51 protein-coding genes (2 of these 51 cut by a window edge) are annotated in these 57671 nt (G+C 72.1%); 28 read left to right on the top strand and 23 right to left on the bottom strand.

Going from position 1 to position 57671, the window contains the following annotated elements; genetic code table 11:
• Together AC2RP6_RS18955 and AC2RP6_RS18950 are read left to right on the top strand one after the other, a co-directional pair.
• A protein-coding gene (locus tag AC2RP6_RS18955) for a RiPP maturation radical SAM C-methyltransferase (protein WP_486447265.1) crosses the window boundary here: on the top strand, positions 1-1833 show its 3' portion. Its footprint begins 81 nt before the window's first position; the window shows 1833 of its 1914 coding nt (coding positions 82-1914); its start codon lies off the left edge, out of view; it ends in the stop codon at positions 1831-1833.
• On the top strand, positions 1830-2501 hold the full coding sequence (locus AC2RP6_RS18950) for a DUF5825 family protein (protein WP_486447264.1): 672 nt from the start codon (positions 1830-1832) through the stop codon (positions 2499-2501). The genes AC2RP6_RS18955 and AC2RP6_RS18950 overlap by 4 nt, the downstream gene beginning before the upstream one ends.
• Positions 2502-2645: 144 nt before the next feature.
• On the opposite strand, the gene AC2RP6_RS18945 is transcribed toward AC2RP6_RS18950, so the two are convergent.
• The 11 genes from AC2RP6_RS18945 to AC2RP6_RS18895 form a co-directional block, all read right to left on the bottom strand.
• Positions 2646-3527: an immunity 49 family protein gene (locus AC2RP6_RS18945; RefSeq protein ID WP_486447263.1), complete on the bottom strand. Its 882-nt coding sequence runs from the start codon at positions 3525-3527 to the stop codon at positions 2646-2648.
• A gap of 7 nt (positions 3528-3534) precedes the next feature.
• Positions 3535-4392, bottom strand: coding sequence for an immunity 49 family protein (locus AC2RP6_RS18940; RefSeq protein ID WP_486447262.1), 858 nt, complete (start codon positions 4390-4392; stop codon positions 3535-3537).
• Positions 4389-7265: a hypothetical protein gene (locus AC2RP6_RS18935; RefSeq protein ID WP_486447261.1), complete on the bottom strand. Its 2877-nt coding sequence runs from the start codon at positions 7263-7265 to the stop codon at positions 4389-4391. Before AC2RP6_RS18935 ends, AC2RP6_RS18940 begins: the two co-directional genes overlap by 4 nt.
• Positions 7262-7690, bottom strand: a complete 429-nt coding sequence (locus AC2RP6_RS18930) for a DUF6507 family protein (RefSeq protein ID WP_486447260.1) — start codon at positions 7688-7690, stop codon at positions 7262-7264. The genes AC2RP6_RS18935 and AC2RP6_RS18930 overlap by 4 nt, the downstream gene beginning before the upstream one ends.
• Positions 7691-7777: 87 nt before the next feature.
• Positions 7778-8092: a pore-forming ESAT-6 family protein gene (locus tag AC2RP6_RS18925; RefSeq protein WP_486447259.1), complete on the bottom strand. Its 315-nt coding sequence runs from the start codon at positions 8090-8092 to the stop codon at positions 7778-7780.
• Positions 8093-8160: 68 nt separating this feature from the next.
• Entirely contained in the window at positions 8161-8493 is a 333-nt protein-coding gene (locus tag AC2RP6_RS18920) for a hypothetical protein (protein WP_486447258.1), read from the bottom strand.
• Between the two features lie 130 nt (positions 8494-8623).
• On the bottom strand, positions 8624-10042 hold the full coding sequence (locus tag AC2RP6_RS18915; RefSeq protein ID WP_486447257.1) for a DUF6177 family protein: 1419 nt from the start codon (positions 10040-10042) through the stop codon (positions 8624-8626).
• 16 nt (positions 10043-10058) lie between these two features.
• Complete coding sequence (gene eccCa / locus AC2RP6_RS18910; RefSeq protein WP_486447256.1) at positions 10059-14033, bottom strand: type VII secretion protein EccCa; 3975 nt, start codon at positions 14031-14033, stop codon at positions 10059-10061.
• Between the two features lie 2 nt (positions 14034-14035).
• Positions 14036-14935: a MinD/ParA family ATP-binding protein gene (locus tag AC2RP6_RS18905; RefSeq protein ID WP_486450377.1), complete on the bottom strand. Its 900-nt coding sequence runs from the start codon at positions 14933-14935 to the stop codon at positions 14036-14038.
• Between the two features lie 651 nt (positions 14936-15586).
• A complete protein-coding gene (gene eccD / locus AC2RP6_RS18900; RefSeq protein WP_486447255.1) occupies positions 15587-16942 on the bottom strand; it encodes a type VII secretion integral membrane protein EccD in 1356 nt (451 codons plus the stop codon).
• A gap of 108 nt (positions 16943-17050) precedes the next feature.
• On the bottom strand, positions 17051-17440 hold the full coding sequence (locus tag AC2RP6_RS18895) for a hypothetical protein (RefSeq protein ID WP_486447254.1): 390 nt from the start codon (positions 17438-17440) through the stop codon (positions 17051-17053).
• Between the two features lie 366 nt (positions 17441-17806).
• Between AC2RP6_RS18895 and AC2RP6_RS18890 the strand changes: the two genes are divergently transcribed.
• From AC2RP6_RS18890 to AC2RP6_RS18875, 4 genes are all read left to right on the top strand, one after another.
• Positions 17807-19066 (top strand): serine hydrolase domain-containing protein, encoded by a 1260-nt coding sequence (locus AC2RP6_RS18890; RefSeq protein WP_486447253.1) that lies wholly within the window; start codon positions 17807-17809, stop codon positions 19064-19066.
• Positions 19067-19147: 81 nt separating this feature from the next.
• A complete protein-coding gene (locus tag AC2RP6_RS18885) occupies positions 19148-19672 on the top strand; it encodes a GNAT family N-acetyltransferase (protein ID WP_486447252.1) in 525 nt (174 codons plus the stop codon).
• Positions 19673-19727: 55 nt separating this feature from the next.
• A complete protein-coding gene (locus tag AC2RP6_RS18880) occupies positions 19728-20243 on the top strand; it encodes a SigE family RNA polymerase sigma factor (protein WP_486447251.1) in 516 nt (171 codons plus the stop codon).
• An 84-nt stretch (positions 20244-20327) separates the two neighbouring features.
• Positions 20328-21626 (top strand): hypothetical protein, encoded by a 1299-nt coding sequence (locus AC2RP6_RS18875; RefSeq protein WP_486447250.1) that lies wholly within the window; start codon positions 20328-20330, stop codon positions 21624-21626.
• Between the two features lie 40 nt (positions 21627-21666).
• Here AC2RP6_RS18875 and AC2RP6_RS18870 read toward each other — a convergent pair whose 3' ends face one another.
• Positions 21667-23400, bottom strand: a complete 1734-nt coding sequence (locus AC2RP6_RS18870) for a bifunctional 3'-5' exonuclease/DNA polymerase (protein ID WP_486447249.1) — start codon at positions 23398-23400, stop codon at positions 21667-21669.
• A 154-nt stretch (positions 23401-23554) separates the two neighbouring features.
• Here AC2RP6_RS18870 and AC2RP6_RS18865 point away from each other — a divergent pair, with 154 nt between their 5' ends.
• Positions 23555-24751, top strand: a complete 1197-nt coding sequence (locus tag AC2RP6_RS18865; protein ID WP_486447248.1) for a DUF2786 domain-containing protein — start codon at positions 23555-23557, stop codon at positions 24749-24751.
• On the opposite strand, the gene tatA is transcribed toward AC2RP6_RS18865, so the two are convergent.
• Positions 24748-24912, bottom strand: coding sequence for a Sec-independent protein translocase subunit TatA (gene tatA, locus AC2RP6_RS18860; protein ID WP_486447247.1), 165 nt, complete (start codon positions 24910-24912; stop codon positions 24748-24750). The two genes, AC2RP6_RS18865 and tatA, sit on opposite strands and share 4 nt — an antisense overlap.
• A gap of 125 nt (positions 24913-25037) precedes the next feature.
• On the opposite strand from tatA, the gene AC2RP6_RS18855 reads away from it, so the two are divergent.
• Complete coding sequence (locus AC2RP6_RS18855; protein ID WP_486447246.1) at positions 25038-27152, top strand: FUSC family protein; 2115 nt, start codon at positions 25038-25040, stop codon at positions 27150-27152.
• A 119-nt stretch (positions 27153-27271) separates the two neighbouring features.
• Complete coding sequence (locus AC2RP6_RS18850; RefSeq protein WP_069920830.1) at positions 27272-27517, top strand: DUF397 domain-containing protein; 246 nt, start codon at positions 27272-27274, stop codon at positions 27515-27517.
• Between the two features lie 99 nt (positions 27518-27616).
• Here the strand turns inward: AC2RP6_RS18850 and AC2RP6_RS18845 are convergent, their stop codons facing one another.
• Complete coding sequence (locus AC2RP6_RS18845; RefSeq protein ID WP_486447245.1) at positions 27617-28105, bottom strand: ATP-binding protein; 489 nt, start codon at positions 28103-28105, stop codon at positions 27617-27619.
• A gap of 361 nt (positions 28106-28466) precedes the next feature.
• Here AC2RP6_RS18845 and AC2RP6_RS18840 point away from each other — a divergent pair, with 361 nt between their 5' ends.
• The 9 genes from AC2RP6_RS18840 (at position 28467) to AC2RP6_RS18800 (ending at position 37735) form a co-directional block, all read left to right on the top strand.
• The gene (locus tag AC2RP6_RS18840; protein ID WP_045936357.1) at positions 28467-29345 is read left to right on the top strand and encodes a helix-turn-helix domain-containing protein; all 879 of its coding nucleotides are present in this window, start codon (positions 28467-28469) and stop codon (positions 29343-29345) included.
• A gap of 89 nt (positions 29346-29434) precedes the next feature.
• Entirely contained in the window at positions 29435-30892 is a 1458-nt protein-coding gene (locus AC2RP6_RS18835; protein WP_486447244.1) for an aldehyde dehydrogenase family protein, read from the top strand.
• Between the two features lie 44 nt (positions 30893-30936).
• Positions 30937-33036 carry a penicillin-binding protein 2 gene (gene mrdA, locus AC2RP6_RS18830; RefSeq protein ID WP_486447243.1) on the top strand — a complete coding sequence of 700 codons (2100 nt, stop codon included), beginning with the start codon at positions 30937-30939 and terminating at the stop codon, positions 33034-33036.
• Between the two features lie 93 nt (positions 33037-33129).
• Positions 33130-33633 carry a DinB family protein gene (locus AC2RP6_RS18825; RefSeq protein WP_486450376.1) on the top strand — a complete coding sequence of 168 codons (504 nt, stop codon included), beginning with the start codon at positions 33130-33132 and terminating at the stop codon, positions 33631-33633.
• 25 nt (positions 33634-33658) lie between these two features.
• Positions 33659-34273: a PadR family transcriptional regulator gene (locus AC2RP6_RS18820; RefSeq protein ID WP_486447242.1), complete on the top strand. Its 615-nt coding sequence runs from the start codon at positions 33659-33661 to the stop codon at positions 34271-34273.
• An 81-nt stretch (positions 34274-34354) separates the two neighbouring features.
• Positions 34355-35281 carry an ATP-binding cassette domain-containing protein gene (locus AC2RP6_RS18815; protein ID WP_486447241.1) on the top strand — a complete coding sequence of 309 codons (927 nt, stop codon included), beginning with the start codon at positions 34355-34357 and terminating at the stop codon, positions 35279-35281.
• The gene (locus tag AC2RP6_RS18810; protein ID WP_486447240.1) at positions 35278-36060 is read left to right on the top strand and encodes an ABC transporter permease; all 783 of its coding nucleotides are present in this window, start codon (positions 35278-35280) and stop codon (positions 36058-36060) included. The genes AC2RP6_RS18815 and AC2RP6_RS18810 overlap by 4 nt, the downstream gene beginning before the upstream one ends.
• A gap of 86 nt (positions 36061-36146) precedes the next feature.
• On the top strand, positions 36147-36905 hold the full coding sequence (locus AC2RP6_RS18805) for a MerR family transcriptional regulator (protein ID WP_486447239.1): 759 nt from the start codon (positions 36147-36149) through the stop codon (positions 36903-36905).
• Between the two features lie 119 nt (positions 36906-37024).
• A complete protein-coding gene (locus AC2RP6_RS18800; RefSeq protein ID WP_486447238.1) occupies positions 37025-37735 on the top strand; it encodes a VTT domain-containing protein in 711 nt (236 codons plus the stop codon).
• Positions 37736-37806: 71 nt separating this feature from the next.
• Here AC2RP6_RS18800 and AC2RP6_RS18795 read toward each other — a convergent pair whose 3' ends face one another.
• Positions 37807-39447 carry a threonine/serine exporter family protein gene (locus AC2RP6_RS18795; protein ID WP_486447237.1) on the bottom strand — a complete coding sequence of 547 codons (1641 nt, stop codon included), beginning with the start codon at positions 39445-39447 and terminating at the stop codon, positions 37807-37809.
• A gap of 184 nt (positions 39448-39631) precedes the next feature.
• Positions 39632-40126 carry an inorganic diphosphatase gene (locus AC2RP6_RS18790; RefSeq protein ID WP_008742522.1) on the bottom strand — a complete coding sequence of 165 codons (495 nt, stop codon included), beginning with the start codon at positions 40124-40126 and terminating at the stop codon, positions 39632-39634.
• A gap of 163 nt (positions 40127-40289) precedes the next feature.
• On the opposite strand from AC2RP6_RS18790, the gene dacB reads away from it, so the two are divergent.
• The 6 genes from dacB (at position 40290) to folE (ending at position 47873) form a co-directional block, all read left to right on the top strand.
• Positions 40290-41732: a D-alanyl-D-alanine carboxypeptidase/D-alanyl-D-alanine endopeptidase gene (gene dacB, locus AC2RP6_RS18785; RefSeq protein WP_486447236.1), complete on the top strand. Its 1443-nt coding sequence runs from the start codon at positions 40290-40292 to the stop codon at positions 41730-41732.
• A 38-nt stretch (positions 41733-41770) separates the two neighbouring features.
• Complete coding sequence (locus AC2RP6_RS18780; RefSeq protein WP_486447235.1) at positions 41771-42922, top strand: zinc-dependent metalloprotease; 1152 nt, start codon at positions 41771-41773, stop codon at positions 42920-42922.
• 311 nt (positions 42923-43233) lie between these two features.
• Entirely contained in the window at positions 43234-44304 is a 1071-nt protein-coding gene (gene tilS / locus AC2RP6_RS18775) for a tRNA lysidine(34) synthetase TilS (protein WP_486447234.1), read from the top strand.
• Between the two features lie 65 nt (positions 44305-44369).
• A complete protein-coding gene (gene hpt, locus AC2RP6_RS18770) occupies positions 44370-44930 on the top strand; it encodes a hypoxanthine phosphoribosyltransferase (RefSeq protein ID WP_030010907.1) in 561 nt (186 codons plus the stop codon).
• 204 nt (positions 44931-45134) lie between these two features.
• Complete coding sequence (gene ftsH / locus AC2RP6_RS18765; protein WP_486447233.1) at positions 45135-47159, top strand: ATP-dependent zinc metalloprotease FtsH; 2025 nt, start codon at positions 45135-45137, stop codon at positions 47157-47159.
• Between the two features lie 105 nt (positions 47160-47264).
• Positions 47265-47873 (top strand): GTP cyclohydrolase I FolE, encoded by a 609-nt coding sequence (gene folE, locus AC2RP6_RS18760; protein ID WP_486447232.1) that lies wholly within the window; start codon positions 47265-47267, stop codon positions 47871-47873.
• A 68-nt stretch (positions 47874-47941) separates the two neighbouring features.
• Here the strand turns inward: folE and AC2RP6_RS18755 are convergent, their stop codons facing one another.
• The 6 genes from AC2RP6_RS18755 to AC2RP6_RS18730 all read right to left on the bottom strand — a co-directional run bounded on the left by AC2RP6_RS18755 (position 47942) and on the right by AC2RP6_RS18730 (position 52935).
• The gene (locus AC2RP6_RS18755; RefSeq protein ID WP_486447231.1) at positions 47942-48430 is read right to left on the bottom strand and encodes a DUF3180 domain-containing protein; all 489 of its coding nucleotides are present in this window, start codon (positions 48428-48430) and stop codon (positions 47942-47944) included.
• 49 nt (positions 48431-48479) lie between these two features.
• Positions 48480-49088, bottom strand: coding sequence for a 2-amino-4-hydroxy-6-hydroxymethyldihydropteridine diphosphokinase (gene folK / locus AC2RP6_RS18750; protein WP_486447230.1), 609 nt, complete (start codon positions 49086-49088; stop codon positions 48480-48482).
• On the bottom strand, positions 49085-49444 hold the full coding sequence (gene folB / locus AC2RP6_RS18745; RefSeq protein WP_030010912.1) for a dihydroneopterin aldolase: 360 nt from the start codon (positions 49442-49444) through the stop codon (positions 49085-49087). Before folB ends, folK begins: the two co-directional genes overlap by 4 nt.
• Before the next feature lie 131 nt (positions 49445-49575).
• Positions 49576-50019, bottom strand: coding sequence for a nuclear transport factor 2 family protein (locus AC2RP6_RS18740; protein WP_486447229.1), 444 nt, complete (start codon positions 50017-50019; stop codon positions 49576-49578).
• A 25-nt stretch (positions 50020-50044) separates the two neighbouring features.
• Positions 50045-50917, bottom strand: a complete 873-nt coding sequence (gene folP, locus AC2RP6_RS18735) for a dihydropteroate synthase (protein WP_486447228.1) — start codon at positions 50915-50917, stop codon at positions 50045-50047.
• Between the two features lie 167 nt (positions 50918-51084).
• Positions 51085-52935 carry a phosphatidylglycerol lysyltransferase domain-containing protein gene (locus AC2RP6_RS18730; protein WP_486447227.1) on the bottom strand — a complete coding sequence of 617 codons (1851 nt, stop codon included), beginning with the start codon at positions 52933-52935 and terminating at the stop codon, positions 51085-51087.
• Between the two features lie 152 nt (positions 52936-53087).
• Between AC2RP6_RS18730 and AC2RP6_RS18725 the strand changes: the two genes are divergently transcribed.
• Positions 53088-54197, top strand: a complete 1110-nt coding sequence (locus AC2RP6_RS18725; protein ID WP_486447226.1) for an alpha/beta hydrolase — start codon at positions 53088-53090, stop codon at positions 54195-54197.
• 78 nt (positions 54198-54275) lie between these two features.
• On the opposite strand, the gene AC2RP6_RS18720 is transcribed toward AC2RP6_RS18725, so the two are convergent.
• Complete coding sequence (locus tag AC2RP6_RS18720; protein WP_486447225.1) at positions 54276-55238, bottom strand: ABC transporter ATP-binding protein; 963 nt, start codon at positions 55236-55238, stop codon at positions 54276-54278.
• A 149-nt stretch (positions 55239-55387) separates the two neighbouring features.
• Here AC2RP6_RS18720 and AC2RP6_RS18715 point away from each other — a divergent pair, with 149 nt between their 5' ends.
• The 3 genes in view from AC2RP6_RS18715 to AC2RP6_RS18705 are tightly spaced (at most 45 nt apart) and all read left to right on the top strand, a layout consistent with a single transcriptional unit that may run on beyond the window.
• Positions 55388-56086: an ABC transporter permease gene (locus tag AC2RP6_RS18715; RefSeq protein WP_486447224.1), complete on the top strand. Its 699-nt coding sequence runs from the start codon at positions 55388-55390 to the stop codon at positions 56084-56086.
• Between the two features lie 4 nt (positions 56087-56090).
• Positions 56091-56759 carry an ABC transporter permease gene (locus tag AC2RP6_RS18710; protein WP_486447223.1) on the top strand — a complete coding sequence of 223 codons (669 nt, stop codon included), beginning with the start codon at positions 56091-56093 and terminating at the stop codon, positions 56757-56759.
• A 45-nt stretch (positions 56760-56804) separates the two neighbouring features.
• Positions 56805-57671, top strand: partial view of an ABC transporter substrate-binding protein gene (locus AC2RP6_RS18705; protein ID WP_486447222.1) — the 5' portion only. 111 nt of this gene lie beyond the right edge of the window; the window shows 867 of its 978 coding nt (coding positions 1-867); it begins with the start codon at positions 56805-56807; the stop codon falls past the right edge of the window.

Raw genomic sequence — 57671 nt, 5'->3', positions numbered from 1 at the left:
CGCTCCCACCGGGCGGACGTGGAGACGGTGAACGCCAACCTGGACTTCTACGACTGGGCGGCGGAAGCGGTCGGACTGAGTGTCGAGGACTACGAGTTCTTCGCCAGCCACGCGTACTTCGAAGGCTACGGGGACTGGGTGTTCTCCAGCGCCCTCCACGGCGTTCCCGCCTGGCGGGTAAGCGAGTTCGAGGAGCGGATGGCGCAGGGTCTCGGCCCGCACCTGCGGGCCGTGACCCTGGCCCTCCACGAGGCGTCCGCGCGGTTCGTCGAGGAACTGGCCGTGCGGATCGCCGACACCCGGCCGGACATGGTCGGTTTCACCACCACGTTCCAGCAGAACACGGCGGCCCTGGCCACGGCCGCGGCGATCAAGAGGCTGTCGCCGGGCACCGTCACGGTGCTCGGCGGCGCCAACTGCGACGGCCCGCAGGGCGCGGCCCTGCACCGCAACTTCCCCGCCGTCGACTACGTGGTCCGCGGCGAGGGCGAGCGCGCCTTCCCCGCGCTGCTCGGCGTGGTCCGCGGCGAAGTGGAGCCGGCGACGGTCCCCGGGCTGTGCTGGCGCCGTCCCGACGGCGCGCACCGGGCGAACGAGATGACCCGGCTGCCGCTCCCGCCGGGCGAGCTGAAGCAGCCGGACTACCGGCCCTACTTCACCCGGGTGCAGACCTCCGCGGCCCGTTCCCGGATCGAGCCGAAGCTGGTGCTGGAGGGCTCGCGCGGCTGCTGGTGGGGCGAGAAGCACCACTGCACCTTCTGCGGGCTCAACGGATCGTCGATGGCCTTCCGCAGCAAGGCCCCCGAGACGTTCCTCGACGAGATCCTGGAACAGACCCGGCTCCACCAGGTGCTCGACGTCCTCGTCGTCGACAACATCCTCGACATGGGCTACCTGCGCAGCGTGATGCCCGCCCTGATCGAGCGGGGCCACGACCTGCGCTTCCACTACGAGATCAAGTCCAACCTCCGCTACCGCCACCTGCAGACCCTCGCCGACGCCGGCCTCGTCCAGGTCCAGCCCGGTATCGAGAGCCTCAGCAGCCGGGTCCTGCGCCTGATGGACAAGGGCGTCACCGGCTGCCAGAACGTCCGCCACCTGCGGGACGCCCAGTCCGCCGGGCTGTGGGCCACGTGGAACTACCTCTACGGCTTCCCCGGCGAACGGGAGCGCGACTACACCGAGGTGATCCGCCAGCTGCCCGCCCTCGCCCACCTCACCCCGCCGGACGGCGTCACCCGCATCGAGATCGAGCGGTTCAGCCCCTACTTCGACCGGCCGGAGCTGGGCTTCGCACCGCTGCGGCCGGCCTCGCACTACGCGGTCGTGTACGACCTGCCGGAGGCGGAGCTGTACGACCTGGCCTACCTCTTCGACGCCCCGCACGCCGGCATCGACGAAACCGTGGCCAAGCAACTCGCGGGCGCCGTCGAGCGGTGGCGCGACCTGCACCTGCACAGCAGCCTCACCCGTTACGACATCGGATCGAGAATCGTGCTGACCAACCGGCGGGAAGACTTCGACTGGACGACGCGGAGCATCACGGACCCGGTCGAAGTGGCAGCGTTCCACCTGCTGGAGGACCCGCGGAGCGCGCAGTCGCTGACCCACCGGCTCAGCGCCCGCTTCAACGCCAGCGTCTCCGCTGCCCGGGTCGCCGAGCTGCTCGCGGAATGGGGCGAGGCCGGGCTCCTCTTCGAGGACGCCGACCGGTACGTCCACGTGGTGCCCCTGGGCACCAACGCGGAGCTGACCCGGCTCGGCGGCTGCGCCCCGGACCTGACCCGGGACTTCGCGCGGGCCCCCGGCCCGGCGTACGAGGACGCCTCGTGATCGCGGTCCGCAAGCCGGTGATCGACCTCTGGCGGGACTACCGGGACCACGCGCGGACCCTGCCCGGCATGCACCTCGGCAGCGTCGCCGTCGCCGACGCCGCCGCGGACGCCGCGCGCAGCGCGCGCGAGCTGTACCGCACGGGCGTGCGCCGGGCCGAGTTCAGCGCGCTGCTGGACCTGTCCGCCGCGGCCGACCCGCTCTGCGCCGTACGGGTCCTGGACCTGGTGCGGGAGCTGACCGCCTGGGGCGTCGTGGTCGACTGGCGCGTGCGGCTGCCGGGCGCCGGGTCGTCCCGGTCCGGCCCGTCGGCGTTCACCCTCAGCCACCTCTACCCGCCGTCCGGGATCGAGGGTCCGGCCGACGCGGCGGATCTGCGCTCGGCCTGGGCCGAGGGCTTCTTCCTCGGCAAGTGCCTCGTCCGCAACGGCCCCGGCTTCCTGGAGATCCGCGACCACCGCTCCGGCGCGCTGAACCGGATCGTGATCGACGAACCGGCCTACCTCGCCGGGGTGGAGGCGGTCCGTACCTCCCCGGCGGCCGACGGCGTGGACCCCGGCGTCCGGGACGACCTGGCGGCGGAGTCCCTCCTGGTCGGCGTGGGCGACCTGTGGTGGTGGGCCCCCCACCGCCCCCACCGCTGGCCGCAGCCCCCCTTCCGGGTCTGAGGGCGGCGCGTGAGCCCGGACAACGGCTCAGAACACGGGCAGGGCGGTGCCACCGGATCGGGTCGACGCCGGCACGGGCAGTAGGGCGATCAGGGTGTCGCCGTCGCCCCTGGGGACGATGAACTCGGCGATCTCCCTCCGGCCTCAAGCGTGCGGCCCCGGCTGCGCTTCGCACTGGCCGTGCCGGGCGAAGTCGAGGAGGGCGGCGGGCAGGTAACCGGACTCGACCTCGACCGGGATCCCGTTGGCCTTGGCCAGGCAGGCGATCGCCAGCGGTCCGACGGCGACGACGCCGCGGATGACCACCTTCCGGTCCTCGTCGGCGGTCCAGTACTCCTTGTGCTGCCGCAGGGCGTCGGCCAGGCACTCGTTGAAGCCGGCGGCGTCACCGCGCAGGTAGCGGTGGAGCATCATGATCGGCGGGCGGCACAGCTTGGCCATCTCGTCCCCGTCAAGGGTCGAGGCCTGCTCGGGAACGCACAGGTTCACGGCCCGCACCAGGTGTGCGCCCAGGTCGGCACGGCGGAGCCAGTAGCTCTGGAGGGTCTCCACCCAGTCGTACGCGTACTCGTCCAGGCGACCGCCGAAGGCGCGCAGCAGGGACACCGGGATCCGTGCCAGCATGTTGAGGCCGGCTACGTCACGGCAGATGATCGCGAGGTAGAAGGCGTTGATCCACGTGCTGGCGTTGAGGTAGGCCTGCGGCCCGGTGGTGGCCAGGCGGCGCTCTTCGCGGCGGATCGTGCAGGCGACGGTCTCCCCGTCGGGAGCGGTGGTGGCGGTGAAGACGGCCGAGTGCACCTGCGCGGCCAGGTACCAGGACTCCCAGGTCCCCCGCAGGGCCGCGCGGGGGTCCACGGCCGAGCGGACGAGGGCGACGTTCAGTGAACCCCGGACCGCGCCCGACCTGGAGTTGTGCGAAGTCTCGAACTTCTCCAGCGCATAGGACACCGAACGCTCCATGACAGGCACCACCGCTGCCATGTCGTCCTTCGGATAGTCCTGCCGGGGGACGATCACGGTCATGCGTGCCTTACGTGGGGAACTCGCCCACCCAGCCGCGGGTGAGCAGGTGGTGGGGGAGGTATCCCGATTCCACCTCGACCGGCATGCCTCCGTCGAGGGCGAGGCACGCGACGGCCAGAGGGGCCAGCGCCAGGTGTCCGGCAGGGTCCTCGGCCCGGTCCTCGTCGGCGGTCCAGTACGCCTTGTGCAGCTCCAGGGCCTTCACCAAGGCCTCGTTGAAACCGTCGGAGTCCCGAGTGATGAAGAGGTAGAAGAGGTGAATCGGCGGAGCGAGTGTCCCCTGCAGGAGACCGTGGGGTGTCTGCACCGCGACGTCCGGTGCCGACATCTCGACGGCACGGGTCAGCTTGTCCACGAGCCCGGGCCCCTGGAGCCAGTACGTCTGCAGCGTGTCGACCCAGTGCCGAACGAACTCGTCGTATCCGCCGGAATCGATCCGGTCGAGGGGGAATCGGCTCAGCTCGGTGAGGCGGTCCTGGTCCCGGCACACCACGGCGAGCCAGAACGTGGTCAACCACGTTCCGAGTTCGGCGAAGCCTTCGTCGGCACCAGTGGCCGGGAGCGTGCGCACCTTGCGGTTGATGCGGCACTGCACGGTCCCGTGGTCCCCCGCGGCGGTCGCGAAGACGGCGGCGCCCAGCTGAAGCGTATTGACCACCGCCTCCCAGGTTTCCAACTTCGCCGCTCGGGGGTCGACCGTGCATCGGGCCTGGAGATGCAGGAGCGACTTGCCGAAGATGCGTCCGAGCGAGTGCGGGAGCTGCTCCAGCCTGTCGATGGACTGCGCCAGGTTCTCGCCGAGAGATTCAGCCCACTTCTCTTCCGTTTCGCCCGGTGAAAAATGCCGGTCGACGATGACGGTCAACGGAGGCTCCTCTTGCTGATGTCAAAGCGCTGGTACTGGTAGCCAGTGTACTGGAGGCCGTTTCGGTCACCCTTGACCACGACGTACTCGAGCGTTCCATTGTCGAAGGCCGTTTCCAACGCCTCCGCGAGTATCCTCTCGGAATCGTTCTTCTTACCTCGCTTGTGCATTTCGCGGATGATGTCGAAGAAGTATTCCTGAGATCCCTGGGACACCCTGCGTCCGGTCGGAAGATTTCGAGCGCCGAGGTCGGTGTCTATGCTGCTCTTCGCTTCGACCACGACGTACCTGCCGTCCGGGGTCTTCCACACCTGGTCGAACTGGTCGTTGCCGTTCTTGGGGCCGTCGAGGGCTTCCTTCGTGGATCCGGCGTGGTGTTCGGCGATGTAGTGGTGTTCCGCGACGTACTCGCCGTACGCTCCCGTCTCCTCGATCATTGACTTGTGGTACTGCCGGTACGATTCCCGGCCCTCTGCCAGGTGGCGCGCGGTTTCGTCGGTGCCGTGAAGCTTGTGAGCTGCGTCCGCCTCCTGCTTGAACAATTCGCTCAGTTTGTCCACGACGACGGAGAAGAACCGGTTGCGCGTCGCGTTGTTGAGACCGGCGAGCCGGGCCGGGTCCGTCACGGAGCCGGGCGCTTCGTGCACGTATTTCGGGTCGAGATAGTGCGGCTTCGGGGGAGCAGGCGCGTCCTTCGCCCGGATCCAGGGGGAGTCGTCGCCGAGCCTCGTGAGCTGAGGCGGGGTCATGCCGCTCTCGTCCTTGAAGTCCAGGTTCTTCCGGTTGCCATTGCTCTTGTAGAACTCTTCGAAATATCCGGGCTCGGTATTTGCTCGATATGCCTGGATCTGTTCGATCTGGAGGTCGGTGAGCTGCCCAGGGGGTCCGTAGGGGTCGTCGCCGTCCCGCATGAAGCTGGGCCGCTCCACCGTGGTTCGGGGTGTCGCGGGGTTCGCAGGCGCGGCGTCGTCGCCGGCGCGGGTCACGTCGTCCACGCCGCCGGTGCCCGGACCGTCCGGGAGGCCGTTCGTGCCGGGGCCGACCGGGTGCGTGCCGCCCGTGCCGCCCGGGCCGTCGGCGTGGGTGGCGCCGGAGCCCGGGCCGTCGGCGTGGGCGCCGGCCGTGGACGGGCCGTCCGGGTGGGTGGCGCCCGTCGGGGTCGGGGAGTCCGGGCGGGGGCCGCCCGGGTTGTTGAGGTCGTTGCGCGGCATGTTGTCCGGGGCGTGGCCGCCCGGAGTGTGGTCGCCCGCGTGGCCGCCGGGGGTGGTGTCGGCGCCGCGGGGGCCGTTGTCCAGGGCGTGGACCGGGTCGGAGATGTTGCTGCCGAGGCGGATGCCGTTGTCGCCGCCGCGGGCGCCGGCGCCGACCAGTTCGCGCTCCGGGACCCTCGCGGTGGACGGGGTGTCCGTCTTCGGGGCGTCGGTGCGCGGTACGCCCGAGTCCGCCTCCGGGGTCGGCTCCTGGCGGGCCGCGGCGCCGCTCTGGTCGAGGGAGCCGTCGGCCTTGTAGATGTTGCCTTCGAGGTCCATGAACTTCGGCGGGCCGTCCACCGGGAGCTTGACCGTGCCCGGGGGCAGGGTCGTCGTGCCCTCGGGGAGTTTGATGTTGCCGTCGGGGAGCTTGATCGCGCCGTCGGGGACCGCGGAGCCCGACGGGAGGTGGATCGCGCCGTCCGGGAGGTGGATGGCGCCCTCGGGGAGCGCGACCACGCCGTCCACGTTGATGTTCGGGATCTCGAGCTTGCCCATGCCCCGCAGACCGGCCATCACGTCGCCGATCTTCGAGAAGCCCGCGCCCGCGCCCTTGAAGATGTACGTCATCGGGTCGATCACGTGCCCGGCCTTGCCCGCGAACGACAGGGTCTTGGCGACCGCGCCCGCCTTGCCCGCGCCGGAGGCGGCGCCGCCCGCGCCGCCGGTGAAGATCGTGGTCACGACGTTGAAGGTGACCGCTCCCGCCGCGCGGGAGGGGTTCGAGCCCCACTGGTCCCAGGCGAGCAGTGCCTTGCCGGTCTCCTTCATCGCCGTACGGGAGTCCCGCAGCCACGACGGCAGCTTGTCGTCCGGTGCCGCGAGGAAGAGGGGGCCGACGCCCGGGATCGTCGAGATGGCCAGGCCGGTGCCCAGCTTGGCGAGGCCCGTCCAGGACTGCTTGAACACGTCCCAGCCCTGCAGGCCGACGAGGCCGCCGAGGCCCTTGAGGGTGCCCCAGATGCCGTCGACGACGATGCCCTTGCCGAACTCCCAGGCGTGCTCCCAGATCTGCCACGCCGGGATGGACTCCTCCACCGCGTCGCCCCAGGGCAGGGACTTGGACTGCTTCATCGCCTCGGCGTCGTAGCCGTACATGTCCTTGGCGTTGGAGCCGTCGTTGACCCGCAGCGGCTTCCCGCCGACCAGGGCGACGATCTTCGCGTAGGCCGCGCGCTCCACTTCCTGGAACTCGGCCCACACTTCGGCGATCTTGTTGCGGCGATCGAGGTTCTCGTCGATCAGGTCGCCGTCTTCACGCCATTTGTCGTCCTTGTCCGTCTTCTCGCGGAACGCCACCGCTTCCGCTTTGAGGCTCTCCAGCTTCTTGATGACGGGCGCCGCGTCGCGCGAGTACGTGCCGAGCGCGCCGGCGATCGTGCACATGTCGGAGCTGAGCTTCAGGCCCAGGTCCGAGACCGGCTTGGTCGTCGCGAACAGCTGGTCGGCCTCCGGTGCCTGGTAGAACGCCTGCAGCCCGCCGAAGCTGGTGTGGACGTCCGAGGCCTTCGTCGAGACCGTGGCCCCGCCCGAGGAGATCAGCTTGACCTTCGCGTCCAGCGTCGGCAGGTCTCCCGTGAAGACGGGGACCTCGGCCGGGTCGACCGGTGCGTTGCCGCTCACTTCTTGCCCCCGGTCTTCTCGCGCAGGATGTCGAGGTTCACCGACTTGGCCGCGTCCTGGGCCGCCTTGGCCTGGTCCAGGTCGCCTTCGAGGTACTCGTTCGTCGCCGACACCGCGCCGAGGATGCACGCCTCGATGCGCTCGGCCATCGACTTGAACTCCGGCTTGCGCGCGGTCAGGTACTCGCCGAGCGCGGCGGCCACCGGGCCCATCGCCTTCTGGCTCAGCGGCGGTGCTCCCACGGGCACGGGGCCCTGCAGCTTCGTTTCCGCCTGCGAGCCGGGCACGGCCGTCCCCGCGGCCTGCGCCGCTTCCGACATGGCCGTGAGCAGGGCGTTCAGGGCCTTCTCCAGCTCGCCGGCGTTCCCGCCGACGGTCTTCAACTGACCCTGCACACCCTGCGGCTTGATGTCCCATGACGTCATGGACGACCCACCCCCGTGAACCCGACTTCCCTGCTGACCCGCTGACCCGCTGACCCGCTGACCCGCTGACCCGCCGAAACGACCCTGCTAGCCGATGTTGTCGACCGCGGCCTTCGCGCGCTGCAGCGTCTGGCGCGCGGTCGCGTCGTTCTTCTCCAGCGTCGTGTTCAGCAGCTGGATGATGTTCTTGACCTCCTGCGAGGCGTTCTTCCAGCGCAGCTCCTTGGCGTGGTAGTCGTCCGCCACGCCGTCCGCCGCGAAGTCCGACATCGCCGCGGACACCTGCGCCTCACGCGCGGCGATGACCTGCTCCAGCTGGCCGATCACGCCCTTGATGCCGCCCTGCACCTCCGTCGAGGCGCCCACGTCGTACGCACGACGGTCCGTCCCACCTGCACCCATGACAACCCACTCCCCGTGAACGTGAAGAAGAAGACTCGAAAAAAGGAAGACCCGGAACCGCGGCGGTCCTAGCGGCCGCGGAAGCGGGCCGCGTCGAAGTTCGCCGCGCCCTGCGACTGACGGGCGTTCTCGCCCTGCTCCTGGTCACCCGACCCGAACGCCTGCTCCATGCCCGACTGGCCGCCCAGGATCGCCGCCAGCGAGGCGTTGAGCTCCTTGGCGATGTCGTCCGCACGCAGCTTGAACGAGTCGAAGGCGACCTTGCCCTGTCCCTGGAACTTGCCCTCCAGCGGCTGCGCCGCGGCGACCAGCTGCTTGATCAGCGAACCCAGATCGGTGTTCGAGTTACGCGACCCCGACATCAGGTTCGTCAGAACCTGAGTCCCCATGTCGAACTTCATCCCACACTCCCCCGCACTCTCCACGGATGATCAATCGATCACCAGTATGACCAGTTCTATCAACATACATCGCACCTGCAACGTGCAACGAGACAGTTGTGACCTACCCATGACAAACCGCCAGGCATCTTCACGATCCCTTCAGATGCCGGGTCAGCCGCTCGAAGTCCGCCCACCCCGCCAGGTCCGACGGATCGCCCGGCAGCGGGTAGTAGTAGCCCGGACGGGACTTGGGCCCCAGGGGCACCGGCGCCTCGGCCAGCGGAGTGCGCCGGGCCCGGTCGTCCGGCATGCCGCGGACCTCCTCCGCGCCCAGGACGAAGGCCAGCGGAACCCCCGGCCCCTCGAAGCGCGGCGGCACCAGCAGGTCACGCCGGGCTTTGCGGAGCTGTACGAGCATCGACTGCAGCCGGTGCCGGGTGACGAGGGCCTCCGCCACGCGCGGCAGGGCGTCCAGCGGCGGCTCCTCCCCGTCGCCGTAGCCGAGCGCCATCGTCACGGTCTCCTCGACACCCGCCTTCGTACGGCTGACCCGCACCGTGGCGAGCCCGGGACGCTCCGGACCGCCGACGACCACGAACCAGGTCGGCTCGGGGGCCCGCGCGAAGGCCACGTCCGTCAGCCGGCCCGGCGACCAGGGCAGGTTGGCGGGCTCGGCCGTGCCCCAACCGGCCGGCGCGGCGCCCGTCAGCTCGCGCCAGGCCGTCTCCAGGGCCCCGCCGAGGACCAGCCGGTCGTCCGCGGGGTGGATCGTGCGGAAGGTGAGGGCCAGCTGCCGCTCGGGCGTGTTCACCGCCTCCTTGTAGGTGGCGGCGACCGGCGTCCGCGGGTCCTCCTCGGTGGCGTCCGGCGACACGAGCGTGGCGAACATGCCCTCCTGCCAGCGCAGCACCGCACCCGAGAGGCCGTCGTAGTACCCGTCCCGCTGGTCCCGGACGACCCACCGCGAGGGCCACTCCGGCATGTTCGCCAGCACCGCGGGGGAGAGCACCGTCCCGGGCGGGGTCACGATCTGCAGGCCCCGCTCGGCCGCGGCGGCGGCCCGGAAGGCGTCGGAGAGCCAGGCCGTCATCGCGACGACCGGCCGGTCCATGATCACCACGGCGGCGTTCGGGGTCAGCACGTCGACGGCGGGCTGCGCCGCGGCGGGCGTCGGCGCCACGCTGATCCCGTCGCTCGGCACCACCGCCACCGACCGCGCCAGCTCCGGCGGCCAGGCGCTCCCCCCGGCCAGCGAGGCCAGGCGGGCCGCGAAGGTGCCCGCGAGGCGTTCGGCCTCGGGCACGCCGGTGGTGGCGCGGGCCTCGGTCCACCAGTACGGCACCCGCGGCGGGGTGGCGCCGAGGAGCCGCTCCGCCTCCCCCTCGACCTGTACGAGCAGCGGTGCCTCGACGGAGACGAGCGGCCGCCCCTGCTCGTCGCACAGCTGGATGACCGCCCCCTCGCCGGCCGTCTCCACCAGCTTGTCGGGGCCGCCGGAGAGCAGGCCCGCGAGCACTGTCCCGGGGGCGGGCATCTGCCGGGTCAGGGCGACGACGTCCTTGGTCATGTGGTCCTGCGGCCCTTCACTCGGGTGTGTACACGGTCTGGACCAGCCGGTTCGACTGGCCCCTGCGGACGAGCACGCCGCGGCCGGCGGGGTGCTGGGCGGCGTACACCCCCGGGAACAGCTGGCCCTCGCTCCGGTCGCCCGCCATGACGACCGCCGAGGCACCCGATTCGCGCAGGCCCTGCACCAGCGGCTCGTACATCCCGCGCGAGGCGCCCGCGACGCGGCGGGTCAGCACGAAGTGCAGGCCGATGTCCGCCGCCGACGGGATGTACGGGACGAACGGCGCCAGCGGCGACTGGCCCGCGGTGGTCAGCACGTCGTAGTCGTCGACGAGGACCACGATCCGCGGCCCGCCGCCCCAGCTGCCCGGCTCCAGGTCCTCCAGCGGGGCGCTGTCGTCGGGCATCCGCCGTTCCAGTTCGGTGGCGATGCCCGCGGCCAGCCCGGCGCACATCTTGGCGTTGTAGGCGTAGCCGCCGTTGAACTCCTCCGGGACCACACCGCGCAGGCTGCGCCGCGGGTCCATGATCGCGAAGACCAGCTCGTCCTCGCCGTAGCGCTCGACGAGACCGCGGGCGATGGTCTTGAGCAGGTTCGTCTTGCCGCACTCGCTGTCCCCCATGACCAGCAGGTGCTGGTCATGGTGGAACAGGTCGAGCAGTACGGGCGCCAGCGCGCTCTGGTCGAGGCCGACCGGCACCCGCTTCGGCTCGGCGACCGGGCCGGGCAGCAGGTGCGGTTCCAGCACGTGCGGCAGCACCCGTACCGGCTGGGCGGCGTCGCCGCTCCAGGTGGCGCGGATCGTACGGGCCGTGCGCTCCAGCACCGAGCCCAGCTCCGCGGTGTCGGTGAGGCCGTCCGTGCGGGGCAGCGCCACCTGCGCGAACAGTTTGCCGTCGGTCAGGACCCGGCCCGGCTCGTCGGGGGCGAGGGTCTCGGCGAGCTTGCGCTCGATGCTGGACTCGCTCGGGTCGTTGAGGCGCAGCTCGACGCGGGTGCCGAAGTTCGACTGGACGGCGATGCGGACGTCGTTCCAGCGGAGCATGCCCGCCACCACGTGGATGCCGTAGCCGCCGCCGCGCTTGAGGATGTCGACGACGGCGTCGTCGAGCTCCTCGAAGTCGTCGCGCAGCGCGCCGAACCCGTCGATGACCAGGACGATCTCTGCGGAGGCCAGCTGCGGCAGCCGGCCGGCCGCGTGCAGGGTGCGCAGCTGCTCGACGGAGTCGATGCCGTGCTCCCGGAAGAGGTCCTCGCGCAGGGCGAGCATCGTGCGGACCTCTTCGACGGTGCGGGCCGCGCGTTCGCGGTCGGCGCGGCCGGCGATCCCGCCCACGTGCGGCAGGCCTGCCAGGGTCTGGAGGCCGCCGCCGACCAGGTCGAGACCGTAGACGCCGACCTCCTGCGGGGTGTGGGTCAGGGCGAGCGAGAGGACCAGGGTCCGCAGCAGGGTGGTCTTGCCCGACTGCGGGCCGCCGATGACGGCCGCGTGCCCGCCCGCGACGGTGAGGTCGAGGTACCAGCGGCCCTGCCACTGCTTCGTCGGGTCGTCGAGCAGGCCGAGCGGCACCACGAGCCGGTCCCGGCGCCCGGCGAGCTGCATGCCGCGCACGCCCACGTCGAGGGGGCCCGCGACGGTGTCCAGGGAGACCGCGTCGGGCAGCGGGGGCAGCCAGATGCGGCGCACCGGGCCGGCGGCGTGCCGGAGCTGGTCGACGATGACGCCCATCTCGGTGGGACCGGTCTCGCGCCGCCGCGCCGAGGGCTCCGGGCCGCCCGCGCCCTCCTGCTCGGCCGGGGCGTTGAACGCCCCGTACTCCAGGGCGAGCGGGCCGCTGTCCTCGTCCTCGGCGCGTTGCACGGGCCCCCGGTAGGCGCCGGAGACGTAGCTCGCCTTGAAGCGCTCGTAGTGGCTGGTGTCGACCTTGAGGTAGCCGAAGCCGGGCAGCGGCGGGAGGTGGAAGGCGTCGGTGGTGTCCAGGACGGTGCGCGACTCGTCGGCGGAGAAGGTGCGCAGGCCCAGCCGGTAGGAGAGGTAGGTGTCCAGGCCCTTGAGCTTGCCGCCCTCGATGCGCTGGCTCGACAGCAGCAGGTGGACGCCGATGGACCGGCCGATGCGGCCGATGGACAGGAACAGGTCGATGAAGTCGGGCTTGGCGGTGAGGAGTTCACCGAACTCGTCGATGACGACGAACAGGTGCGGGAGCGGGTCCAGGTCGGGCCGGCGGTCGGCGCGCAGCGCCGCGTAGTCACCGATGTCGGCGACGTTGCCGGCGTCCTTGAGGACCTGCTGGCGGCGCTTGACCTCGCCGGCCAGCGAGGCGTGGACGCGCTCGACGAGACCGGCCTGGTTCTCCAGGTTGGTGATGACACCGGCGACGTGCGGGAGGTCGGCGAACGGCGCGAAGGTCGCACCGCCCTTGTAGTCGACGAGGACCAGCGCGAGGTCCTCCGGCGGGTGCGTGGCCACCAGGGCGAGGACGAGCGTGCGCAGCAGTTCGGACTTGCCGGAACCGGTCGCGCCGACGCACAGGCCGTGCGGGCCCATGCCCAGCTCGGAGGACTCCTTGAGGTCCAGCAGCACCGGCTCGCGGGCGTCGCTGATGCCGATGGGCACGCGCAGGAAGGCGCGTTCGCCGCGCGGGGCCCACAGGCCCGCCAGGTCCAGACGGGCCACGTCGTCGATGCCGAGCAGGTCGGCGAAGTCGACGGGGCCGGACAGCGGGGCGTCGACGAGGGACTCGGCGGACAGGCGCAGCGGGGCGAGCATCCGGGCGAAACCCTCGGCGAAGGGGATGCCGACCTCGTCGACGGTGCCGTGGGCGCTGATGGGCTCGTCCTGGCGCAGGTCCTCGATGAGTACCCGGTCGCCGTCGACGGTGATGCGCACGCCGACGTGGCCGGGTTCCTGGATGCGCTGTTCGAGCAGGTGCAGGACGGTGACGCCCATCTCGCGCAGGCCGACCGCGTCGTCGGGGCGGGGGAGTTCGACCGCGTCCTCGCCGTGTCCGTCGGTCACGACGAGCAGCCGGGACGTCATGGACAGGGCGTCCTTGCCGGACAGTCCGCGGCGCACCTCGGCCGCGTAGGAGGCGCGGCGGCGCAGCTCGGGGCCGATCTGCCGGGCGAGCTGGTCCGCGGAGGGGGCGATGCGGCGGGCGGCCACGGGGCCGTCGAGCTGCTCGGTGTCGAGGAGGTGGGGCATCCACTTGGCCCACTCCCAGTCCGGGAGCCGGTCGCCGGGCACGGCCAGCGCGATCGCCACGTCATCGGGGGCGTGCAGGGCCGCGGCCTGCACCAGCAGGGCGCGGGCGACGCGCAGGCAGTCCTCGCGGGGGCCGATGACGCTGATGTTGCCGATGCGGTCCAGCGGCACGGTGAGCGGGAGTTCGGTGCCGTTGCGGAAGCGGGCCGTGAGGGCCGAGGCCTCGTTCAGCATGAACCGGTCGGGCGGGGTGAGGACCGTGGAGCCCTGCTGGCCGATCTGCAGGTCCCGGACCGGCATCTCGCCGGTGCCGACGCGCACGCGCAGGAAGTCGCCGTCGGTGCGGCGGCGCTCCCACAGTCGGGCCGGGTCGCGGACGATGTCGTACAGGGCGTGCGGGGGCGGGTTGAGCACGTCGGCGTGCTCGCCGCGGTCGCGCTCCTCGGCGGAGAGCTCCTCGCGCAGGTCCTCCAGGTAGGCGAGGTAGGCCTCGCGCTGGGTGCGGCGGGTGCGCTGGGCCTTGCCGCGCTGCGAGAAGACCAGTGCCACCGAGCCGATGATGGTGACGACGAGGATCAGCGCGCCGAGCGCGGCGAACTGGCTGTTGCGCACCACCGTCATCATCACGACGGACGACATGACGCCGGCCACGGGCAGCAGCGACATCGCGATGCTGCCCGCCTTCCCCTCGGGGAGGTTGGGCGGTGCCTCGATGGTGCGTGCGGCGGGCGGCGCCGGGGGCCTGACGGTCCGCGCCGGGCGGTGGATCAGTCGGGTACTCATCGTCAGTGGCGCTTCTGGGAGAGCTCGAAGACGTCCGCGGCGAGCCGGGCGGCGGTCTGCCGGGTCGCGTGGGCGAGCAGTTCGGTACGGATGTGGCCGCCGTCGGCGAGGTGGCGGTCGTACGGCAGGACGTGGACGCTCGGCCCGGCCGCCTCCAGGGTGCGGACCGCGTCGGCCAGGTCGAGCCCGCAGTGCGGTGCCTGCTCGGTGATGACGACGGAGGTGCTGGCCAGCATGTGCGGGGGGAGCCCCTGCATCCACTGCAGGACCGCGTAGGTGCTGCTGACGCCGTCCAGGGTGGCGGGGGCGGCCAGGACGCGGGCCTGGGAGGCGGACAGGGCGACGCGGGCGACCTCGGCGGGGAGCGTCTCGCAGTCCACGACGGTCACGCCGAAGTAGCGGCGCAGCGCGACCATGGCCCGTTCGTAGGAGGGGGTGTCGAGCATCGCGCCGATCTGGCCCTGGCTGCCCGGCAGCAGCCAGGCGTTGTCGCGCAGCTGGACGAGGTAGCCGGTGATGTCGAGCAGTGACATCTGGGGCTCGACGATGTCTGCGACGTCGCCGGTGGTCCAGCGCAGGCTCTCGGCGCCGAGCCGGATCGGCAGGGAGCCGAGGGCCGGGTCGGCCTCGACGAAGAGGACGGGGTCCTGCCGGTAGTGCGCGTACGTGGTGCCGAGCAGGGCGGCGACGGTGGACTTGCCGGCGCCGCCGCGGATGGAGGTGACGGCGATCTGGCGGCCGGTGGTCACCGGCCGCTGGAGCACCTCGGCGGCGCGGGTGGCTTCGGCGACCTCGCGGGCGGCCGAGGAGGAAACGGTTCTCCGTACGGCGCGCAGGGCGCGGGCGGTGAAGGGCTCGCCGTGCCGGGGCTTGCGGCCGGCGCCGGAGAGCTTCCGGTCCACGGCGGGCTTGGAGTCGGGGGTCCGGGTCTGCCGCCCGGCCCCGGCGGGGGCGTACGCGGCGCGGTGCGGCTGCTGGGGCTGCGCCGGCGCCTCGGGGTACGGGCGGCCCTGCGACGGCACGCCGCCCCGCGGCCCGGGCGCCGCCACCGCGGCGCCCGGCGCCCGGTGCTGCTGGGGGTGGCCGTACGCGGGGTCCTGGGCGGGGGTGTGCCCGCCGGTGCCGTGCGGCGCGGTGCCTGCCGGGCCGGGGTTCTGCGGGCCGGTGCCCGCACCGGGGCCCTGCTGGGGGTGGCCGTACGCGGGGTCCTGTGCGGGGGTGTGCCCGCCGGTGCCGTGCGGCGCGGTGCCTGCCGGGCCGGGGTTCTGCGGGCCGGTGCCCGCACCGGGGCCCGCCGGGCCGGGGCCCTGCGGCTCGGTGCCCGGGGCCTGGGGGTGACCGTGGCCGGGGGGCTGGGCGGGGGTGTGCCCGGCCGGGGCCGCCGCGCCGGGGCCTTGCGGGTCGGCGGTCGGGTGCCCCTGCGCGGGGGCCGCGGCGGGACCCGCGGCCTGCCCCTGCCCCTGCGCCGGAGGCCGCGCCGCGCCCCGGAGGTCGCGCAGGACGTCGCCCTGCCAGTTCTCTGCGTTCGGCATGTCTGCCCCTGCCCCTCTTCCTCAGAACTTGTTGAGCAGCTGCCCGTACACGCCGAACACCCCGACGGCGAGCGGGAAGAGCCCCACCATGCCCACCGACTCGATGAGGTCGGCCGTGCGCCGCAGCCGGACCTGCACGTGGTCCGGCGGCTGCACCGCCAGGACGAGCAGCGGCAGCAGCGCGGCCACGACCAGCACGGCGAGCGGCCCGGCGCCCCCGTCGTGCCCGGTCCACAGCATCACCAGGCGCACGACGAGCAGGGCCGCGGCGGCGAGCAGCGCCACGACCTCGGCCACCAGCGGGAAGGCGCGCGCCCTCGACAGCAGGACGACGGCGACCAGCGAGGGCAGCGCGACCGTCCACACGGAGGGCTTCTCGGCGAGCGTCAGCAGCCAGCCGGCGGCCGCCGCGGAGATCGCGGTGACGATCGTGGCGAGGGCCAGCCCGCGGTGCGTGGCGGCGAGGGCGTTGCCCACCTCGTGGCGGCTGACCGAGGCGCCGCCGGAGCGGCGGTCGTCGAGGGCGGTGAGCCCGGAGGTCATCAGCGCGAGCCGCGGCAGCAGGCCGAGCAGCACCACGGAGACGAGGGCCATGACGGCACCGAGCCGGGCCGGGTCGTCCTGGACGGCGGCGACGGCCTCCCACAGGGCGGTGATCACGGCGGTGGCCGCGGCTCCGAAGAGCCCGCCGCGGCCGAGCGGCGAGAAGTGCCCCAGCAGGGCCAGCGTCAGGACGAGCGCACCGGCGACGGCCGCGAGCCGCGCCGTGCCCGGCCAGTCGTGGGCGTCGGCGGCGGTCCACGCGGTGAGGACGCCCAGGCCGCCGGAGGCGAGCAGGAGCGCCGTCGCGAGGCCCCGGTTGCCCTGGCCGATCCGCGAGACGAGGGCACCGGCCGCCATCAGGACGAGCGTGACGACGGCGAGGCCGCCGGCCAGTGCCCCGAGGGCGAACTCCTGCCGGGCGAGCAGCGCGGCGGTCACCGTGAAGGCGACGGTCGCCACGCCCGCGCTGCCCCGCCGGGCGGCGGGCCGCCAGCGCCAGGCCTGCAGGTCGAGGTCGTCCGAGACCAGGTCGGTGACGTCGTGGACCACCGGGGCGGGCGGTGCGGAATGGCTCCTGACCAGGCGCAGGACGGCGCCGTCGGCTATGCCGGACGTCGCGAGCGTGCTGTCGTGCGGCAGGGCGGTGCCGTCCGGCGCGATCAGCTGGCGGGTCAGCGGCCGGGCCGCCGCCCGGTCGTCCAGCAGCTGGAGTATGTCCGGGAGCAGCTGGCCGATCGGGGTGTCGGACGGCAGGACCATGTCGGCACGGCGCCGCTCACCGATCAGGGTCACCCGGCTCAGTTGCGCCCGGGAAGTCGTTGCTGTGCTCACCACTTGCGGGAACCTATCATCGCGGGTTTGCGACCTTTCGGGCCAAGGGGGACGGGGCGCCGCTGCCGGACCGTGAACTCTCCCGGATCTGCACGCCTGCTGCTTCTTCCTCTACGACTGCACCGGCTTGGGCGACGGGGCCGTGTGCGAGGGAGTGGGCGGGGACGTCTTCTTCGGCGGCTTCGGGGACTTCGTCACGGACGGGCTCGCCGGAGCGGACGGCTGCGGCGATTTCGCGGGCTGCCCGTACGGCTGCAGCTGGCCCTGCTGTTGCTGCTGCTGTTTCTCGGCCTTCTGCTTCGCGAGGGTGTGCTGGACGAAGGACCAGCCGACGCAACCCGCGCACAGGACGGCCGCGATGGCGATGCCGGCGAAGAGCTTGCCGAGCCGTTCGTCCGCCGTGCGCCGCGCCCGCTGGGCGCCGAAGAGCAGGGCGTCCCTCATCCTGCGGCGGCGTACCGCCACCGACTCCAGAAGCTGGCTGTCGTAGTCCCGTGCCATCTGTCGTCCGTCGCCCCAGTCCCGGCTCGTCGAGCACCTACCACCGCTCCAGGGCGCGGCTCCTGAAGGTGCGCCATGCCGAGCCCCCGTGTTTTGCCTCTGCAACATAGAGCATGTGTGCGGATCGAGCACATCCGGACCGGGGAGTGAACCGGTGAGGAAACCGGTGGAGAAACCGGGGCGGGATCCGCGGAGCGAGCCGCGGAGCGAACCGGGACCGCGCCGGGCGTGAGCCGGGCGTGAGCCGGGCCTGAGCAGGGAGTACGCGGCCGGTCGGGTCGCCCGCCCGTGAGCGCGGGGTTAGCGTGGAGGACGGGCTCCGTCCCGTCGCGTGATCTTCGTCCTGCTCGTGTGAGGAGGCCGGACATGAGGACAGCCTGGCGCGGTGCGGCCGTGGCCGCGGCGGCCCTGGGACTGCTGGCGTCGCCGGTGGCCGCCGGTGCGGGAGCGGCGTACGCGTGGGGCGCGTCCGCCCGGACGCCGTCGGCCGCGACGGTCCCTGCCGGGGCTCCGACCCCCACCCCGACGCCCGCTCCGACCCCCGCATCCGGGGAGTTCCCGCAGCTGACCCCCGCCGTGGCGCGGGAGCTGGACACCGCGATCCGGAAGGTCATGACCGAGGCGAAGGTGCCCGGAGTGATCGTGGCGCTGTCGGCGCCCGGCAAGGGCACGTACGTCCGCTCCTTCGGCGTCGCGGACGAGTCGACGGGCATGCCGATGTCCCCCGGTCTGAACATGCGGATCGGCAGCGAGACGAAGACCTTCACCGTGACCGCCCTGCTGCAGCTGGTCGACGAGGGCAAGGTGGGCCTGGACGACCCGATCGGGAAGTACGTGAGCGGTGTGCCGAACGGCGACCGCATCACCCTGCGCGAGCTGGCGGGCATGCGCAGCGGGCTGTTCAACTACTCCGCGGACGAGGACTTCGGGAAGGCGTTCCTGACCGACCCCCGCCGCCCCTTCACCCCCCAGCAGCTCCTCGGGTACTCCTTCAAGCACCCGGTGCTCTTCGAACCGAACGCGAAGTTCGACTACAGCAACACCAACCTGATCCTGCTGGGGCTGGTGGTGGAGAAGGTCACCGGGCAGCAGCTCGACTCCTACATCAACCGAGAAGTGGTCGCCGCCGCGGGCCTCAAGCACACGCTCTTCCCCGTCGGCGCGGAGTTCCCGGCCCCGCACGCCCAGGGCTACACGAACCAGACGCTGTCCGGGAAGACCGCCGACGCCACCGACTGGAACCCCTCCTGGGGCTGGGCCGCCGGAGCGATGATCTCGGACCTCTCCGACCTGCGGAGCTGGGCGAAGACCCTGGCCACCGGCACCCTGCTGAAGCCCGCCACGCAGGCGGAACGTCTGAAGGTTGTGCCGTCCCTGCCGGGCGCGGGATACGGGCTGGGCATCTTCAACGTCCAGGGCTGGATCGGGCACAACGGCTCCCTGCCCGGCTACCAGTCGCTGACCGTCTACCTGCCCGGACCGCAGGCGACCCTGGTCGTCCTGCTCAACACGGACACCGACCACCGCGGCAGCGAACCCAGCACCCTCCTCGGGCAGGCGATCACCAAGATCGTGACCCCCGGGCACGTCTACACCCTGCCGGCCCAGCCCGTGACCGGGCACTGAGCGGCCCCCGGCCGGAACTCCCGTCGTAGCGTGGGCGCTTCGAGGCGGCGCGCCACGCACACACACCCGAGGGAGCGGCACATGAGCGGTCAGGCAGCAGAGCGGCAGGCCGACCGGTCCGACCGGACCGGACCGGACGTCGTCGTCCGCCCGGCCGGGGAGGCGGACGTGGAGACGGCGGCCGCGCTGTTCCGCGGCTACCTCGACTTCTACGAGGTCGAGGTCGAGGACGCCGACGCCCCACGGGCGTTCCTGGCGGAGCGGATCGCCAAGGACGAGTCCCTGGTCCTGCTCGCCGACGTGCCCGGCGCCGGGACCGTCGGCTTCGCACAGGTCTACCGGGCCTTCTCCTCGCTGACGCTGACGACCGCGTGGATCCTCAACGACCTGTACGTCGCCCCGCCCGGCCGCCGCACCGGCGCCGGCCGGGCCCTGCTGCGCGAGGTGCTGCGCCGGGCCCGGGCCGCCGGGGTGGCGGGCGTGCAGCTGGAGACCGCGTACGACAACACGGTCGCGCAGGGGCTCTACGAGGCGGAGGGCTTCGTCCGCGAGGAGTTCCACGTCTACTTCCACGACCTGTCCGGTGTGACTTCGGCCGACGGGTGAAACATTCCCGGGGCCCGTCGCGTCATGGGAGTGGGACGGACGCGAGGGGGAGCGGATGCGACAGGGTCGCAGGGACGGGTTCCGGGAATTCGCGGCGGGCCGGTCGGGGCATCTGTACCGGTCGGCCTGCCTGCTGGCGAGCGGGGACACCCATCTCGCGGAGGACCTGGTGCAGGAGACCCTGGGCCGGATGTACCTCCACTGGGGCCGGATCGCCCGCGTGGACAACCCCGCGGCGTACGCGCAGACGGTGCTGGTACGGGCCTTCCTCACGCACCGCCGCCGCCGGTCGGCGGGGGAGCGGCCGGTCGGACGGTACCCCGACACCGCGGAGGCGGCGACGGTCGGCGGGGATCCGGTGCTGCGGATGACGCTGATGGAGGCGCTGGGGCGGCTGGCGCCCAAGGACCGGGCGGTGCTGGTGCTGCGCTACTGGGAGGACCGCAGCGTCGAGGAGACCGCCGATGCCATGAACGTCAGCTCGGCGGCAGTGCGTACGCGTACCTCCCGGGCACTGGCCCGGCTGCGGGAGGAGCTGGGCGGCAGCCTCGGCGCCTTCGCGGAACTCTGAAGGCGCCGCGGGCGCCGTACCCCTCGCCCCCCTCCCCCTCCGCATGGCCCATCCCCACCCTTGAAACGGAAGGTCTAGTTCCTCATGCCCTTTGAAGATGATCTCGGTGCGGCCCTCCGGCAGGCGGGGAACGGCTTCACGGCGGACCGGCACGCCCTGGTGGACGCCGGCGAGGAGCGCGGCCGGCGCCTGCTGGCACGCCGCCGGGCCGCGGTGGTCGGCGGAGCCGTGCTCGCCCTGGCCCTGATCGCGACGGCCGGCGCCTACACCGGCGGCCTCCTCGACGGCGCGGGCGGCGCGGACGCGGTGGAGGTCGCGGCGCAGCCGCCGACCCGGCCCGGCGGTTCGGGCGCGGGCGGCGGGACCGGCGGCGGGGCCGGGAACCCGAGGGTCGGCACCGGTGCGGTCAGCGCCGAGCGGATGATGGCCGACCTGGAGAGGGCACTGGCGCCCGCGGGCGGGACGGTGACCGCCACCCATGCGCGCGGCACGGAGAGCGAAGGGGGGGCGGCGGTCGCCGGTGTGTACGACGACGGGAAGGGCAAGGCGGCCATCTCCGTCAGCCTCTCCAGGATCGACCCCCGGGGCACCGGGGCCGAGCAGCTCACCCGGTGCGGGGACAGGACCCTCCGCGGCTACGACGACTGCCGGACCGAGTCGCTGCCGGAAGGGGGGAGGCTCCTGATCGAGAAGGGGTACGAGTACGCCGACCGCCGGGTGGACACCAAGTGCTGGCGGGCCGTGTTCGTCACCGCGGCGGGGTTCCTGGTGGAGGCCTCCGAGTGGAACGCCCCGGCGGAGAAGGACGCGGCCGTCACCCGGCCCGCCCCGCCCCTGGACAGCGCGCAGTTGAAGGATCTGGTGGTCTCGCAGGTCTGGCGTGCGGCGCTGAACGACCTGCCGGCCGCCGAGCCGGAGCCGGAGTCGGAGCCGGCCCGGCCGGAAGCCGGTCCGGGCGCGCCGCTGAAGGACCGGAGCGCAGCCGACTCCCTGGAGTCACTGCTGGTCCCGGTCGGGATCCCGATCGCCTCCCGGGGCGGGGAGGGATCGTACGGGTACGCCGTGCTCGACGACGGCAAGGGCACCTCCCTGGTCCAGCTCAACGTCTCCCAGGGGGAGAGCACCTCGGGCTTCACGGGCGCCGACGTCACCACCGAGCCCGACGGGACGAAGGTCCGGATCACGCAGGGGTCTGCCGAGAAGGGCAAGGGCGTGGTCCAGTGGACCGTGGACACCCTGCGGGTCGACGGCCTGCGGGTGACGGTGTCCGGCTTCAACGCCGCGAACCAGAACGGCCCCGCCGGCCGCCCGACGCCCGCGGTCACGCTGGAGGAGCTGAAGGGAATCGCCCTCGCACCGGGCTGGAACCGGGACCGCAACTAGGGGTGTCGTGGCCGTGTCGCCGAAGTGGCGCCGGGTCCTGTCACTTGGCGTCGGCGTAGCACTCCACGACCGCCGTCGTGAACGGGAAGCGGACCGGGGTGTCGCCGAAGGCGATCCGGCCGGCCCGGTCGCCGGCGGCGCGGATCGCCTCGACGACGGCCCCGGCCTCCTCGGCCGGGCAGTGCACCATCACCTCGTCGTGCTGGAAGAACACCAGCTCCGCGCGCATCCCGGCGGTCGCCTGCCGCAGGGCGGCCAGCATCAGCAGGGCCCAGTCGGCGGCGCTGCCCTGGACGACGAAGTTGCGGGTGAAGCGGCCGCGGGCCCGGCTGTTGGTGGAGGCGTAGGCCGGCGTCCAGCCGTCCTCCCGGTCCCGGGCGGTGCCGGCCTCGTCCTCGGGCCCGCCCCCGCCCGGGTCGACGCCCCCGTCGCCCGCCTCCTCGCCCTCGCCGGAGCCGACGGGCGGCGGGCAGGTGCGGCCGAGCCAGGTGCGGACGAGCCGGCCCTCCTCCCCGGCCCTCGCCGCGTCGTCCACGTAGGCCACGGCCCGGGGGAAGCGGCGGCGCAGCGCGGCCAGGTTCTTCAGGCCGTCCCCGGAGGTCTGCCCGTAGACGGCGCCGAGGACGGCGATCTTGGCCTTGTCGCGGTCTCCGGAGAAGCCCTGGCGGGACACGGCGGTGTAGAGGTCCTCGGGCCGGCCGGCCACCTCCATGAAGGCGGGGTCGCGGGAGATCGCGGCGAGCACGCGCGGTTCCATCTGGTCGGCGTCGGCGACGACGAGCCGCCAGCCCGGGTCGGCGACGACGGCCCGCCGGATCACCTTCGGGATCTGCAGGGCGCCGCCGCCGTTGGTGACCCAGCGGCCCGTGAGCGTGCCGCCGGGGATGAACTCCGGGCGGAACCGGCCCGCGTGCACCCAGTCGCCGAGCCAGCTCCAGCCGTGGGCGGTGTAGATCCGGTACAGCTTCTTGTACTCGATCAACGGCTCGACGGCGGGGTGGTCCAGCTCCTGGATCTCCCAGCGGCGGGTGGACTTCAGCTTGATGCCGTCCTTGGCGAAGGCCCTGATGACCTCCGCGGGCAGGTCGGGGCGCACCCGCCGGCCGAAGGCCGCCGAGACGCGGTCGGCCAGCTCGGCGAGGCGCCGGGGCTCACCGCCGCCCGCGTACCGCTCGCCGAGCAGCTCGGTCAGCAGGGCACGGTGCACGTCGGCCCGCCAGGGCAGGCCGGCCCGGTTCATCTCGGCGGCGACGAGGAAGGCCGCGGACTCGGCGGCGACGAGCAGCCGCATCCGGTCGGGGTGCGCGGTCCCGCCGAGCCGCCGCACCTGGTCGGCGTGGACATCCAGCAGGGCGTCCAGGGGGAGCGGGGCGGCGGGCTGCGGGTCGAAGAGCGAGTCCTGGGCGCGCGGGTCGGCCGCGCGCTGCGGCGGATCGGGCGGTACGGGGGCGTCGTTGAGCCGCGCCCAGGCGGCCGCGGCCGAGCGGGGCTCGCCGGAGCGGCCCTCGTGGCCGAGGAGCAGCAGCTCGGCGTCCTCGATGTCGTGGCACCGCTCGACGCGGACACCGGCCGCGAGCAGGCGCGGGTACACGGCGGCGGTGGACCGCCAGACCCAGCGGGTGCCGGGCGGGGCGCCGCGGACCGCCTCGGCGGGATCACGGACGCGCAGCGGCGCCCCGCCCGCCCGCGCCGCGTCCGCGGGGTGCACGGGGGCGGCGTGCCACCAGCCGTCGCCGTCCTCGGCGAGGGCCCACCGGGGAGTGCGGTCGCTCATGGGTGCGAGTGTCCCACCGGGGTCCGACAGCCGCGCCGCGGCGGGCCGTCCCCCGGCCCGGCGCGGCGGGCGCGGGCGGCGGCCGCCTTCGCGCACACCTCCCGGTCGTCGGCCGGGAGCGGGCCGTGAGGGCGGACATGCCAAGCTGAGAGGTGTGAGCAACTCTGCCGAGACCGTCGACCGGGCCTTCGCCGCAGCCCTCTACGCCCAGGACGACGCCGGGCTGGACACCGGGGCCTCGCTGCTCGTCGCCGATTCCGGGTGCTGGCCCGGGGTGGGCAGGGAGCTGCTGGCGCGCGGGGAGGCGTACGTACGGCAGGGCTGGGAGCGGGGCTGGCAGCCGGCCGACGTGCTGCGGCTGGTCCGCCGCGACCTCGACGAGCGGCACCGGCGGATCACCGGCGACCTGATCGCCGCGGAGGCGCGCCGCTACGCCCGGCTCCCGGAGCGCTGGACCACCGCCGAGGTGTGGTGGAAGGGCGACGAGGAGTACGCCGACGCCCTCGCGCAGCGGGAACGGGCGGACCGGTTCACGCTGGCCACCGCCTTCCTGGAGGTGCTGCGGCTGCTCATCCGGCTGCCCTCGATCGAGCCCGTCGGCCCGCTGCCGGGCGACCCGGTCGACGCGCTAGCGGAGCACGCCCACATCGAGCCGCGCATGCTGGGCCGCATCCGGGCCCTGCTCGCGAAGGCCGAGGCGACCGGTTACCCGGAGGAGGCCGAGGCGCTGAGTGCCAAGGCCCAGGAGCTGATGGCCCGGCACACCGTCGACGAGGCCGTGCTGGCGGCGAGCGGCAAGCGCCCCGCCCAGGTGCCGGCGGCCCGCCGGATCGGGGTCGAGCCTCCGTACGAGGAGGCGAAGGCGGTCCTGCTCGACGCGGTCGCCTCCGCCAACCGCTGCCGGGCGGTGTGGAACAGCGGCCTGGAGTTCTCCACGGTGGTCGGCTTCGAGAGCGACCTGGAGGCGGTGGAACTGCTGCACACCTCGCTCCTCGTGCAGGGCACGGCCGCGATGACCCGGGCGGAGGCCGCCCAGCGCTCGGGCGGCCGCAAGCGCACCAAGACCTTCCGGCAGTCGTTCCTGCTGGCCTACGCGAGCCGGCTCGGCCAACGCCTCGCCGAGACCGCCGAACACACGGCGGCGCAGGCCCCGGACAACCTGCCGGCCCTGGTCGCACGGGACGTGGCGGTCACCTCGCGGGCCGAGGAGATGTTCCCGCGGACCACCACCACCCGGCTGCGCGGTGCCACCGACCACGCGGGATGGGAGGACGGCACGGCCGCCGCCGACCGCGCCCACGTGGGCGGCCCCCGCCCGAAGCTCCCCCCGCGCCAGGGAGAATCCGGCTAGGGGGTGTCGTCCGTGCGCATCGCCCGGGCCTCCGACTTCAGGATGCGCATCGACTTCCCCAGCGAACGGGCCATGTCGGGCAGCTTCTTCGAACCGAACACCAGCAGGCAGACCACCAGGACGACGAGCAGGTGCCAGGGTTGGGCGGCATTGCGGAACACGGGCGTTCCCCTTTCGGACGATCCGGTTTCTCTTCGGGACCCTTCGCGCGACCGGCCCATGGAACAGGCAGGGCAAGGCGCGGGACAAATCTGAAGAAGTCCTGAAAACCGCTACTCTCGGCGCCATGAGCTGGTTGCGGGCAGTGCGGGACGCCGCCCGGTCGGGCATGGCGGTCGAGAGGACCCGCCTGGAACCCCTCGTCGCCCTGCGCGCCGCCGTCGGCCTCGCGGTCGTCATCGCCGCCTCGCTCGCCCTCCTCGGGCCGGGCGCGGCCGCCAGCTCCGCCTTCGGAGCCTTCATGGCGGCCATCGCCACCTTCCAGCAGACCTGGCGACCGCGCCCCGTCCTCGCCCTGGCCTCCGGACTGACCCTGGCGGTCTCCACCTTCGTCGGCTACCTCGTCGGCGCCTCGCACACGGGCCTGTTCCTCGCCCTGCTGGCCGTCTGGACCTTCGCCTCGGGCATGCTCTGGGCGGCCGGCCCCACCGCCGGGATCATCGCCTCCGGCAACGTCGCGATCATGCTGGTCACCGTCACCCTGCCGACCTCCGTGGCGCAGGCGGCCGGGCACGCCGCCATGATCGCGGCCGGCGGCGTCGTCCAGGCGCTGCTGATCGTGCTCTTCCCCGTCCGCCGCTGGGGCGCCCAGCGCGACGCCCTGGCCGACGCCCTGGCCGCCGAGGCCGACTACGCCCGCCGGCTGCGCCGGGACCCCGTCGCGCCCTTCGACCCGCAGCCGCTGATGAAGGCCCGCGACGCCGCCACCGTGACGGTCCGCCAGGCCCGGCGGCGCCCCGCCGAGCTGCACGGGGCGCGGGGGCTCGCGGAGCGGATCCGGCCCGTGCTGGCCTCGCTCGCCGACCCGGCCGTCGGGGCGCCGGGTCAGGGCCCGGCCCGGGACCGGGTGCGGGACCTGCTCGCCGCCGCCGGGGCGGTCCTGGACGCCGTCGCGCGGGCGATCCGGCACGGGGAGGCCGTGAGCCTGCCCGCGCCGTCGCTGGCCGTGCTGAAGTCCCCCGACACCGCGGACCTCCTCACCGGCGCGCCGCTGCGGGCCGCGCGCCGGCTCACCGCCCTGCTGGACGACGTACTGGAGACGGCCGAGCCGGGCTCCGGGCGCACCGCCGATCCCGCCGAGTCGATGCTGAGGCCCGCGCTCACCCGGCTGGTGCCGTCGGCCCTGCGCGCGGTGCGGGCCGAACTGCGCCCCGGCTCGCCGGTGCTGCGGCACGCCCTGCGGGTGACCGCGGTGACCTGCGCGGGCCTGCTGATCGGGCTGGCGTTGCCGCTGGGACACGCCTACTGGGCGCCGATGGCCTCGGTGATGATCATGCGGCCGGACTTCACCCAGACCTACTCCCGCGCCGTCGCCCGCTTCGCCGGCACCCTCGTCGGGGTCGGCGTCGCCACCGCCGTCGTGCAGGTGGCCCGGCCCGGGATGTACCTGTCCGGCCTCCTCGCGGTGGTCAGCGCCTACCTGATGTACGCCCTGATGCGCACCGGGTACGCCGTCGCGCAGCTCTTCGTCTCGGCCTACGTCGTCTTCCTGCTCGGCATGGGCGGGGTCCGCTGGGACCAGACCGTCCCCGACCGGATCGCGCTGACGCTGGTCGGCGGACTGCTCGCGATGATCGGCTACGCGCTCTACCCGGCCTGGGAGACCCCTCGGCTGCGGACCCGCCTCGCCGACTGGATCGCCGCCGACGGGCGGTACGCCGCCGCCGTGCTCGGCCACTACGCCGACCCGGGCGGGGCCCGGCGCGCCGACGTGCGCGCGGCCCTGCTGGCGGCCCGCGACGCCCGGGTGGCCTGGCACGAGGCCGTGGACCGGGCCGCGGGGGAGCCGGTCCGCCACCGGGGGCTCTCCCGCACGGCCGCCGACCACGCGGGCGAGGCCCTGGCCGCGCTGGGCCGCAGCGCCATGCTCCTGGAGGCCCACCTCCCCGAGCGCGGCCACGACCCGGTCCCCGGCGCCGCCGCCCTGGCCTCGGCGCTGCGCGAGGACACCGAGGAGGGCGCCAGGGCGGTGCGCGAGCGCCGCGTACCCCGGTGGGACCGGGTCAGGGCCGTGCTGGCGGATTCGGTGTGGGCGGTGTGCACGGAGCGGGTGGACCGGACCGGCGGGGCGGCCGGAGCGGACCCGCCCCGGGGTGCCGGGCCGGCGCCCGCGGTGCTGCGCGGGGCCGCCGAACAGCTGCTGGCCTCGCTCGACGAGGTGTCCGAGGCCCTGGGCCCCTGAGGACGGACCTGTCTGTGATCACCGGAACACCCCGCGTGCACGTGCATCTGCGCATGCAGCAGCCCATGAACACAGCTATGATCCGGTGGAGTTGACATCTGCACTATCGGGGGCTTCCTGTGGACCACGCGTACAACGGGATGGCAGCTGCAGAACTCGCTTCCTTGTTTGAGCTGACGTGGCAGAAGAGCAGACACAGCAACTCGCAGGGTTCCTGCGTGGAGTTCGCGAGGCTGCCCGGAGGCGACGTAGCCATGCGCAATTCGCGCTTCCCGGACGGTCCGGCGCTCGTCTACACACCGGCCGAGATAGAAGCCCTGCTCCTGGGCGTCAAGGACGGCGAGTTCGATCACTTGATCGGCTGACGGAACGGCGCACTCATCAAGCCATGCACGTGCACTGGCCGGGACCGATCGCAGTGATCGGTCCCGGCCAGTCGTCGTGAAACGGACCGCGCGGGCGGCTCAGTCGTGGAGCAGGAACAGCGCCCAGACCACCTTGCCGGTGAGCCGCCCCGCGAGCGGGTGCCAGCCCCAGCTGTCGCTGTAGGAGTCGACCAGGAAGAGCCCGCGCCCGGACTCCAGGTCGACGTTCTCCTCGGTCCGCTCCGGCGAGAAGGCCCCGCCCGGCCGGTCCTCGCTGGGGTCGCGCACCGCGCACACCAGCCGGGTGCTCCACCGCATCAGGTGCAGCCGCACCGGCGGCTCCGGCTCGGCGTCCGGCCCCCGCGACTCCTCGGGCAGGGCATGGCGCAGCGCGTTGGTGACGAGCTCGGAGACGACCAGTGCGACATCGTCGAAGCGGTCGTCGAGACCCCACTGGGACAGTGTCGAGCGGGTGAAAGTACGTGCGCCCCGCACCGCGTCGAACCGCGCGGGCAGAGCGCATGAGGCGGACCCGGAGACAGCCGTGGGGTCGACCGGGGGAAGCCCCTGCCGTAACGGCTCGAGCATGGTCGATCCATTCGTCCCCATGCGAGGCACTCCCGGGATTCGCGGACGAAGCGGTGGCTTGTGTCCAAAGAGAACTGCGGGGTGGGTCCCGCGCCGGCGCGAAGAGCACGCAGGTGCGCGGGGACCATCGTTCCGAATGCTCGGGCCGGATGCAAGGGCAGATGCACGTGCACGCGCCGGACCTGTCCGCTCACGTGACGGTTCTTGCTCATTTCTTCCTACGCATACTTACGGACTTCTTCTCGCGGAGACGGGATTCCGTTACAGAACGAGTACGGCCCGATGCGTTTTGGTGGCAGACTGCGGCCTCTGGGGTACGGGGGCCCCGAGACGCCGCGCACACCACGCGCACGCCAATGCGATGGGGAGGGCAGTACTAGTGACCGCAGAAACAAGCGGTTCTGTGGTGCGCCGCATCCTCCTGGGCTCCCAGCTCAGGCGACTCCGAGAATCCCGCGGCATCACCCGTGAGGCGGCCGGCTACTCGATCCGCGCATCCGAATCGAAGATCAGCCGCTTGGAGTTGGGAAGGGTGAGCTTCAAGGCGAGGGACGTGGAAGACCTCCTCACGCTCTACGGGGTCACGGACAGCACCGAGCGCGAGTCCCTCCTGGGACTGGTCCGCGAGGCCAACGCGACCGGCTGGTGGCACAGTTACGGCGACGTCCTGCCGGGCTGGTTCCAGACCTACATCGGGCTGGAGGGCGCCGCGTCGCTCATCCGCATCTACGAGGTGCAGTTCGTCCACGGCCTGCTGCAGACCGAGGCCTACGCCCACGCCGTCGTCAGCCGCGGCATGCCCGGCGCCACCGCCGCCGAGATCGACCGCCGCGTCGCGCTGCGCCTGGAGCGGCAGAAGGTGCTCGTGTCCGAGAGCGCCCCCGTCTTCCACGCCGTCCTCGACGAGGCCGCGCTGCGCCGCCCGTACGGCGACCGCAACGTCATGCGCGGCCAGTTGGAGCACCTCATCGAGGTCTCGCAGCGGCCCAACGTGCAGCTCCAGGTCATGCCCTTCTCCTTCGGCGGCCACGCGGGCGAGAGCGGGGCCTTCACCCTGCTGCGCTTCCCCGAGTCCGACCTGCAGGACATCGTCTATCTGGAACAGCTCACCAGTGCCCTCTACCTGGACAAGGACGAGGAAGTGGGGCAGTACGAGCGGGCGATGGAGCGGCTCCAGGCGGACTGCCCCGACCCCGACCGGACCCGGGATCTTCTCCGCGGCCTACTCCAACTGTCTTGATCCGCACGTAGTATGACGTCTGATCAGTGCATGATGACCGATCGGTCTCCGGTGCAGCGCACGGGTGCGCGCTCGCAGTAAGGGATGGCATGTCCATATTCAGCGATCTCGCTCACCAGTACATCGACGGCGAATGGCTGGCCGGCAACGGTTCGTGGGACATCATCGACGTCAACCCGTACAACGGGGAGAAGCTCGCGGCCATCACCGTGGCCACGGTCGAGCAGGTGGACCAGGCGTACCGCGGCGCCGAGCGCGCCCAGCGGGACTGGGCCGGGACCAGCCCCTACATCAGACGCGCGGTCCTGGAGCGCGCCCTGCGGATCACCGAGGAGCGCGAGAAGGAGATCGTCGAGGCGATGATCGACGAGCTCGGCGGGACCCGTCCCAAGGCCGAGTACGAGGTCCACCTCGCGATGGAGTTCATCCGCGAGTCGCTCCAGCTGGCCGTCCGCCCCGAGGGCCGGATCCTGCCCTCGCCGGTCGAGGGCAAGGAGAACCGCGTCCAGCGGCTGCCCGTCGGCGTCGTCACCGTCATCAGCCCCTTCAACTTCCCCTTCCTGGTCACGATGAAGTCGGTCGCTCCCGCGCTGGCCCTGGGCAACGCGGTGGTCGTCAAGCCCAACCAGAACGCCCCGGTCGTCGGCGGCGGCGTGATCGCCAAGATCTTCGAGGACGCCGGGCTGCCCGCCGGCCTGCTGAACGTCCTGGTCACCGACATCGCCGAGATAGGCGACGCGCTCCTGACGCACCCCGTCCCCAAGGTGATCTCCTTCGCGGGATCGGACCGGGTCGGCCGGCACGTCGGCGCGATCGCCGCCCGCCACTTCAAGCGCACGGTGCTGGAGCTCAGCGGCAACAGCGCCCTCGTCGTCCTCGACGACGCCGACCTCGACTACGCGGTGGACGCGGCGGTCTTCAGCCGCTTCGTCTACCAGGGCCAGGTCTGCATGGCCGCCAACCGGATCCTCGTCGACGCCTCCGTCGCGGAGGAGTTCACCGAGAAGTTCACCGCGCGCGTGCGCGCCCTGAGGACCGGCGATCCGCGCGAGGCCGACACCCACATCGGCCCGCTGATCAACTCCTTCCAGGCCGACGCCCTGACCGCGCTCGTGGACCAGGCCGTGGAATCCGGCGCGCGGGCGCTCGTACGGGGGTCTACGCGCGGCAACCTGGTCGAGCCGACGGTGCTCGCCGGGATCCCCGAGGACTCCCCGCTGCTGGGCCAGGAGATCTTCGGCCCCGTCGCCCTGCTGGTGGTCTTCGACGGCGAGGACGAAGCCGTACGGCTGACCAACGCGACCCCGTACGGGCTCAGCGGCGCCGTCCACACCCGGGACGTGGAGCGGGGCGTGCGCTTCGCCCAGCGGATCGAGACGGGGATGATCCACGTCAACGACTCCACGATCGGGGACGAACCGTTGGCGGCGTTCGGCGGGGAGAAGGCCTCGGGTCTGGGCAGGCTGAACGGCGAGGCCACGGTCGAGGCGTTCACCACCCAGAAGTGGATCTCCGTGCAGCACGGACGGACGGCGTTCCCGTTCTAGTTAGACTCGGCCGGGCGTAGGCAGCCGCCCGGGGGAGATCGAGTGTGAGCAACATACCGGAGACCGGCCGGACCCCTCGGGTCCAGAACCGGCTCGTCGTCATCCAGGTCGTGGTCTTCTCCCTCCTGCTCACGCTGGGCGGACGACTCTGGTACCTGCAGATCCGCAACGGCCAGGAGTACACGGACGAGGCGAAGAACAACCACGTCCAGCAGGTGGTCCAGCCGGCCGTGCGCGGCTCGATCCTCGACGCGCGCGGGGTCCCGCTCGCCGACAACGCCACCCACCTGGTGGTCTCCGCGAGCCGCACCGAGCTGCTCAAGATGAAGGACAAGGGAAAGTCCGTGCTGACCCGGCTCGCCGGGGTGCTGGGCATGGACCCCCAGGAGGTCGTCGACAAGGTCCGGCTCTGCGACTCCAAGACCAAGCAGCCCTGCTGGAACGGCTCGCCCTACCAGCCGATCCCGGTCAGTGACGAGGCGACCACCGAGCAGGCCCTGCAGATCCGCGAGCACCCCGAGGACTTCCCCGGCATCACCGCCGAGGCGACCGCACTGCGCCGGTACGCCGCCCCGAACCAGGCCAACACCTCCCAGGTCCTCGGCTACCTCTCGCCGGTCACCGACGAGGAGATCGCCAAGGCGCAGAAGACCGACTCGCCCTACCTGCGCTCCGACCAGGTGGGCCGCTCCGGCCTGGAGCGCACGTACGACAAGGAGCTGCGCGGCAAGGCCGGCATCACCCGCTACGAGGTGGACAACCTCGGCCGGGTCATCGGGCAGGGCCGGACCGACCCGGCGCAGCCCGGCTCGAACATCGTGACCTCGATCGACTCGCGCGTGCAGGCGGTCGCCGAGCGCGAGCTGAACAACGCGATGATCGACGCCCGCAAGGTCCACGACAAGAACACCGGCCGCAACTACGAGGCCGACTCGGGTGCGGTCGTGGTGATGGAGACCAGGACGGGCCGGATCGTGGCGATGGCCTCGAACCCGACCTACGACCCCAACGCCTGGGTGGGCGGCATCTCCGCGAAGGACTACGCCTCCCTGACGGACAAGGACTCCAACTACCCGCTGCTCAACCGCGCGATCCAGGGACAGGCCGCACCGGGCTCCATCTTCAAGGTGGTCACCTCGACCGCCGCGGTCAACGCCGGCTACCCCTTCAACAACCGCTACCCCTGCCCCAGCTCGTACTCGGTCGGCAACCAGACCTTCACGAACTTCGAGTCCCAGGGCCACGGCGACATCACCATCGGCCGGGCCCTGGAGGTCTCCTGCGACACGGTCTACTACCTGATCGCGGACCAGGAGTGGAAGAAGGACGGCGGCATCAAGCCGAAGAAGGACCCGAACGACTGGTTCTTCAAGACCGCCCACGAGTTCGGTCTGGGCAAGCGCACCGGCATCGACCTGCCCAACGAGGTGCCCGGCCGGGTCCCCGACCGGAAGTGGAAGCAGGACTTCTTCGACGCCAACAAGGACGCCTGGTGCCGGGACGGCAAGAAGAACGGCAGCTTCGCCGAGAAGATCGCCTACGAGAACTGCCGCCAGGGCAACCAGCTGCGCGAGGGTGACGCGATCAACTACTCGATCGGGCAGGGGGACACCCTGGTCACCCCGCTCCAGATGGCGTCCGTCTACTCGGCCATCGCCAACGGCGGCACCCTGCACCAGCCGAGCGTCGGCAAGGCGGTCGTCAGCGCCGACGGGACGTCGGTGAAGGAGATCGCTCCCAAGGAGACGGGCAAGCTCCCGATGAGCGCCAAGACGCGCGACGACATCGACGAGGCCCTCGCCGGCGTGGCCACGGACGGCAGCGCGGCCTGGCGCTTCGGGGGCTGGCCGCAGAAGCAGATCCCGATGCACGCCAAGACCGGCACGGCCGAGGTCCAGGGCAAGCAGACCACCTCGTGGTTCGCCTCCTACACCGAGGACTACGCCATCGTCATGACGATCTCCCAGGGCGGTACCGGCTCCGGGGCCTCCGGACCGGCCGTCCGCAAGATCTACGAGGCGATGTACGGGCTCGACCCGACCGGCAAGCAGGACCTCTCCAAGGCCCTGCTCCCGGAGCCGGCATCGGCGCTGCCCCCGATGCGGCCGGACGAGGAGAACGCGCCGGACCGCCCCGGGAACTAGGACAGGATCTGACCGCAAGGCTCCGTAGCGTAGGAGGTGTCGGGGGAGAGGCCCCCGGCACCACCACGCAGAGGCGGTCCGGTCATGGCACAGATGTCCACCGAGGTTCCCGGCGACGAGCGCGGCACGCTCCTCGCCTTCGTCGAGTCCCAGCGGGCTGCGCTCCGCGAGACCCTCGTCGGGCTCGACGAGGAGCAGGCCGCGAGCCGCCCCAGCGCCAGCGAGCTCAGCCTGTCCGGACTGCTCAAGCACGTGGCCGAGTGCGAACTGAACTGGCTGCGCATGGCCCAGCAGCGGCCGAACGAGCGGATGCGCACCGAGGAGAGCTGGGGCGAGGCGTTCCGGCTCGTCGAGGGCGAGTCGGTGGCCTCGGTCCTGGAGTTCTGGGACGGGGTCCGGCAGGAGACGGAGGCCTTCGTCGCCTCCGTGCCGAACCTGGACGTCACCTTCCCGCTGCCGCCCGCGCCGTGGTTCCCGCAGGACGGCAAGGTGTCGATCCGCTGGATGCTGCTGCACCTGGTCGAGGAGTTCGCCCGCCACGCCGGCCACGCGGACATCGTCCGCGAGTCCCTCGACGGCACCAAGGCCATGGGCTGACGGCGCAGGGGCTTAGCCTGGCCCCATGTCAGCGATCCGGCTTCTTGTCCTCGGCGCGGTCCGCCAGCACGGGCGGGCCCACGGGTACCAGGTGCGCAACGACCTGGAGTACTGGGGCGCCCACGAGTGGTCGAACACCAAGCCGGGGTCGATCTACCACGCGTTGAAGCAGATGGCGAAGCAGGGCGTCCTGCACGCGCACGAGGTGGCGCCGAGCGCGGCGGGCGGACCGCCGCGCACCGAGTACGAGGTGACGGACGCCGGCCGGGAGGAGTACTTCAGGCTGCTGCGCGAGGCACTCGCGGCGTACGACCAGAAGGCGGACGTGCTGTCGGCGGCGATCGGCTTCATGGTCGACCTGCCGCGGGGCGAGGTGCTGGGACTGCTGCGCGAGCGGCTGGGGAAGCTGGCGGTCTGGCGGTCCTCGGTGACCGACTACTACACGCCGGAGGGCGGCCCGGAGAGCCTGGGTCACATCGGCGAGATCATGCACAGGTGGGTCCACTCCGCCGACGCCGAGGCGGAGTGGACGCGTGGGCTGATCGCCCGGATCGAGGGGGGCGCGTACTCCTTCGCGGGCGAGGGCGGCGAGCCGTTCGTCGGGGTACTGGCCGAGGGCCAGGAGAACCCCTACGCCTAATCAAGTTTGACTAGCTCGGGATCGGGCATTACGTTGGCGCGTCCTGGTATTCAAACTTGACTAATGAGGGAGGGAGAGGCTTTGGCGATCTCCGTCGAAGGCGTCCACAAGCGGTACGGCGACAAACCGGCCCTGGCCGGGCTCGACCTGGAGGTGGCGCCCGGCACCGTGCAGGCCGTGCTCGGCCCCAACGGGGCCGGCAAGACCACGGCCGTGCGCATCATGAGCACCCTGCTCCGGCACGACGAGGGCACGGTCCGCGTGGCCGGCCACGACGTGGCCGCGGACCCGGCGGCCGTGCGCTCCCGGATCGGGCTGCTCGGCCAGCACGCGGCCCTCGACGAGGAACTGGCGGGCCGGCAGAACCTGGAGATGTTCGGCCGGCTCCACCACCTGGGAGCACGCCGGGCCGGGCTGCGCGCCGACGAGCTGCTGGAGCGCTTCGGCCTCGCGGACACCGGCCGCAAGGCGGTGAAGCAGTACAGCGGCGGCATGCGGCGCAGGCTCGACCTCGCCGCCTCCCTGATCACGGACCCGGACGTGCTGTTCCTGGACGAGCCCACCACCGGCCTCGACCCGCGCGGCCGCGCCGAGGTGTGGAGCGCCGTCCGCTCCCTGGTGGGCGGCGGCACGACCGTGCTGCTCACCACGCAGTACCTGGAGGAGGCCGACCAGCTGGCCGACCGGATCGCGCTCGTCGACCGCGGCCGGGTCGCCGCCGAGGGCACGGCCGACGAGCTGAAGGCCCTGGTCGGCGCGGACCGGATCGTCGTGGTCCTGCGGGACGCGGCCCGGCTGGCGCAGGCGGCGCGGCTGCTGCCCGACCCCGCCGTCGACCCCGACACCCTGACGCTGAGCTTCCCGGTCCAGGACCGGATGGCGGGCCTGGCCCGGACCCTGCGGACGCTGGAGGAGGCGGGCGTCGAGGCGGTCGACCTCGCCGTCCGGCGCCCCACGCTGGACGAGGTGTTCCTGCATCTGACCGACCGCGAGGAGGTGGCCGCATGAGCGCGGTCTGGGTGGTCTCGGACGCGTGGACGATGACCCGGCGCGAGCTGGCGCACTGGGCGCGGCAGCCCGTCCAGATGGTCGTCGGGCTGGTCTTCCCGGTCATGATGCTGCTGATGTTCGGCTTCCTGGTGGGGGGCGGGCGCGGGATCGACGGGGAGTACGTCGAGTTCCTCGTGCCGGGGATGCTCGCCCTGACCATGGCCTTCGGACTGGAGGCCACCCTGACGGCCGTCACCCAGGACCTGAACAAGGGGGTGATCGACCGCTTCCGCGCCATGCCGATGTCCTCCTCGGCGGTCCTGGTCGGCCGCAGCGCCGCCGACATGCTCCAGTCGGCGGTGGGCCTGCTGGTCCTGGCCGCGGTCGGGCTGCTGCTCGGCTGGCGCTGGCACGGCGGCGCGGCCGCCGCGCTGCTCGCCTTCGGCCTGCTCCTGCTGCTGCGCTTGGCGATGCTGTGGGTCGGGATCTGGCTCGGCATGGTCGCGGGCCGCCCGGAGCTGGTCCAGGCGGTGCAGATCCTGGTGTGGCCCGTGGGCTTCCTGTCCAACGCGTTCGCCACGCCGGAGTCGATGCCGGGCTGGCTGGGCGCGGTGGTGGAATGGAATCCGCTCTCGGCGACGGCCACCGCCGTGCGCGACCTGTTCGGCAACCCGGCCGCGGCGCCCCCGTCCTGGGCCGCCGACCACGCCGCCCTGCTCGCGGTCGCCTGGCCGCTCCTGCTGCTCGCGGTCTTCTTCCCGCTCGCGGTGCGCCGTTTCCGGGCGCTCGGCAAGTAGCCCGCGGACAGCGGCCGGAGGACTTGCACCTCACGCGGCGTGAGGGACCACAGTGAGGGGCGTACGCAAGCAGAGGAGGGAAGGACATGGGCTACTCCGTGGGCCAGGTCGCCGGTTTCGCCGGGGTCACGGTGCGCACCCTGCACCACTACGACGAGATCGGGCTGCTCTCCCCGGGCGGCCGCAGCCACGCGGGACACCGGCGGTACGACGACGCCGACCTGGACCGGCTGCAGCGGATCCTGTTCTACCGGGAGCTCGGCTTCCCCCTCGAAGAGGTCGCGGTCCTGCTGGACGACCCGCAATCGGATCCACAGGAGCATCTGCGCCGGCAGCACGCCCTGCTGACCGACCGGATCGCCCGACTCCAGCAGATGGCCAAGGCCGTCGAGCACGCCATGGAGGCGAAGAAGATGGGCATCAACCTCACCCCCGAGGAGAAGTTCGAGGTCTTCGGGGACCAGGACCCCGAGCAGTACGCGCAGGAGGTCGAGGAGCGCTGGGGCGACACCGAGGCGTACGCCGAGTCCCGGCGCCGCGCGGCCTCGTACACCAAGGACGACTGGAAGCGGATGCAGGACGAGTCCGCCGAGTGGGGCCGCCGGTACGCGGCGGCCATGGAGGCGGGCGAACCCGCCGACGGCGAGGCGGCGATGGACCTGGCCGAGGAGCACCGCCTGCACATCCACCGGTGGTTCTACGACTGCCCGTACGAGATGCACACGTGCCTCGGTGAGATGTACGTGGCGGACGAGCGGTTCACGGCGTTCTACGACGCGGTGAAGCCGGGCATGGCCGCACACCTGCGGGACGCGATCTTCGCGAACGGTGTGCGCAAGGCGTAAGCGGAACGTCACCCGCACGACCCCCGCCGGTACCTGGAACCGGGCGGGGGTCGTGTGCGTTGATAATTGAAACCGCCCCCATCCCTGCCTTCCCCCCGATCCAGGAGAGCCCGGAACCCGTGTATACGCTTGCGCTCGGCCCTGAGTGGCTGTCCCCGGACTACCTGATCTCGCACTTCGGCCTGATCGGCATCCTGGTCATCGTCTTCGCCGAGTCGGGTCTCTTCGCCTTCCTGCCCGGCGACTCCCTGCTCTTCACCGCGGGCCTGCTGGTCGCGGACGGGCAGTACATCAAGCAGCCGCTCTGGCTGGTCTGCACCCTGATCGTCGCCGCGGCCATCATCGGCGACCAGGTCGGTTACATGATCGGCAAGTTCTTCGGGCCGAAGCTGTTCAACCGGCCGAACTCCAAGCTCTTCAAGCGGGAGAACCTGGACAAGGCGCACGAGTTCATGGACCGGCACGGCCCCAAGGCGATCGTGCTCGCCCGCTTCGTGCCGATCATCCGCACCTTCGCGCCGATGGTCGCGGGCGCCGGCTCGATGAAGTACCGCACCTTCCTGACCTACAACATCATCGGTGGCATCGGGTGGGGCGCGGGCGTCACCGTCGCCGGGTACTGGCTGGGCCAGATCGCCTTCATCAAGGACAACGTGGAGCCGATCCTCGTCGGCATCGTCCTCATCTCCGTCATCCCCGTGATCTTCGAGGTGCTGAAGGCCCGCAAGGAGTCCAAGGCCAACGCCGGTCAGGCGCCCGACGCGGTCGCGGCCGCCGACGGCACCGGCCCGCAGTCCCCGGGCCAGCGCGGCCGCCACGCCAAGCGCTGATCCCGCCGCGCGCCGCACCCCGGTCATCGCGTACGCCCCCGCTCGCGGGGGCGTACGTGTGTCCGGACCCGTCAGAAGCCGCGGGTCCGCTTCGCCGCCCGGCGCTTGGCGGCGCTCGCGGCCCCCGGGATGCGCATGAACAGCCGCGACGCCTCGGAGCCCAGGTTCACGCCGATGGCGATGGCCAGCGCGATGGCAGCGGCGTTCACCAGCGAGCCCAGACCCTCGTTCAGCCGGTTCTCGGCGATCAGCAGCAGCCCGTAGTACGTCGCCGAGCCCGGCAGTAGCGGGCCGATGGCGGCCGTCACGTACGGCAGGGCGGAGGCGAAGCGGTAGCGGGAGAAGAGCTGTCCGAAGAGGCCCACCAGCCCGGCCGCGACGCAGGTGGACGGCACCGGCGGGATCCCGCCCGCGTAGTGCATCGCCCCGAAGGTCACCCACGCCACCGCGCCGTTGAGGGTCACGATCCACACCGTGGAGCGTTCCTGCTGGAGCAGGATCGCGAAGGTGAAGACCAGGACCATGGAGGCCGCGATCTGGATCAGCGGCCGCTGCTGGATCTGCAGCACCTCTTCCGGCCGCGGCGAGGCGTCGAACTGCAGCCCCACGTAGAGCACCACCAGGACGCCCATGATGATGCCGATGAAGAGGTACATGACCTCCAGGAGCCGGGCCGACGCCGTGATGTAGTAGCCGGTCAGGCCGTCCTGCACGGCCGCGACCAGGGCCCGCCCGGGCAGCAGCGCGAACAGCCCGCCGGTGATCACCGCGGAGGCCTTCACGTCGATGCCCGTCATGTTCAGCGCCACCCCGATGGCGGCCGGCGGCATCGCGGCCACCACGAACTGGTAGAACTCCGGGAGCCCGCGCCCCGCGCACAGCCAGGCCAGCCGGTCGCCGAGCACGGCGCCGATCGCGGCGGCGAAGAAGACCAGGACCCCACCGCCGACGAGGGTGGAGGCCGCCCCGGCGAGCAGCCCGGCGGAGGCGGTGAGCATCCAGCCCGGGTACGGGTGCCGGTTGCGGCGGATCTCGGCGAGGCGGCGGTAGGCCTCCTCCAGCGACACGTCGATCTCGTGCGCGCTGATGTCGTCCACGAGGCGGAACACCGCCGCCAGCCGGTTGTAGTCGGTGCCCCGGCGGCGCACGGTCCGGTTGGCCGACACCGGGTCGCCCACCAGTGAGGGGTGGTGGGTGATCGACAGCATGGTGAAGGTGACGGTCGGCTCGCAGCGGTCGAGCCCGTAACTGCGGGCCACCGCGAACATCGCGGCCTCCACGTCCTCGGCGCCCTCGCCGCCCGCGAGCAGCAGCTCGCCGATGCGCAGGGTCAGGTCGAGCACGCGGCCCACCGCGGGTCCGGCCTCGCTCTGCCGCTGGACCAGCTCCGGCACGGGCCGGATGTCCACCGGCATGCGCAGCATCGTGCGCATGCGGTCCTGCCAGGGCGATTCCTTCATCCGCGCGACGGGGAAGCCCTGGCCCGGTGTGTAGGCGGGCGGGGAGTGCGCGGCCCGATAGGTGGCCGGGGCGGCGAAGGCGGATCCCTCGGGCTCGGGCAGCACCGGCTCGGCACCCGCCGGAAGGGCGAACTCCGAGGTGGGCTGGTCCTCCTCCAGGGCTTCCGGCTCGATCCCCGGAGGCGGCGTGAAGGCGCTGTGCGCCTCGTCGGACAGGGGCTTCCTGTCTTCTGCCCCGTCGGCCTGCGCCACGCGTCCTCCAGTCCGTGATCACCTGGAGTATCAGTATGCGGAATCGTTTCCTCCCTCCGCATACCCAGGCCGACCGCACCCCGGGGAGGACACGACAGCGGGCGGCACCCCCGAGGGGATGCCGCCCGCCGTGTCACGGGGGCGCGGGGGAGACCCCCGGCCCGTCACCGCCGCCGAGCCGAGCTCAGTGGTGGCCGCCCTGCGCCTCCAGGCGCTTGTACGAGGCCTCGATCTCGGCCTCGGCCTCGGTGCGGCCGACCCAGTTCGCGCCCTCGACGGACTTGCCCGGCTCCAGGTCCTTGTAGACCTCGAAGAAGTGCTGGATCTCCAGGCGGTCGAACTCGGACACGTGGTGGATGTCGCGCAGGTGCTCCACACGCGGGTCGGAGGCCGGCACGCACAGCAGCTTGTCGTCGCCGCCCGCCTCGTCCGTCATGCGGAACATGCCGATGGCGCGGCACTTGATCAGGCAGCCCGGGAAGGTCGGCTCGTCAAGGATGACCAGCGCGTCCAGCGGGTCGCCGTCCTCGCCGAGGGTGTTCTCGACGAAGCCGTAGTCGGCCGGGTAGCTGGTCGAGGTGAAGAGGCGACGGTCCAGACGGATCCGGCCGGTCTCGTGGTCCACCTCGTACTTGTTCCGCGAACCCTTGGGGATCTCGATGGTGACGTCGAACTCCACGTCCTGCTCCTCCATGATCAGCTTCATTGCTTCGAGACGGCATTGATTCAACTGCGTGCGCGTCCGGCCCGGCCCTGTCGGGTGGGGTGCCATGCTCGCGGCAAGACGCAGTGGTTAAGTGTCCCTCACGCATATGTGTGATCGCGAAAGGGGCTGGTCCGAGGTGCCATTGGTCAAGACGTGGCAGCTCACCGCGGGTGCGGCCGTCGCCGGCCTCGCCCTGTCGGTGGCAGCGGTGGCCGCCGCCGGTCCGTGGGACTCCGGTCAGCGTAAGGCCGAGCGGGACGCCGCCGCCTCCTGGGGCCGCACGGGTGGCGCAGATCACGGTGGCGCGGCCGGTCCGGGCGCCCTCCCGCAGGCCGCGCCCAGCGCCCCGGGAGTGCTGGGAGCCGTCGGCCCCGGCGTCCCGCGGGGCCAGGCCGCCGCCGCCACGCCCGCCGACGGGCTCGCCGCCCGGCTGCGGCCGCTGCTGGCCGACCCGGCCCTCGGCACCGTCCGCACCGCCTCCGTCGTGGACACCGCCACCGGACAGGTCCTGTTCGAGTCCGGCGCGCGCGACGCGATGACCCCCGCCTCCACCGTCAAGATCGCCACCGCGGCCGCCGTGCTGGCCGCCCTCGGGCCCGAGCACCGCATCCGGACCACCGTCGTCCCCGGCACCACGCCCGGCCAGGTCGTCCTCGTCGGCGGCGGCGACCCCTCCCTCACCGCGAAGAAGAAGAGCCCGGCCGGATCCGGCGGCAGCCTCGTCGCCCTCGCCGCCGACACCGCCCAGGCCCTCAAGGCAGCCGGCACCGACACCGTGACCCTCGGGTACGACGACAGCCTCTACACCGGCCCCGCCCGGCACCCGATCGGCGTCAACCCCAACATCGCCCCCGTGACCGCCCTCGCGGCCGACGAGGGCCGCCCCGACGACTCCACCTCCGGACCCGTCGACCGCACCGACGACCCCGCCGGGGCCGCCGCCCGCGCCTTCCGCACCCTGCTGGCCGAACGAGGCATCAAGGTCACCGCGGAACCGGCGCGGGCCAAGCCCGCCGCCGGCGCCCAGCCGCTGGCCGTCACCCAGTCCACCCCCGTCGCCGGCCTCGTCGAACGGATGCTGACCAACAGCGACAACGACATCGCCGAGGCCCTCGCCCGCCAGACCGCCCTCGCCTCCGGCCGGCCCGCCAGCTTCGAAGGCGCCGAGAAGGCGGTCACCGACCGGCTCGCCGCCCTCGGCGTCGACGTGACCGGCTCCCGCTTCGCCGACGGCAGCGGCCTGGGCCGCGCCGACAAGGTCAGCGCCGGCCTGCTCACCGGCCTGCTCACCAGGGCCGCCGACCCCCGGCACCCCGAGCTGCGGCCCGTCCTCACCGGGCTCCCCGTCGCCGGCTTCACCGGCACCCTGCGCGGCCGCAACGCCGGCAGCTCGCCGGCCGCCGGCCTGGTCCGCGCCAAGACCGGCACCCTCACCGGAGTGAACTCCCTGTCCGGCACGGTCGTCGACTCCACCGGCAGGCTCCTCGCCTTCGCCTTCCTCACGGCCAACAGCCCCGGGCCCGAGGGCGCCGAGAAGGGCCTCGACAAGCTGGCCGCGGCCGTCGCCGCCGCTCCGTAGGGGGTCCGCCGGAGGGCTCGCCCACGTACGGTTGACGCATGACGAGCATCAGTGGTGCGGAGATGGTCGACTGGAACCTCGCGGTGGCGACCGCGACCCGGCTGGTACGGCCCGGCCCGGAGGTCACCCGGGACGAGGCGCGGGCCGTCGTCGCCGAACTGCGCGGGCACGCCAGGACCTCGGAACGGCACGTGCGCGAGTTCACCCGGATGATCCCGGACGGCGCCGCCGTCCCCGACACCCCCGTCCTGGTCGTCGACCGGGCCGGCTGGGTCAAGGCCAACGTCGCCGGCTTCCGTGAGCTGCTCACGCCGCTCCTCGGCAAGATGCAGGAGCGCCGCGCCGGCGCCCCGGGCGGAGCGGTGCTCGGCGCGGTCGGCGGCAAGGTCACCGGCGTCGAGCTGGGAATGCTGCTGAGCTTCCTGGCCTCCCGGGTGCTCGGCCAGTACGAGACCTTCGCGCCGGTCTCCCGCGACCTGCCGGCCGCGGCGACGGGCGGCCGGCTGCTGCTCGTCGCCCCCAACATCGTCCACGTCGAGCGCGAGCTGGAAGTGGCCCCGCACGACTTCCGGCTGTGGGTCTGCCTCCACGAGGAGACGCACCGTACCCAGTTCACGGCCGTCCCGTGGCTGCGCGCCCACCTCGAAGGCGAAATCCAGACGTTTCTCGGCGCCACCGAGGTCGACCCCATGACGGTCCTCGAACGCATCCGGGAGGCCGCCCAGTCCTTCGCCGGCGCCCGCCCGGACGCCGAGCACGGGGACGAGGGCCGCTCCCTCGTCGAACTCGTGCAGACCCCCGAGCAGCGCGAGATCCTGGCCCGCCTCACCGCCGTCATGTCCCTCCTGGAGGGACACGCCGACTTCGTCATGGACGGCGTCGGCCCCCAGGTGGTGCCCTCGGTCGCCGAGATCCGCGAGAAGTTCCAGCAGCGCCGCGCCAGCGGAGCGGGCCGCCTCGACGCCGCCCTGCGCAAACTCCTCGGCCTCGACGCCAAGCTGCGCCAGTACCGCGACGGCGAGCGCTTCGTGCGCGCCGTCGTCGGCCAGGTCGGCATGGAGGGCTTCAACCGGGTCTGGACCTCCCCGAACACGCTGCCCACCAAGGCGGAGATCGACCGGCCCGCGGACTGGGTGGCCAGGGTGCACGGCAGGGGGAGCGAGGGGGGCGGAGAGGGCCAGGGGGAGTGACCTCCGGGAGCACGGGCCCGCCCCGCACCGCCGGGGCGGCCCCCGGTGCTCCCGCCGCCTCCCCCGGGATCACCCGCGCCACACGTGACGGAGAGGCCTAAACATGTCTCACTGGGGGAAGCAGCATCACCCGTCCGAGGGACCGTGAGCCGTATAAGGGCGTGCGATGCTCGGGGAACGGCTCGGCTCTGTCACCATCGACGCACTCAGAGTGACATCCTCCCGTTCCGCGGGGGCAGCCGGGCAAGCACCTCCCAGCACACCACCCCGAAGCCTCCGAGGCATCCGAACTCCATCGAAGGGCACCGGACATGGGTCCCCATCCTGCGGTCGCGGCGATACGCCTGGCGGTCCGCCGCGTACTCCACGACGTCCTCACCGAGCTCACCGACCGCCCCCGGACCCCGTCCGGAGCCGTCCCCTGCGCCGACCCTCGCACCGGCGCGGGCACCGCGCCACTCGTGCTCGTCGCCTGTTCCGGCGGCGCCGACTCCATGGCCCTCGCCTCGGCCCTCGCCTTCGAGGCCCCCAAACTCGGCATCCGGGCCGGCGGCATCACCGTCGACCACGGACTGCAGGACGGCTCCGACCAGCGCGCCGCCGAGGTCGTCACCCGCATGACCGCCCTCGGCCTCGACCCGGTGGAGTCCGTCACCGTGCGCGTCGGCCGTGACGGCGGCCCCGAAGCCGCCGCCCGCGACGCCCGCTACGGCGCCCTGGACGAGGCCGCGGACCGCCTCGGCGCCGCCGCCGTGCTGCTCGGCCACACCCGGGACGATCAAGCGGAAACCGTCCTGCTGGGCCTCGCCCGCGGATCCGGCATCCGCTCGCTGTCCGGCATGCCCGAGGTCTCGCAGGGCCCCGGCGGCCCCGGCCGCAGCCACCGCTACCGCCGCCCCTTCCTCCAGGTCGACCGGCAGACCGCCCGCAAGGCGTGCATGGTCCAGTCCCTGGCCGTCTGGGACGACCCGCACAACATGGACCCGGCCTACACCCGCTCCCGCCTGCGCCACGAGGGACTGCCCGCCCTGGAGAAGGCGCTCGGCAAAGGCGTCGTCGAGGCGCTCGCCCGCACCGCCCAGCTCTCCCGCGACGACGCCGACGCCCTGGACGCCTGGGCCGCAGAGGCCGAGGGCGGCGTACGCGACGAGGACGGCCGCCTGGAGTGCGCCAAGCTGTACGCCCTGCCCCCGGCCGTCCGCCGCCGGGTGCTGCGCAGGGCCGTCGTCGCCGCCGGCTCTCCCGCGGGCTCCCTCTTCGCCCGCCACATCGAGGAAGTCGACCGCCTCATCACCGGATGGCGCGGCCAGGGCGCCATCAACCTGCCCGGCCGGGTGGAGGCCCAGCGGCAGGGTGGCAGACTTGTCATCCGGCAGGGCTGATTGGTGCTGAAACACGGTTGAGTCCTCCGGGGGACACCCCGGAGCCCCGGCCGACAACGAAAGTGATGCGGGTGGACGAGAAGGACATGGGCAACGACCTCCAGTCGGTGCTCATCACCAAGGAAGAGATCGACGCGAAGCTGGCCGAGCTGGCCGCGAAGATCGACGCGGAGTACGCGGGCAAGGACCTGCTCATCGTCGGCGTGCTCAAGGGCGCCGTCATGGTGATGGCGGACCTGGCGCGCGCCTTGTCCACCCCGCTCACCATGGACTGGATGGCGGTGTCCTCGTACGGCGCCGGGACCCAGTCCTCCGGTGTGGTGCGGATCCTCAAGGACCTGGACACCGACATCAAGGACAAGCACGTCCTGATCGTCGAGGACATCATCGACTCCGGTCTGACGCTGTCCTGGCTGCTGTCGAACCTGGGCTCCCGCCAGCCGGCCTCCCTGGAGGTCGTCACGCTGCTGCGCAAGCCCGAGGCCGCGAAGGTCGCGATCGACGTGAAGTGGGTCGGCTTCGACATCCCCAACGAGTTCGTCGTGGGCTACGGCCTCGACTACGCGGAGAAGTACCGCAACCTGCCGTTCGTCGGCACGCTCGCCCCGCACGTCTACGGCGGCTGACCCCGCCCCAGCCCCCGGGAATCCCCGGCGCCGCCGGGGAACCTGGGGGCGGTTCCCGCCGTTGGAGCAGGGGAAGGCGGGTCTGTCAGCCGTCCCACGGGCCGCGGGTGACAATTCAGGGGTACATTCCGAAGAACAGTCTTTACTCACACAGCAGCATTTACCTACGGGCAGGAGGGACGGGGCGCCTGGCGCCCCGTATGGATGGACGTGAAGCGATACTTCCGTGGGCCGGTCATGTGGATCGTGCTGGCCGTCCTCGCCGTGGTCGTGTTGATGAATGTCGTCGGCTCCGGCGGCGGCTACAAGTCGGTGGACACCAGCGAGGTCATCAAGGCGATCAACACTGGCCAGGTGGAGACAGCCAAGCTGACCACCGGCGACAGCCAGATGATCAAGATTGAGCTCAAGCAAGGCGAGAAGCTCGGCAAGCACGACGGCACCAAGTTCCAGGCCAACTACATCGGGGATCAGGGCGTCCAGCTCGCCCAGAGCCTCCAGACCAAGTACGACGCCGGTCAGATCCCGGACGGGTACTCCGTCACGCCGGACAAGACCAGCCCGTTCCTGAGCGTGCTGCTCTCGCTCCTGCCCTTCGTCCTCATCGTGGTCGTCTTCCTGTTCCTGATGAACCAGATGCAGGGCGGCGGCTCCCGAGTCATGAACTTCGGGAAGTCCAAGGCCAAGCTCATCACCAAGGACACCCCGAAGACGACGTTCGCCGACGTCGCGGGCTCGGACGAGGCCGTTGAGGAACTCCACGAGATCAAGGAGTTCCTGCAGGAGCCGGCGAAGTTCCAGGCGGTCGGCGCCAAGATCCCCAAGGGCGTGCTGCTCTACGGCCCGCCCGGCACCGGAAAGACCCTGCTCGCGCGCGCCGTCGCGGGCGAGGCCGGTGTTCCCTTCTACTCGATCTCCGGTTCCGACTTCGTCGAGATGTTCGTCGGTGTCGGTGCCTCGCGTGTCCGTGACCTGTTCGAACAGGCCAAGGCCAACGCCCCGGCGATCGTCTTCGTCGACGAGATCGACGCCGTCGGCCGGCACCGCGGTGCGGGCCTCGGCGGCGGCCACGACGAGCGCGAGCAGACCCTCAACCAGCTGCTCGTCGAGATGGACGGCTTCGACGTGAAGGGCGGCGTCATCCTGATCGCCGCCACGAACCGCCCCGACATCCTCGACCCGGCGCTGCTGCGCCCGGGCCGCTTCGACCGGCAGATCGCGGTCGACCGTCCCGACATGCAGGGCCGTCTGGAGATCCTCAAGGTCCACCAGAAGGGCAAGCCGGTCGCCCCGGACGTCGACCTCGGCGCCGTCGCCCGCCGCACCCCCGGCTTCACCGGTGCCGATCTCTCCAACGTCCTCAACGAGGCCGCGCTGCTCACGGCCCGCTCGGACAAGAAGCTGATCGACAACCACATGCTCGACGAGGCCATCGACCGCGTCGTGGCGGGACCGCAGAAGCGGACCCGGATCATGTCCGACCGGGAGAAGAAGATCACCGCGTACCACGAGGGCGGACACGCCCTGGTCGCGGCGGCCTCTCCGAACTCGGACCCGGTCCACAAGATCACGATCCTGTCCCGCGGCCGGGCCCTGGGTTACACCATGGTCCTGCCCGACGAGGACAAGTACTCGACCACGCGCAACGAGATGCTCGACCAGCTGGCCTACATGCTGGGCGGCCGCGCGGCCGAGGAGCTGGTCTTCCACGACCCGACCACGGGCGCGGCGAACGACATCGAGAAGGCCACCGCCACGGCCCGGGCCATGGTCACGCAGTACGGCATGACCGAGCGTCTCGGCGCGATCAAGTTCGGCGGCGACAACACCGAGCCGTTCCTGGGCCGCGAGATGTCGCACCCGCGGGACTACTCGGAAGAGGTCGCGGCGCTGGTCGACGAAGAGGTCAAGAAGCTCATCGAGACCGCGCACAACGAGGCCTGGGAGATCCTCGTCGAGAACCGCGACGTCCTCGACAACCTGGTCCTCGCGCTGCTGGAGAAGGAGACGCTGGGCAAGGAGGAGATCGCCGAGATCTTCTCGACCATCGTCAAGCGCCCGGCCCGCCCCGCGTGGACCGGCTCCTCCCGCCGCACCCCCTCCACCCGTCCGCCGGTGCTCTCCCCCAAGGAGCTGCAGCTGACGAACGCGGCGAACGGCTCGGCCTCGGTCGCGCCGGTCTCCACGGAGAAGGGCATCGAGGTGGCTCCGGAGGACCGCCCCGAGTAACGGCGGGCTCGACCCACCCGGAATGGAAGCCGCGCCCCCCAGGTTCTAGCCTGGGGGGCGCGGCACATTTGTATGACCGCGTGTGCGGACAGGAACGAGGATGAGATGACCGACCCAGTGACCCTGACCGGTGGCGAGGGCACGATCGGCGTGTTCGACGAGAAGCGCGCCGAGGCGGCGGTCCGTGAGCTCCTGATCGCGGTCGGCGAGGACCCGGACCGCGAGGGCCTCCTGGAGACCCCGGCACGCGTGGCGCGTGCCTACCGGGAGATCCTCGCCGGCCTGTGGCAGAAGCCGGAGGACGTTCTGACGACGGTGTTCGACCTGGGACACGACGAGATGGTCCTGGTGAAGGACATCGAGATCGTCTCTCTGTGCGAACACCACCTGCTGCCGTTCCACGGAGTCGCGCACGTCGGTTACATCCCGGCGGAGAACGGCAAGATCACGGGCCTGTCGAAGCTGGCCCGCCTCGTGGAGGTCTTCGCCCGCCGGCCGCAGGTGCAGGAGCGCCTCACGACGCAGATAGCGGACTCCCTGATGGAGATCCTCGACGCGCGCGGCGCCATCGTGGTGGTCGAGGCGGAGCACATGTGCATGTCGGTCCGCGGCATCCGCAAGCCGGGCGCCAAGACCACGACGTCCGCGGTGCGCGGCCAGCTCCGTGCCACGGCCACCCGCGCTGAGGCGATGAGCCTCATCATGGCGCGCTAGGGGGTGTCCGCCACGGTCCCCCTCCCTGACGCCAGGGAGGGGGACCGTCGTGCGGGGGGGCGTCCGGGTCAGGCGCGGGCGGGGGTCTGCGGGGTCGGGTCCTCGTCCTCGGGGAGTTTCAGGACGCGTTCCAGGAAGAGGGCGGCGGCGATGACCGCGATGCCCGCGAGGACCGAGAAGGCGGCGTACCAGGCCTGGTCGCGGCGGGCCGGGACGTCGAGGGAGTCCGTGAGCAGGAAGACGCCCACGCCGCCGTACATGCCCGCCACCAGGGCGGCCACCAGGGCGCTGGCCTGGCCGAAGACCACCGCGCGGGCGGCCATCAGCGGCTCCACGCCCTTGGCGCCCGGCCGGCGCTCCCGCTGGGCCTTGAGCCGGGCCCGCAGCGACAGGGCTGTGGCCAGCAGCACCACCGCGATGGCCCCCAGGACGATGGGCGCGGCCAGCGGAACGCCCGGCAGGGTGCCGTACGCGTTCCACAGCCGGGCGCCCGCCCAGGACAGGACCCCGGCGACCACGAAGATGCCCGCCAGGATCCCCGGCCTCAGTTGCTTCACTTGCCCGTTCCCCACTTTCAGCGAGTAGCCGTGAACAGGCTACTAACGACTACTCGGGGAGGTGGAGTTCCAGGTCGGGGCGCGGCGTGACGCCGCTCAGGCCGATTCCGGCCAGGAGCGCGGACACGGGGCCGCGGCCCGGGAGCTGGGCCTCCGGGTCGATGTCGTGCCAGGGGGCCAGCACGAAGGCGCGCTGGTGGGCGCGCGGGTGCGGGAGGGTGAGGACCGGGTCGTCGGAGACGCGGTCGGCGTACGCGACGATGTCGACGTCGATGGTGCGCGGGCCCCAGCGCTCCTCGCGGACGCGGTCGAACGCCTCCTCGATGGCGTGGCCGCGCTCCAGCAGCGAGGACGGGGGCAGGGTGGTCTTCACCGCGATGACCGCGTTGAGGTACGAGGGCTGCGTGCCGGGCTCGACGCCCCACGGCTCGGTCTCGTAGACGGGGGAGACGGCCTTGACCCGCAGGCCGGGGGTGTCGCCGAGGGCGTCGACGGCGCCCTGGAGGGTCTCCAGGCGGTTGCCGAGGTTCGCGCCGAGTGCGATGACGGCCCATTTCGGGTTGGACAGGGTCACGTCCGCCGCGTCGACCGTCTCGACGACGGAGGCGGGCACCGGCTGGACGGTGGGGTCGCTCTGAGCGTTCAGTCCGTTGTTCATGCGCGGCTCCGGGTGATCGTGATGGTCACGTCGTCGAAGGGGACGGTGATGGGCGCGTCCGGCTTGTGGACGACGACCTCCACCTGCGCCACCGCTTCGTGCTTCAGGCACTGCTGGGCGATCCGCTCGGCCAGGGTCTCGATCAGGTCGACGGGCTCACCCTGGACCACGTCGACGACCTCCTCGGCGACGACCCCGTAGTGCACGGTCTTCGCCAGGTCGTCCCCGGCAGCCGCGGGGCGGGTGTCGAGGTGCAGTACGAGGTCGACGATGAAGGTCTGGCCCTCCTCGCGCTCCCGGGGGAAGACGCCGTGGTGCCCGCGAGCCTTGAGGCCGCGCAGCGCGACACGATCCACGCGAATCACTCCTGCTTTCGTAAGTGCTTCCGGCCTCGGGGCTCCCCGCGGCCATGGGCCTGCGCCGAGTGCGGTCGGCGTCGTCCGACTTCGAATTTACCTGCGAAACAGTCCGGCCCCCGCCGTAGGGGTCAGGGAGCGGGGTCCTCGTCGTCCTCGTCGGACTCCGTGAGCACCGGAGAACCGTGGTGGGACCACAGGCGCCAGCCCTCGGATGTGCGTCGGAACACATTCGTGGCGACGACCAGCTGACCGACGAGCGGGCCGAGCTCTCCGCCGTCCTCGGCGGGGCCGCCGCTGAGGATGTTCTCCGTGCACGTCACCAGTGCGGTGTCGCCTGTGACGGCCACCTTGGTGTCGGTGAGGAAGAACTGGATGTACTCGGTGTGGGACATGATCAGCGCGTACGAGCGCAGTACCTCGCCGCGGCCGGAGAGCACCGGCCAGCCGGGGTGGACGCAGGAGATCTCGTCCTCCAGCCAGAGCGCCGACAGAGCGTCGAAGTCCCCCCGCTCCATTGCCTCGTAGAAGGCCGTGTTGACCTCTTCGACCGCTTCGATGTCGGTTCTGCTCACTGGGCTCCTTGTCGGTCGATGAGGATCACAGGGCCCCTTCCACCGCGCGGGCCACCCGAACCGCGTCGGCGGTCGCGCGTACCTCGTGGACCCGTACGGCCCAGGCGCCCTGGTGGGCCGCGATCGCGGAGACGGCGGCGGTGGCGGCGTCCCGTTCGCGGGCCGGCGGCGGGGTGGCGTCCGTCCCGCCGGCCAGGACCCGGCCGAGGAAACGCTTCCGCGAGGCGGCGACCAGCAGCGGGAAGCCGAGGGCGCGCAGGTCCGCCATGTGCGCGACCAGGGCCAGGTCGTGCTCGGCGTTCTTGGCGAAGCCGAGGCCGGGGTCGACCAGCAGCCGTTCGGGGGCGATCCCGCCGGCGACGACCGCGTCGATCCGGGACCGCAGTTCGGAAGTGACCTCGGCCACGACGTCGTCGTAGACGGCGAGGCTGTTCATGCCGGCGCTGAAGCCGCGCCAGTGCATCACCACGAAGGGCACCTCGGCCGCGGCGACGGCGGGGATCATGCCGGGGTCGGCCAGACCGCCGCTGACGTCGTTGACCAGGGCGGCGCCGGCGTCGACGGCCCGGGCGGCGACGGCCGCGCGCATGGTGTCGACGGAGACGGTGACGCCCTCGGAGGCCAGGCCGCGCACGACGGGGACGACCCGGCGCAGCTCCTCCTCCTCGTCGACGCGGGAGGCGCCGGGGCGGGTGGACTCCCCGCCGACGTCGACGAGGTCGGCGCCCTGGGCGACGAGGTCGAGCCCGCGCTTGACGGCGGCGGTGGTGTCGAACCAGCGGCCGCCGTCGGAGAAGGAGTCGGGGGTCACGTTGACGACGCCCATGACCGCGCAGCGGTCCCATTCCGGCAGTCCTGCGACCCGGCCCCTGCCGGCGGCTCCGCGCTTCGTGTTCATGGCTCCAGGGTAGGGCTGGCCCGCCGGCCCCGGCCCGCCCGGGCGGCCGTCCCCGGAGGGGAGGCTCACGGCCCCGCGGGTGGCCGGGTACGCCGAAGGCCCGGGCAGGGGGCCTGCCGGGCCTTCGGGGTGTCGCGGTACGGCGGAGCAGCCGGGGCGGCGGCGGCCTACGCGGCCTGGACCTCGCGCTCGGCCTGCTTCGGGACGGACGCCACCAGGTTGTGCGAGCAGGTACGGACCGGCTTGGGCCGGCGGCGGCTCGCGAAGAGCCGCGGCAGGGCCAGCGTGACGAAGCCCTCGGCCTGCATCGCGGCGAAGCCGATGCGGGGCAGGTCGCGGGTGGTGCGGAAGACCACGAAGCGCGGCTCCCAGCGCGGCCGGAACTTCGCGTTGAACTTGTACAGGGACTCGATCTGGAACCAGCGGGAGAGGAAGACCAGCAGGCTGCGCCACATCCGCAGGACGGGGCCGGCGCCGATCTTCTCGCCGCGGGCCAGCGCCGAGCGGAACATCGCGAAGTTCAGCGAGACCCGCTCGATGCCCAGGGACGGGGCGGCCTCCAGGGAGGCGACGATCAGCAGTTCGTTCATGCCCGGGTCGGCGCCGCGGTCGCGGCGCATCAGCTCCAGGGACATGCCGTCCTTGCCCCACGGCACGAAGTGCTGGATGGCCTTCAGGTCGCCGAAGGGGCTGGTGTCACCCTCCTCCACGCGGTGCGCGGTGGCGATGAAGCAGTCGCCGTCGCCCGGGTCGCCGACCCGGCCCAGCGCCATGGAGAAGCCGCGCTCGGTGTCGGTGCCGCGCCACGCCTCGGCGGCGCCGCGGACCTGCTCCAGCTCCTGCGCGGTCAGTTCGCTGACCCGGCGCACCTTGGTGGTGTAGCCGTTGCGCTCGATGCGCTTCACCATCTGGCGGACATTGCGCATGGCACGGCCCGAGAGGGAGAAGTCTTTGACATCGACAATCGCCTCGTCACCCAGCTCCAGGGCGTCCAGGCCGGTCTCGCGGGTCCAGACCTCGCCACCGGTCTCGCTGCAGCCCATCACGGCCGGGGTCCAGGAGTGGGCCTTGGCCTCCTCCATGAACCGCTCGATCGCGCCGGGCCACGCCTCGACGTCGCCGATCGGGTCGCCGGAGGCGAGCATCACACCGGACACGACGCGGTAGGTGACGGCGGCCTTGCCGCTGGGGGAGAAGACGACGGCCTTGTCGCGGCGGAGCGCGAAGTGGCCGAGGGAGTCGCGGCCGCCGTGCTTGGCGAGGAGGCCGCGCAGCTGGGCCTCGTCGTCGGCGGTGAGCCGGGCGGCCGGGTGCTCGGGGCGGAAGGCCAGGTAGATGGTGGTGAGGGCGGTCAGCATGCCGAGAGCGCCGAGGGAGTAGCCGACGGTCCAGGACACCCGGCCGGCGTAGTCGACGGGGCCCTCGAAGCCGAAGAGGCCGTAGACCACGTGGGTGATCTGCTCGTACAGCCCGGGCCTGCCGACGACCTTGCCCGGGTGGACGTTGACGATGACCAGGCCGAGGCCGATGGAGCCGGCGCTCATCAGGACGAAGTTCGCGAGGGCCTTCCAGCGGCTGCGCGGGTCCGGCAGGGCCTTGAATTCACCCTGGTGGCGCAGGAGCAGGGCGAGGAGCACCGCCGCGATGACCACTCCGATGATCGAGTGGCGGTAGATGAACTGCGCCGCGGCGCCCGCGGGCAGCAGGACGACGGCGGCCCGCCAGGCGCGCCGCTTGTGCCGCTTCAGACCGTGGGCCAGCAGCAGGAGCAGTACGCCCGCGCTGATGGACAGGGCCGCCGCGAAGGGGCCGAGGGAGCCGGGCAGCACCTCGGTGACCGCGTGGATCCGGCTGTGCCGGAAACGCGGGAACACCCCCGCCGCGATGTCCAGAAGGCCGACGATCATGACGGCCGTACCTACCAGGCCGGGCACCGACTCCGGCTGTGGGCCTCGGAGGATTCGGCGGACCCTGCTCGGAACCTGTCCCGACTTATCGCCATCTATCCTGCTAGACATCGCTTCCCGTTGCTCCGCGAGAGATCATGTGGCCGAAGGCCGCGACAGCCTCCGGTGTGTGGTGCGTCCCTTAGGACGACATCGACGGACAGCGGGTTCACTCTTCCGTCGGAAATTTCCAGTCCTGCCATCAGAAAGTCGACTGACTGCTCATGGGTCTCACCAGTTATACGGTCCTGGCGCTGGCCGTCCTCGCCGGTGTGCTGCTGTTCGCGGCCACCCTCTGGTTCTGGCCGAAGCTCTCGGGCCGCACCTGGCGTGCGTTCGCCGGCCGGATCGGGCTCCTGCTGGCGACCCAGCTGGCACTGTTCTCGGCGGTGGGGCTCGCGGCCAACAAGTCGTTCCTGTTCTACGGTTCCTGGGCCGACCTGTTCGGTCAGGAGACGTCGATGGGCAAGGTCGTCGACCACTCGATGAGCAGCCAGGACATCAAGGTCGTCGACAAGCAGAAGCTGGACGTCCCCGGTGGTGCCAAGCCCCAGGTGGGCGGTCAGATCCTGAAGGTTGCCATATCCGGGCAGAAGTCGAAGATAACGAGTCCCGGCTACGTCTGGCTCCCGCCGGAGTACTTCCAGCCGCAGCACAAGGACGAGAACTTCCCCGCGTCCATCGTCCTGACCGGCTACCCGGGCACCGCCGAGAACCTGATCAAAGGGCTCGACTACCCGATGAAGGCCTTCAGCCTGTCCAAGGCGGGCAAGATGAAGCCGATGATCCTGGTCATGCTGCGCCCCACCGTGGCGCCGCCGCGGGACACCGAGTGCGTCGACATACCCGGCGGACCGCAGACCGAGACCTTCTTCGGGGTGGACCTCCCGCAGGCCATCCAGGACACCTTCCGGGTCGGCAAGAAGCCCGAGAACATGGGCTTCATCGGCAATTCCACGGGGGGTTACTGCGCCCTGAAGATCGCCGCGCACTACCCGCAGACCTTCGGTGCCGCCGCGGGGCTGTCCGCGTACTACGACGCTCCCGACGACCCGACGACCGGTGACCTGTTCCACGGGGACGAGAAGCTGAAGAAGCGTGCGGACATCCTGCACGTCATGGAGCACAAGAAGCCGGCCGGTACGTCCTTCCTCGTCACCAGCAGCGAGAAGGGCGAGCCGAACCTCGCGGACACCAAGAAGTTCATCAAGAAGGTGCAGGGCCCGGACCGGGTCTCCTCCATCATCCTCGACAGCGGTGGCCACAACTTCAACACGTGGCGCCGTGAGATCCCGCCGATGCTGATGTGGATGAGCGGCCGGATCCAGGCCTGACGGCCGTGCGGTACCGCGGCGGAGCAGGGGCCCGACCTCAGGTCGGGCCCTTTCCCGTGCCCTTGCTCAGCCCCTTTCTCACGCCTCCTGCAACTCCGCCCGGCGCAGTGCCCGGTGGACGTCCTGCGGGGTGAGTACGCCGGCCAGCCGGCCGGTGTCCGGGTCCGTGACGCCGATCCGCCCGGAGTCCTCCTGGAGCAGGGCGGCGAGGGCCTCGCGCAGCGTCGCGCCCAGCGGGACCGACGCGGCCGGCGCCTCCCCGTCCGCGGGGGTCAGGTCGGTGGCCGCGACCGTGGTGACGGCGAGCCGCTTGAGCCCCCGGTCGGCGCCGACGAAGGAGGCCACGTACGGGGTGGCGGGCGCCGCGAGCACCTCGGCCGGGCGGGCGAACTGCTCGATGCTGCCCGTCCCGTAGACGGCGATGCGGTCGCCTAGCCGGATGGCCTCGTCCAGGTCGTGGGTGACCAGCAGGATCGTCTTGCGCACGGACTTCTGCAGGGTCAGGAACTCGTTCTGGAGCCGTTCGCGGACGACCGGGTCCACCGCGCCGAACGGCTCGTCCATCAGCAGCACCGGCGGGTCGGCGGCGAGCGCGCGGGCCACGCCGACGCGCTGGCGCTGCCCGCCCGAGAGCTGCTCCGGGTACCGGCCGCCGTACACCGACGGGTCCAGCCCGACCAGTTCGAGCAGTTCGGCGGCCCGGGCGCGGGCCGCGGCTCTGGGGGTGCCGATCAGCTGCGGCACGGTCGCGGTGTTCTCCAGCACGGTCTTGTGCGGGAACAGCCCGACCTGCTGGATGACGTACCCGATCCGGCGGCGCAGCTCGACCGGGTCGGCGGCGGCGATGTCCTCGCCGTCCAGCAGGATCCGCCCGGACGTCGGGTCGATGAGCCGGTTGACCATCTTCATGGTCGTCGTCTTGCCGCAGCCGGACGGCCCGACCAGCGTGACCAGCTCTCCCTCCGCCACCTCGAAGGACAGGTCCTCGACGGCCGTCGTCCCGTCGGGGTAGCGCTTGGTCACATGCTCGAATCGGATCACGGACCCATCTTTCCCCACAGGCGCCGTTCGAATGTGAAGGGCGTGTTGCCCTCTGCGAAAGATTCCGGCCATCGGGGGCAGTGGGGGTTAGGGTCGACCAAGACCGCGCGATCGAGCACACGTACGTTTCATGACGGGGGGTGGGGGACATGCCGGCACAGAACTGCCTGGTGGCGAACGACTGGGTCTGCTGGGACTACGTCACCTCCCGCTCGCAGGAACTGACCGACGCCACCGTCGAACACGTGTGGATCACCGCGGTGTCCGTCCTGATCGGCCTGGCCGTGTCCGTGCCGCTGGCCCTGCTGGCCCGCCGCGGCCGGCGCTGGTCCGCGCCCGTGCTCACCTTCACCACCCTGCTCTACACGGTCCCCTCGCTGGCGATGTTCTCCCTGCTGCTGCCCGTCTTCGGACTGTCGGCCGCGCTGGTCGTCACCGGCCTGGTGCTGTACTCGCTGACCATCCTGGTCCGCAACGCGCTGGCTGGCCTGGAGGCGGTCCCCGAGGAGGTGCGGGAGGCCGCGCGCGGCATGGGCTACGGCCCCGGACGGCTGCTGTGGCAGGTGGAACTGCCGCTGGCGCTGCCGGCGCTGCTCGCCGGCGTACGGATCGCCACGGTCTCCACGATCGCGCTCACCACGGTCGGCTCCATCGTCGGCAAGGGCGGTCTCGGCAACCTCATCGCCCCCGCCGTGAGCAGCTCCTTCAAGGCGCAGGTGCTCACCGCCTCGGTGCTGTGCGTCCTGCTCGCGCTCGTCGCGGACCTGCTGCTGCTCGGCCTGCAGCGGCTGCTCACGCCGTGGACCCGGGCGGGTGCCCGGCCGGCCGCGCCGGCGAAGGGGGCCTGACGGCATGGGCGTGGCGGGAGGAGCCTGGGACTGGCTCGCGGACGGCGCCAACTGGGCCGGGGAGAACGGCGTCTGGCACCGGCTCGGCGAGCACGTCTACGTCAGCGGGATCGCCCTGGCGATCGCCTGCGCGATCGCGCTGCCGGTCGGCCTGTACCTCGGCCACCTGGGCCGGGGCGGCACCCTCGCGGTCAACGTCTCCAATGTCGGCCGGGCGGTCCCGGTCTTCGCGGTGCTGGCGCTCTTCATGGTCTCCCCGCTGCGCAACGCGGGCTACCTGCCGACCGTCGCCGCCCTCGTGCTGTTCGCCGTCCCGCCCCTGCTGACCAACGCGTACGTGGGTATGCGCGAGGTGGACCGCTCGGTGGTGGAGGCCGCCCGCGGGATGGGCATGTCCGGCGGGCAGCTCTTCTGGCGGGTGGAACTGCCGCTCGCGCGCGGTCTGGTGATGACCGGGCTGCGGTCGGGTTCCGTGCAGGTCGTCGCCACGGCCACGATCGCCGCGATGGTCGGCCAGGGCGGCCTGGGCCGGATCATCACCGCCGGATTCAACACCTACAACACCCCGCAGGTCGTCGCCGGAGCCCTGCTCGTGGCCGCTCTCGCCCTGCTGGTGGAGGGCGTGCTGGTGGCGGCGGACCGGCTGTTGCCCCGGACCGGCGCCCACCGCTGACCCCGTCCCCCCCGTCCTTCTCTCCCCCTCGAACGGAGCAACTCCATGACCAAGACCACGCGCGTCCTCGGCGCGTCCCTGGGCGCGCTGGCCCTGACGGTGTCGCTGGCCGCGTGCGGCGGCGACAGCCTGGAGAAGAGCAAGGACGGCGGCTCCGCGGCCCCGGCCGCCGGCGGCAAGGGCAGCCTGGTGATCGGCGCGGCCGGGTTCACCGAGTCCAACGTGCTGGCCGAGCTGTACGCGCAGGTCCTGGCGGACGCGGGCTACGGCACGTCCGTCAAGACGGTCAACAACCGTGAGCTGTACGAGCCGTCGCTGGAGAAGGGCGAGATCGACGTCGTCCCGGAGTACGCGGCCACCCTCGCGGAGTTCCTCAACGCCAAGGTCAACGGGCCCAAGGCGCCCGAGGAGAAGCCGGTCGCCTCCAGCGACGTCGCGGCGACGGTGGCGGGCCTGGAGAAGCTCGCGGCGCCGCTCGGGCTGAAGGTGCTCCCGGCGGGCTCCGCGGTCGACCAGAACGCATTCGCCGTCACCAGGGAATTCGCCGAGAAGAACAACCTCAAGTCGCTTTCCGATCTTGGTAAGTCGGGGCTGAAGGTGAAGATCGCGGCCGGTGACGAATGCGCCGTCCGTCCCTTCTGCGGACCGGGGCTGACGAAGACGTACGGAATTCAGGTTTCCGGTGTGGACCCGAAGGGCGTCGGTACCCCGCAGGCCAAGCAGGCCGTCAAGGACGGCGTCGACCAGCTCGTGCTCACCACGACCACGGACGCCACCCTCGACAGCTTCGGCCTGGTCCTCCTGGAGGACGACAAGAAGCTCCAGAACGCCGACAACGTCCTCCCGGTGGTCAACGCCAAGGACGCCGGGGCCCCCGAGGTGGCGGCCGCCCTCGACAAGCTGACCAAGGTC

It is taken from the genome of Streptomyces sp. WAC03905 (assembly GCF_057371075.1).
The sequence above is the reverse complement of the archived record's forward strand: the minus strand, read 5'-3'. Positions and strand labels throughout refer to the sequence as shown.

Bases quoted from the DNA above. Each gene is read 5' to 3' on its own strand.
- AC2RP6_RS18945 (WP_486447263.1), bottom strand. From the start codon at position 3,527: ATGACCGTGATCGTCCCCCGGCAGGACTATCCGAAGGACGACATGGCA.
- AC2RP6_RS18930 (WP_486447260.1), bottom strand. From the start codon at position 7,690: ATGACGTCATGGGACATCAAGCCGCAGGGTGTGCAGGGTCAGTTGAAG.
- AC2RP6_RS18925 (WP_486447259.1), bottom strand. From the start codon at position 8,092: ATGGGTGCAGGTGGGACGGACCGTCGTGCGTACGACGTGGGCGCCTCG.
- AC2RP6_RS18920 (WP_486447258.1), bottom strand. From the start codon at position 8,493: ATGAAGTTCGACATGGGGACTCAGGTTCTGACGAACCTGATGTCGGGG.
- AC2RP6_RS18915 (WP_486447257.1), bottom strand. From the start codon at position 10,042: ATGACCAAGGACGTCGTCGCCCTGACCCGGCAGATGCCCGCCCCCGGG.
- eccCa (WP_486447256.1), bottom strand. From the start codon at position 14,033: ATGAGTACCCGACTGATCCACCGCCCGGCGCGGACCGTCAGGCCCCCG.
- AC2RP6_RS18895 (WP_486447254.1), bottom strand. From the start codon at position 17,440: ATGGCACGGGACTACGACAGCCAGCTTCTGGAGTCGGTGGCGGTACGC.
- AC2RP6_RS18890 (WP_486447253.1), top strand. From the start codon at position 17,807: ATGAGGACAGCCTGGCGCGGTGCGGCCGTGGCCGCGGCGGCCCTGGGA.
- AC2RP6_RS18885 (WP_486447252.1), top strand. From the start codon at position 19,148: ATGAGCGGTCAGGCAGCAGAGCGGCAGGCCGACCGGTCCGACCGGACC.
- AC2RP6_RS18880 (WP_486447251.1), top strand. From the start codon at position 19,728: ATGCGACAGGGTCGCAGGGACGGGTTCCGGGAATTCGCGGCGGGCCGG.
- AC2RP6_RS18875 (WP_486447250.1), top strand. From the start codon at position 20,328: ATGCCCTTTGAAGATGATCTCGGTGCGGCCCTCCGGCAGGCGGGGAAC.
- AC2RP6_RS18870 (WP_486447249.1), bottom strand. From the start codon at position 23,400: ATGAGCGACCGCACTCCCCGGTGGGCCCTCGCCGAGGACGGCGACGGC.
- AC2RP6_RS18855 (WP_486447246.1), top strand. From the start codon at position 25,038: ATGAGCTGGTTGCGGGCAGTGCGGGACGCCGCCCGGTCGGGCATGGCG.
- AC2RP6_RS18845 (WP_486447245.1), bottom strand. From the start codon at position 28,105: ATGCTCGAGCCGTTACGGCAGGGGCTTCCCCCGGTCGACCCCACGGCT.
- AC2RP6_RS18840 (WP_045936357.1), top strand. From the start codon at position 28,467: ATGGGGAGGGCAGTACTAGTGACCGCAGAAACAAGCGGTTCTGTGGTG.
- AC2RP6_RS18835 (WP_486447244.1), top strand. From the start codon at position 29,435: ATGTCCATATTCAGCGATCTCGCTCACCAGTACATCGACGGCGAATGG.
- AC2RP6_RS18825 (WP_486450376.1), top strand. From the start codon at position 33,130: ATGTCCACCGAGGTTCCCGGCGACGAGCGCGGCACGCTCCTCGCCTTC.
- AC2RP6_RS18820 (WP_486447242.1), top strand. From the start codon at position 33,659: ATGTCAGCGATCCGGCTTCTTGTCCTCGGCGCGGTCCGCCAGCACGGG.
- AC2RP6_RS18810 (WP_486447240.1), top strand. From the start codon at position 35,278: ATGAGCGCGGTCTGGGTGGTCTCGGACGCGTGGACGATGACCCGGCGC.
- AC2RP6_RS18805 (WP_486447239.1), top strand. From the start codon at position 36,147: ATGGGCTACTCCGTGGGCCAGGTCGCCGGTTTCGCCGGGGTCACGGTG.
- AC2RP6_RS18780 (WP_486447235.1), top strand. From the start codon at position 41,771: ATGACGAGCATCAGTGGTGCGGAGATGGTCGACTGGAACCTCGCGGTG.
- tilS (WP_486447234.1), top strand. From the start codon at position 43,234: ATGGGTCCCCATCCTGCGGTCGCGGCGATACGCCTGGCGGTCCGCCGC.
- hpt (WP_030010907.1), top strand. From the start codon at position 44,370: ATGCGGGTGGACGAGAAGGACATGGGCAACGACCTCCAGTCGGTGCTC.
- ftsH (WP_486447233.1), top strand. From the start codon at position 45,135: ATGGACGTGAAGCGATACTTCCGTGGGCCGGTCATGTGGATCGTGCTG.
- folE (WP_486447232.1), top strand. From the start codon at position 47,265: ATGACCGACCCAGTGACCCTGACCGGTGGCGAGGGCACGATCGGCGTG.
- folK (WP_486447230.1), bottom strand. From the start codon at position 49,088: ATGAACAACGGACTGAACGCTCAGAGCGACCCCACCGTCCAGCCGGTG.
- folP (WP_486447228.1), bottom strand. From the start codon at position 50,917: ATGAACACGAAGCGCGGAGCCGCCGGCAGGGGCCGGGTCGCAGGACTG.
- AC2RP6_RS18730 (WP_486447227.1), bottom strand. From the start codon at position 52,935: ATGTCTAGCAGGATAGATGGCGATAAGTCGGGACAGGTTCCGAGCAGG.
- AC2RP6_RS18725 (WP_486447226.1), top strand. From the start codon at position 53,088: ATGGGTCTCACCAGTTATACGGTCCTGGCGCTGGCCGTCCTCGCCGGT.
- AC2RP6_RS18715 (WP_486447224.1), top strand. From the start codon at position 55,388: ATGCCGGCACAGAACTGCCTGGTGGCGAACGACTGGGTCTGCTGGGAC.
- AC2RP6_RS18710 (WP_486447223.1), top strand. From the start codon at position 56,091: ATGGGCGTGGCGGGAGGAGCCTGGGACTGGCTCGCGGACGGCGCCAAC.